Origin of the sequence: Pseudomonas sp. RC4D1 (assembly GCF_018390395.1) — a bacterium.
GTDB classification, from domain to species: Bacteria; Pseudomonadota; Gammaproteobacteria; order Pseudomonadales; family Pseudomonadaceae; genus Aquipseudomonas; species Aquipseudomonas danubii.
On the sequence record NZ_JAHBAW010000002.1, the window covers coordinates 1221270 to 1278940 of the forward strand.

General features: G+C 60.7%; 53 protein-coding genes (2 of these 53 cut by a window edge). 20 read left to right on the top strand and 33 right to left on the bottom strand.

The genetic code is table 11. The annotated features are described in order from the left end of the window. The 6 genes from KHO49_RS21105 to mtnA form a co-directional block, all read right to left on the bottom strand. Positions 1-187 carry the 5' portion of a bifunctional prephenate dehydrogenase/3-phosphoshikimate 1-carboxyvinyltransferase gene (locus KHO49_RS21105; RefSeq protein ID WP_110594606.1) on the bottom strand. Its footprint begins 2021 nt before the window's first position, so only the first 187 of its 2208 coding nucleotides appear in the window; its start codon is at positions 185-187; its stop codon lies beyond the left edge, outside the window. 28 nt (positions 188-215) lie between these two features. Further along, positions 216-1328 carry a histidinol-phosphate transaminase gene (hisC, locus tag KHO49_RS21110; protein WP_110594608.1) on the bottom strand — a complete coding sequence of 371 codons (1113 nt, stop codon included), beginning with the start codon at positions 1326-1328 and terminating at the stop codon, positions 216-218. A 10-nt stretch (positions 1329-1338) separates the two neighbouring features. After that, a complete protein-coding gene (pheA, locus tag KHO49_RS21115) occupies positions 1339-2433 on the bottom strand; it encodes a prephenate dehydratase (RefSeq protein ID WP_016964092.1) in 1095 nt (364 codons plus the stop codon). Beyond that, positions 2433-3518 (bottom strand): 3-phosphoserine/phosphohydroxythreonine transaminase, encoded by a 1086-nt coding sequence (gene serC / locus KHO49_RS21120; RefSeq protein WP_102880987.1) that lies wholly within the window; start codon positions 3516-3518, stop codon positions 2433-2435. The genes pheA and serC overlap by 1 nt, the downstream gene beginning before the upstream one ends. A 64-nt stretch (positions 3519-3582) precedes the next feature. Next, positions 3583-6252: a DNA gyrase subunit A gene (gene gyrA, locus KHO49_RS21125; protein WP_102860848.1), complete on the bottom strand. Its 2670-nt coding sequence runs from the start codon at positions 6250-6252 to the stop codon at positions 3583-3585. Positions 6253-6605: 353 nt separating this feature from the next. After that, entirely contained in the window at positions 6606-7682 is a 1077-nt protein-coding gene (gene mtnA, locus KHO49_RS21130; protein ID WP_213665780.1) for an S-methyl-5-thioribose-1-phosphate isomerase, read from the bottom strand. A gap of 108 nt (positions 7683-7790) precedes the next feature. Between mtnA and KHO49_RS21135 the strand changes: the two genes are divergently transcribed. The 5 genes from KHO49_RS21135 to KHO49_RS21155 all read left to right on the top strand — a co-directional run bounded on the left by KHO49_RS21135 (position 7791) and on the right by KHO49_RS21155 (position 12651). Continuing rightward, positions 7791-9122 carry a TRZ/ATZ family hydrolase gene (locus KHO49_RS21135; protein WP_110594609.1) on the top strand — a complete coding sequence of 444 codons (1332 nt, stop codon included), beginning with the start codon at positions 7791-7793 and terminating at the stop codon, positions 9120-9122. 62 nt (positions 9123-9184) lie between these two features. Beyond that, complete coding sequence (gene ubiG / locus KHO49_RS21140) at positions 9185-9883, top strand: bifunctional 2-polyprenyl-6-hydroxyphenol methylase/3-demethylubiquinol 3-O-methyltransferase UbiG (RefSeq protein WP_016964097.1); 699 nt, start codon at positions 9185-9187, stop codon at positions 9881-9883. A gap of 3 nt (positions 9884-9886) precedes the next feature. Further along, positions 9887-10558, top strand: coding sequence for an N-acetylmuramic acid 6-phosphate phosphatase MupP (gene mupP / locus KHO49_RS21145; RefSeq protein ID WP_102880479.1), 672 nt, complete (start codon positions 9887-9889; stop codon positions 10556-10558). A 57-nt stretch (positions 10559-10615) separates the two neighbouring features. Next, the gene (locus tag KHO49_RS21150; RefSeq protein ID WP_102880480.1) at positions 10616-11356 is read left to right on the top strand and encodes a YciK family oxidoreductase; all 741 of its coding nucleotides are present in this window, start codon (positions 10616-10618) and stop codon (positions 11354-11356) included. A 368-nt stretch (positions 11357-11724) separates the two neighbouring features. After that, entirely contained in the window at positions 11725-12651 is a 927-nt protein-coding gene (locus KHO49_RS21155; RefSeq protein ID WP_102860843.1) for a GGDEF domain-containing protein, read from the top strand. A 100-nt stretch (positions 12652-12751) separates the two neighbouring features. Here the strand turns inward: KHO49_RS21155 and KHO49_RS21160 are convergent, their stop codons facing one another. The 7 genes from KHO49_RS21160 to KHO49_RS21190 form a co-directional block, all read right to left on the bottom strand. Beyond that, positions 12752-13504 (bottom strand): iron-containing redox enzyme family protein, encoded by a 753-nt coding sequence (locus tag KHO49_RS21160; protein ID WP_249735780.1) that lies wholly within the window; start codon positions 13502-13504, stop codon positions 12752-12754. 77 nt (positions 13505-13581) lie between these two features. Then, entirely contained in the window at positions 13582-16041 is a 2460-nt protein-coding gene (locus tag KHO49_RS21165; RefSeq protein WP_102860841.1) for an EAL domain-containing protein, read from the bottom strand. Positions 16042-16248: 207 nt separating this feature from the next. Continuing rightward, entirely contained in the window at positions 16249-18069 is a 1821-nt protein-coding gene (locus KHO49_RS21170; RefSeq protein ID WP_110594611.1) for an ABC transporter ATP-binding protein, read from the bottom strand. Next, entirely contained in the window at positions 18062-18664 is a 603-nt protein-coding gene (locus tag KHO49_RS21175; RefSeq protein WP_213665991.1) for a DsbA family protein, read from the bottom strand. The genes KHO49_RS21170 and KHO49_RS21175 overlap by 8 nt, the downstream gene beginning before the upstream one ends. A gap of 36 nt (positions 18665-18700) precedes the next feature. Continuing rightward, on the bottom strand, positions 18701-19642 hold the full coding sequence (trhO, locus tag KHO49_RS21180) for an oxygen-dependent tRNA uridine(34) hydroxylase TrhO (RefSeq protein WP_102880484.1): 942 nt from the start codon (positions 19640-19642) through the stop codon (positions 18701-18703). Between the two features lie 104 nt (positions 19643-19746). Further along, the gene (locus KHO49_RS21185) at positions 19747-20046 is read right to left on the bottom strand and encodes a BolA family protein (RefSeq protein WP_102860837.1); all 300 of its coding nucleotides are present in this window, start codon (positions 20044-20046) and stop codon (positions 19747-19749) included. Between the two features lie 12 nt (positions 20047-20058). Then, positions 20059-20574, bottom strand: a complete 516-nt coding sequence (locus KHO49_RS21190; RefSeq protein WP_123394177.1) for a DUF2059 domain-containing protein — start codon at positions 20572-20574, stop codon at positions 20059-20061. Between the two features lie 192 nt (positions 20575-20766). On the opposite strand from KHO49_RS21190, the gene KHO49_RS21195 reads away from it, so the two are divergent. Continuing rightward, entirely contained in the window at positions 20767-22161 is a 1395-nt protein-coding gene (locus KHO49_RS21195) for a class II fumarate hydratase (protein WP_213665782.1), read from the top strand. Positions 22162-22233: 72 nt separating this feature from the next. On the opposite strand, the gene KHO49_RS21200 is transcribed toward KHO49_RS21195, so the two are convergent. The 3 genes from KHO49_RS21200 to pap form a co-directional block, all read right to left on the bottom strand. Continuing rightward, positions 22234-23193: a DMT family transporter gene (locus tag KHO49_RS21200; protein WP_102860834.1), complete on the bottom strand. Its 960-nt coding sequence runs from the start codon at positions 23191-23193 to the stop codon at positions 22234-22236. Between the two features lie 162 nt (positions 23194-23355). Beyond that, positions 23356-24540: a thiolase family protein gene (locus KHO49_RS21205; RefSeq protein WP_213665783.1), complete on the bottom strand. Its 1185-nt coding sequence runs from the start codon at positions 24538-24540 to the stop codon at positions 23356-23358. Between the two features lie 103 nt (positions 24541-24643). Continuing rightward, complete coding sequence (pap, locus tag KHO49_RS21210; RefSeq protein ID WP_102880486.1) at positions 24644-26167, bottom strand: polyphosphate:AMP phosphotransferase; 1524 nt, start codon at positions 26165-26167, stop codon at positions 24644-24646. 148 nt (positions 26168-26315) lie between these two features. Here pap and mnmC point away from each other — a divergent pair, with 148 nt between their 5' ends. From mnmC to KHO49_RS21235, 5 genes are all read left to right on the top strand, one after another. Then, on the top strand, positions 26316-28292 hold the full coding sequence (gene mnmC / locus KHO49_RS21215; protein ID WP_213665784.1) for a bifunctional tRNA (5-methylaminomethyl-2-thiouridine)(34)-methyltransferase MnmC2/FAD-dependent 5-carboxymethylaminomethyl-2-thiouridine(34) oxidoreductase MnmC1: 1977 nt from the start codon (positions 26316-26318) through the stop codon (positions 28290-28292). A 202-nt stretch (positions 28293-28494) separates the two neighbouring features. Further along, the gene (locus KHO49_RS21220; RefSeq protein ID WP_213665785.1) at positions 28495-30267 is read left to right on the top strand and encodes an N-acetylglutaminylglutamine amidotransferase; all 1773 of its coding nucleotides are present in this window, start codon (positions 28495-28497) and stop codon (positions 30265-30267) included. A 3-nt stretch (positions 30268-30270) separates the two neighbouring features. Continuing rightward, a complete protein-coding gene (gene ngg / locus KHO49_RS21225) occupies positions 30271-32016 on the top strand; it encodes an N-acetylglutaminylglutamine synthetase (RefSeq protein ID WP_110651507.1) in 1746 nt (581 codons plus the stop codon). A 126-nt stretch (positions 32017-32142) separates the two neighbouring features. Continuing rightward, positions 32143-33327 (top strand): osmoprotectant NAGGN system M42 family peptidase, encoded by a 1185-nt coding sequence (locus KHO49_RS21230; RefSeq protein WP_102880490.1) that lies wholly within the window; start codon positions 32143-32145, stop codon positions 33325-33327. 86 nt (positions 33328-33413) lie between these two features. Continuing rightward, entirely contained in the window at positions 33414-33641 is a 228-nt protein-coding gene (locus KHO49_RS21235) for a YheU family protein (protein WP_025127101.1), read from the top strand. A 35-nt stretch (positions 33642-33676) separates the two neighbouring features. On the opposite strand, the gene KHO49_RS21240 is transcribed toward KHO49_RS21235, so the two are convergent. Then, a complete protein-coding gene (locus tag KHO49_RS21240; protein WP_213665786.1) occupies positions 33677-34009 on the bottom strand; it encodes a YnfA family protein in 333 nt (110 codons plus the stop codon). Between the two features lie 64 nt (positions 34010-34073). After that, complete coding sequence (locus KHO49_RS21245; protein WP_102880491.1) at positions 34074-34889, bottom strand: SDR family oxidoreductase; 816 nt, start codon at positions 34887-34889, stop codon at positions 34074-34076. Positions 34890-35196: 307 nt separating this feature from the next. On the opposite strand from KHO49_RS21245, the gene KHO49_RS21250 reads away from it, so the two are divergent. Then, positions 35197-35349 (top strand): DUF3309 family protein, encoded by a 153-nt coding sequence (locus KHO49_RS21250; protein ID WP_007945780.1) that lies wholly within the window; start codon positions 35197-35199, stop codon positions 35347-35349. 86 nt (positions 35350-35435) lie between these two features. On the opposite strand, the gene KHO49_RS21255 is transcribed toward KHO49_RS21250, so the two are convergent. The 9 genes from KHO49_RS21255 to KHO49_RS21295 form a co-directional block, all read right to left on the bottom strand. Next, entirely contained in the window at positions 35436-36395 is a 960-nt protein-coding gene (locus tag KHO49_RS21255; protein ID WP_213665787.1) for a fimbrial protein, read from the bottom strand. 7 nt (positions 36396-36402) lie between these two features. Beyond that, complete coding sequence (locus KHO49_RS21260; RefSeq protein WP_349628974.1) at positions 36403-38892, bottom strand: fimbria/pilus outer membrane usher protein; 2490 nt, start codon at positions 38890-38892, stop codon at positions 36403-36405. A 234-nt stretch (positions 38893-39126) separates the two neighbouring features. Then, complete coding sequence (locus tag KHO49_RS21265) at positions 39127-39867, bottom strand: fimbria/pilus periplasmic chaperone (RefSeq protein ID WP_213665789.1); 741 nt, start codon at positions 39865-39867, stop codon at positions 39127-39129. Positions 39868-39964: 97 nt separating this feature from the next. Continuing rightward, entirely contained in the window at positions 39965-40486 is a 522-nt protein-coding gene (locus KHO49_RS21270) for a fimbrial protein (protein ID WP_213665790.1), read from the bottom strand. 355 nt (positions 40487-40841) lie between these two features. Next, positions 40842-42929 carry an LTA synthase family protein gene (locus tag KHO49_RS21275; protein WP_213665791.1) on the bottom strand — a complete coding sequence of 696 codons (2088 nt, stop codon included), beginning with the start codon at positions 42927-42929 and terminating at the stop codon, positions 40842-40844. A gap of 339 nt (positions 42930-43268) precedes the next feature. Continuing rightward, positions 43269-43460 (bottom strand): PLDc N-terminal domain-containing protein, encoded by a 192-nt coding sequence (locus tag KHO49_RS21280; protein ID WP_102860821.1) that lies wholly within the window; start codon positions 43458-43460, stop codon positions 43269-43271. Positions 43461-43544: 84 nt separating this feature from the next. Continuing rightward, a complete protein-coding gene (locus tag KHO49_RS21285) occupies positions 43545-44075 on the bottom strand; it encodes a hypothetical protein (protein WP_102860820.1) in 531 nt (176 codons plus the stop codon). 115 nt (positions 44076-44190) lie between these two features. Next, positions 44191-44709, bottom strand: a complete 519-nt coding sequence (locus KHO49_RS21290) for an ankyrin repeat domain-containing protein (protein WP_102880496.1) — start codon at positions 44707-44709, stop codon at positions 44191-44193. 97 nt (positions 44710-44806) lie between these two features. Next, positions 44807-46645 carry a long-chain-acyl-CoA synthetase gene (locus KHO49_RS21295; protein ID WP_102880497.1) on the bottom strand — a complete coding sequence of 613 codons (1839 nt, stop codon included), beginning with the start codon at positions 46643-46645 and terminating at the stop codon, positions 44807-44809. Between the two features lie 678 nt (positions 46646-47323). Between KHO49_RS21295 and KHO49_RS21300 the strand changes: the two genes are divergently transcribed. Continuing rightward, complete coding sequence (locus KHO49_RS21300; protein WP_019093389.1) at positions 47324-47602, top strand: DUF3509 domain-containing protein; 279 nt, start codon at positions 47324-47326, stop codon at positions 47600-47602. A gap of 71 nt (positions 47603-47673) precedes the next feature. On the opposite strand, the gene KHO49_RS21305 is transcribed toward KHO49_RS21300, so the two are convergent. Genes KHO49_RS21305 through aroC form a run of 3 tightly spaced genes read right to left on the bottom strand, consistent with a single transcriptional unit; the run spans position 47674 to position 50493 of the window. Beyond that, the gene (locus tag KHO49_RS21305) at positions 47674-48219 is read right to left on the bottom strand and encodes a 1,2-dihydroxy-3-keto-5-methylthiopentene dioxygenase (RefSeq protein ID WP_213665792.1); all 546 of its coding nucleotides are present in this window, start codon (positions 48217-48219) and stop codon (positions 47674-47676) included. After that, positions 48216-49373 carry an MFS transporter gene (locus KHO49_RS21310; protein WP_213665793.1) on the bottom strand — a complete coding sequence of 386 codons (1158 nt, stop codon included), beginning with the start codon at positions 49371-49373 and terminating at the stop codon, positions 48216-48218. The genes KHO49_RS21305 and KHO49_RS21310 overlap by 4 nt, the downstream gene beginning before the upstream one ends. A 28-nt stretch (positions 49374-49401) precedes the next feature. Further along, positions 49402-50493, bottom strand: a complete 1092-nt coding sequence (aroC, locus tag KHO49_RS21315) for a chorismate synthase (protein WP_110594636.1) — start codon at positions 50491-50493, stop codon at positions 49402-49404. A gap of 142 nt (positions 50494-50635) precedes the next feature. Between aroC and KHO49_RS21320 the strand changes: the two genes are divergently transcribed. Then, positions 50636-51589: an alpha/beta hydrolase gene (locus tag KHO49_RS21320; protein WP_249735697.1), complete on the top strand. Its 954-nt coding sequence runs from the start codon at positions 50636-50638 to the stop codon at positions 51587-51589. 98 nt (positions 51590-51687) lie between these two features. Then, the gene (locus KHO49_RS21325) at positions 51688-52479 is read left to right on the top strand and encodes a hypothetical protein (RefSeq protein WP_102880501.1); all 792 of its coding nucleotides are present in this window, start codon (positions 51688-51690) and stop codon (positions 52477-52479) included. A gap of 52 nt (positions 52480-52531) precedes the next feature. Here the strand turns inward: KHO49_RS21325 and prmB are convergent, their stop codons facing one another. Then, positions 52532-53440, bottom strand: coding sequence for a 50S ribosomal protein L3 N(5)-glutamine methyltransferase (gene prmB / locus KHO49_RS21330; RefSeq protein WP_102860813.1), 909 nt, complete (start codon positions 53438-53440; stop codon positions 52532-52534). 240 nt (positions 53441-53680) lie between these two features. Between prmB and KHO49_RS21335 the strand changes: the two genes are divergently transcribed. The 5 genes from KHO49_RS21335 to KHO49_RS21355 all read left to right on the top strand — a co-directional run bounded on the left by KHO49_RS21335 (position 53681) and on the right by KHO49_RS21355 (position 56449). After that, a complete protein-coding gene (locus KHO49_RS21335) occupies positions 53681-54271 on the top strand; it encodes a cysteine hydrolase family protein (protein WP_016962781.1) in 591 nt (196 codons plus the stop codon). A gap of 129 nt (positions 54272-54400) precedes the next feature. Then, positions 54401-54721 carry a hypothetical protein gene (locus tag KHO49_RS21340; RefSeq protein WP_102880502.1) on the top strand — a complete coding sequence of 107 codons (321 nt, stop codon included), beginning with the start codon at positions 54401-54403 and terminating at the stop codon, positions 54719-54721. A 74-nt stretch (positions 54722-54795) separates the two neighbouring features. Further along, positions 54796-55353, top strand: a complete 558-nt coding sequence (locus tag KHO49_RS21345; protein WP_102880503.1) for a Smr/MutS family protein — start codon at positions 54796-54798, stop codon at positions 55351-55353. A gap of 77 nt (positions 55354-55430) precedes the next feature. Continuing rightward, entirely contained in the window at positions 55431-55976 is a 546-nt protein-coding gene (folE, locus tag KHO49_RS21350; RefSeq protein WP_011062625.1) for a GTP cyclohydrolase I FolE, read from the top strand. A 101-nt stretch (positions 55977-56077) separates the two neighbouring features. Continuing rightward, on the top strand, positions 56078-56449 hold the full coding sequence (locus KHO49_RS21355) for a glutathione S-transferase N-terminal domain-containing protein (RefSeq protein WP_102860811.1): 372 nt from the start codon (positions 56078-56080) through the stop codon (positions 56447-56449). 55 nt (positions 56450-56504) lie between these two features. Here the strand turns inward: KHO49_RS21355 and KHO49_RS21360 are convergent, their stop codons facing one another. Together KHO49_RS21360 and KHO49_RS21365 are read right to left on the bottom strand one after the other, a co-directional pair. Beyond that, positions 56505-57107 (bottom strand): glutathione S-transferase family protein, encoded by a 603-nt coding sequence (locus KHO49_RS21360; RefSeq protein ID WP_102860810.1) that lies wholly within the window; start codon positions 57105-57107, stop codon positions 56505-56507. A gap of 10 nt (positions 57108-57117) precedes the next feature. Then, positions 57118-57671, bottom strand: partial view of an aminotransferase-like domain-containing protein gene (locus tag KHO49_RS21365; protein ID WP_102880504.1) — the final stretch only. 613 nt of this gene lie beyond the right edge of the window; only the last 554 of its 1167 coding nucleotides appear in the window; its start codon lies beyond the right edge, outside the window — the gene reads right to left on this strand; it ends in the stop codon at positions 57118-57120.

The following is a 57671-nucleotide window of genomic DNA, read 5'->3' on the forward strand; positions in this document are numbered from 1 at the left end:
CCCCCTGGCAAGCCAGAGCCAAGTCCTCCTCACAGCGATCCACCACCCCCAGCTCAACCGCCAACTGGCGTGACTGCGGGTCCAGATCGACACCGACCACTTCGCGACATACACCACTTTCGCGCAACCCCTTGGCAAAGGAGCCACCAATCAACCCCAGGCCGATCACCACCAGGCGACCGATCATAGGCACAGCAGATTGCATTGGAATGACATCAACCACGGGCCAGAACCTTGGCCAAAGCCTCAAGGAAGCGAGTGTTTTCCGCAGGCAAGCCAATGGTGACGCGCAAATGGTTCGGCATGCCATAGTTAGCCACCGGACGCACAATCACACCTTCACGCAACAACCCCTGGAACACTGGCGCAGCTTCACGCCCCAGATCCACGGCGATGAAATTGCCCTTGGAAGGGATCCAGCTCAACCCCAGATCGCGGAAACCCGCCTCCAGCTGCTGCATGCCCGACTCATTCAATCGACGGCTCTCTGCCAGGTAATCCTCGTCCTGCAAGGCGGCACAGGCCGCGGCCAAAGCCAGGCTGTTGACATTGAATGGCTGACGCACACGATTCAGCACATCCGCCACCACCGGGGTCGAGAGACCATAACCAACCCGCAAGGCCGCCAGACCATAGGCCTTGGAAAAGGTCCGTGACACCAGCAGGTTCGGGTAGGCCGCCAGAAAGTCCAGACCGTCCGGCAGGTCGCTGCCTTCGGCATACTCGATATAGGCCTCATCCAGCACTACCAGCACATGGGCAGGCACGTCCTGAAGAAACTCATCCAGCGCCTCGGCACTGAACCAGGTCCCGGTCGGGTTGTTCGGATTAGCAATGAACACCACACGGGTCTGCTCATCGATCGCCTGGAGCATGGCCGGCAAATCGTGCCCCCAGTTGTTGGCGGGAATTACTTTTGCCTGGGCACCGACCGCCTGGGTCACGATGGGGTAGACGGCAAACGCGTGTTCGCTGAACACGGCATTCAGGCCTGGCGCCAGATAGGCGCGAGCCACCAACTCCAGAATGTCGTTGGAGCCGTTACCCAGGGTTACCTGCTGGATCTCCACACCACAGCGCTCGGCCAACAGGGACTTGAGAGCAAAGCCGTTGCCATCAGGGTAACGGGTCAGCTCCGCCAGCTCGTCGCGAATCGCTGCCAGCGCCTTGGGGCTGGCGCCCAACGGATTTTCATTGCTTGCCAGCTTGACGATAGTGGCCGGATCGATGTCCAGCTCACGAGCCAATTCGTCCACGGGCTTGCCCGGAACGTAAGGCGAAAGTTGTTGCACGCCTGGTTGTGCCAGTGCGAGGAAGTCGCCACTCATTGTTAAAGCCTCAGAGAACCGCTTTCGGGTAGGAACCCAGCACCTTGAGTGCCACTGCTTCCTGACTGATCTTCTCCAGCACATCCTTGATCAACGGATCACGGTGGTGGCCAACGAAGTCGATGAAGAACACATAGGTCCATTTGCCGCTGCGCGAGGGTCGGGTCTCGATGCGCGTCAGGTCGATGCCGTTGTCGTGGAACGGCACCAGCAGCTCGTGCAACGCACCGGGCTTGTTGCTCATGGAGACAATGATCGAGGTCTTGTCGTCGCCAGTCGGCGGCACTTCCTGATTACCGATCATCAAGAAGCGCGTGGAGTTGTCCGGACGATCCTCGATTTTCTCTGCCAGTCGCGTCAGGCCATACAGACCCGCTGCCATATCCCCAGCGATGGCCGCCGAGTTCCATTCGCCCTTGACCCGTTTGGCCGCCTCAGCGTTGCTGGACACCGCCACGCGCTCGACATTCGGATAATGGGCGTCCAGCCACTTGCGGCACTGGGCCAGGGACTGGGCATGGGAATAGATACGGCTGATGCTGTCGGTCTTGGTGTTCTCGCCCACCAGCAGATGGTGGTGGATACGCAGCTCGACTTCGCCGCAGATCACCATATCGTGTTCGAGGAAGCTGTCGAGGGTATGGTTGACCGCGCCCTCGGTGGAGTTTTCCACCGGCACCACGCCGAAATTAACCGCACCGGCCGCTACTTCGCGGAACACTTCGTCGATCGCCGCCATCGGCTTGCTGATCACCGCATGACCGAAATGCTTCATGGCCGCAGCCTGGGTGAAAGTGCCTTCGGGACCGAGATAAGCCACCTTCAGCGGCTGCTCCAGCGCCAGGCACGAAGACATGATTTCGCGGAACAAACGCGCCATCTCTTCATTGCCCAGCGGCCCCTGGTTGCGCTCCATCACCCGCTTGAGCACCTGAGCCTCGCGCTCGGGACGATAGAACACCGGCACTTCGCCTTCTGCCAGGGAAGCCATCTTGACCCGGGCAACTTCCTGAGCACAGCGCGCACGCTCACTGATCAACTCCAGGACCTTCTCGTCCAGAGCATCAATGCGCAGGCGCAGGGCCTTGAGTTCTTGCTCAGACATCAGCCGTGTTCCTTCTCGAACTCTGCCATGTAAGCCACCAGCGCATTGACGGCGTTGATGTCCACGGCGTTATAGATGGAGGCGCGCATGCCGCCCACTGAGCGGTGTCCCTTGAGGTTGAGCAGGCCACGAGCCTCGGCGCCAGCCAGGAACGGCTTGTCCAGGCGATCGTCGGCCAGACGGAACGGCACGTTCATCCAAGAGCGGTCGGACTTGTTGATCGGGTTGCTGTACAGGCCGCTGGCATCGATGAAGCCATACAGGGTGCGCTGCTTGACTTCGTTGAGCTTGGCGATGGCTTCCACCCCGCCCTGTTCCTTGAGCCATTCGAACACCAGGCCGGACAGGTACCAGGCCAGGGTCGGCGGGGTGTTGTACATCGAGCCGTTATCCGCCGCGACCTTGTAGTCGAGCATGGTCGGGCACAGGGAGCGGGCACGACCCAGCAGATCCTCGCGAATGATGTTCACCAGGATGCCGCTGGGGCCAATGTTCTTCTGCGCACCGGCGTAGATCATGCCGAAACGGGAAATATCCACGGGGCGCGAGAGGATGTCGGAAGACATGTCGGCCACCAGGGGAACGTCGCCGGTTTCTGGAATCCAGCTGAACTCCAGGCCACCAATGGTTTCGTTCGGCGCGTAATGCACGTAGGCCGCGTCCTTCGACAGCTGCCATTCGTTCTGGCCGGGAATTGCAAAGTAGTCATAAGGCTTGGCAGTGGCCGCGACATTGACCTGACCATAACGAGAGGCCTCTTCAATGGCTTTCTGCGACCAGATACCAGTGTCGATATAGTCGGCCTTACCGCCTTCAGGCAGCAGATTCAGTGGAATCTGGGCAAATTGCTGGCTGGCGCCGCCTTGCAGGAACAGCACTTTATAGTTCGAGGGGATATTCAGCAGATCACGCAGATCCTGCTCGGCCTTGGTGGCGATGGAGACGAACTCATCGCTGCGATGACTCATCTCCATGACCGACAGGCCCTTGCCATGCCAATCCAACAATTCGGCCTGGGCACGCAACAGGACAGCTTCAGGTAGCGCAGCGGGACCTGCGCAGAAGTTATAGGCTCGTTTGCTCACATCCACTCTCGCTATGCATTCACGGTAGCGGACAGAGCAAACACTCTGCCCTGCTACGATTTATTTAGTCTTTCGACTCTTCTTCGCCTGCGGCGTCTGCCTGTTGGCCATCGGTTGCATCATCCGGCTCGGCTACCGTATCCAGCACGGTACCCTCGAATTCAGCGCCCTCTTCACCTTCGTACTCTTCGCCTTCGATCTCCGATGGCTCCTGCACCCGCTCCAGGCCTACCAGGGTTTCATCGCTGGCCAGCTTGATCAGAGTCACGCCCTGAGTGTTACGGCCCAGGCTCGACACTTCGTCGACACGGGTACGAACCAGGGTGCCCTGATCGGAAATCAGCATGATCTCCTCTCCGTCCAGCACCTGGACCGCGCCTACCAGGCGACCGTTACGCTCGTTGCTGACCATGGCGATAACGCCCTGACCGCCACGCTTGTACTCTGGGAACTCGCTGATGGCCGTGCGCTTGCCGAAACCACGCTCGGAGGCGGTGAGAATCTGGCTGCCCTCTTCCGGAATCAGCATGGAGATCAGCTTCTGGCCTTCGGCCAGACGCATACCGCGTACACCACGGGCGGTACGGCCCATGGCACGCACGTCGGACTCCTTGAAGCGAGTCACTTTGCCACCATCGGAGAACAGCATGACTTCACGCTCGCCATCGGTAATCGCAGCGCTGATCAGCACATCGCCTTCGTCCAGCTCCAGGGCGATCAAACCGACGCTACGCTGACGGCTGAAGGATTCCAGCGGGGTCTTCTTCACGGTGCCGTTGGCGGTGGCCATGAAGATGTAGTGACCTTCGGTGTATTCCTCTACCGGCAGCATGGTGGTGATGTACTCGCCATCGTCCAGCGGCAGCAGGTTCACCAGCGGACGGCCACGAGCAGCGCGGGATGCTTCAGGAATTTCGTAAGTCTTGAGCCAATACACCTTGCCCTTGCTGGAGAACAGCAGCAGCGTGGTGTGACTGTTGGCTACCAGCAGGTGAGCAATGTAGTCCTCATCCTTGACGCCAGTAGCGGATTTACCTTTACCGCCACGACGCTGAGCCTGGTACGCAGCCAGGGGCTGGGTCTTGGCATAGCCGCCGTGGGAAATGGTCACCACGCGCTCTTCTTCCGGAATCATGTCGCCCAGGGTCAGATCAAGACGTGCATCGAGGATCTCGGTGCGACGCACATCGCCGTATTCGGCACGGATCACTTCCAGCTCTTCGCGGATCACTTCCATCAGGCGCGTGGCGCTGTTGAGGATGCGGATCAGCTCGCCGATCTGGTTGAGGATCTCCTGGTACTCGGCCAGCAGTTTTTCGTGCTCAAGACCGGTCAGGCGGTGCAGACGCAGCTCCAGAATGGCTTGCGCCTGCTCCGGGGACAGGAAGTACTTGCCATCACGCAGACCGTATTGCGGATCGAGGTTTTCCGGACGGCAGGAGTCCGCGCCGGCACGCTCGACCATGGTCATCACCGCGCTGGATTCCCATGGAGTGCTGATCAGCGCTTCCTTGGCTTCCGACGGTGTTGGCGAGGCCTTGATCAGGGCAATGACCGGGTCGATGTTGGACAGGGCAACAGCCTGGCCTTCAAGGATGTGACCGCGCTCACGCGCCTTGCGCAGTTCGAACACGGTACGACGGGTCACCACTTCGCGACGGTGACGAACGAAGGCTTCCAGCAGATCCTTGAGGTTGAGGATCCGCGGACGGCCGTCGATCAGCGCCACGATGTTGATGCCGAACACGGCTTGCAACTGGGTCTGGGCGTAGAGGTTGTTGAGGATCACCTCGGGCACTTCGCCGCGACGCAGCTCGATGACCACGCGCATACCGTCCTTGTCGGACTCATCGCGCAGCTCGGTGATGCCTTCGAGTTTCTTCTCTTTCACCAGCTCGGCGATCTTCTCGATCAGGCGGGCCTTGTTCAGCTGGTAAGGCAGCTCGGTGATGACGATCTGCTGGCGGCCACCCACCTTGTCGATGTCTTCGATGATCGAGCGGGCACGCATGTAGATGCGGCCACGGCCGGTGCGATAGGCCTCGATGATGCCTTCACGACCGTTGATGATCGCTGCGGTCGGAAAGTCCGGGCCGGGGATGTACTGCATCAGCTCGTCGACAGTCAGCTCGGGATTGTCGATCAGCGCCAGGCAACCGTCGATGACTTCACCGAGGTTGTGCGGCGGAATGTTGGTCGCCATGCCGACGGCAATACCGCTGGAACCGTTGACCAGCAGGTTGGGGATCTTGGTCGGCATGACCGCCGGGATCATCTCGGTGCCGTCGTAGTTCGGCACCCAGTCCACGGTTTCCTTGTGCAGGTCGGCCAGCAGCTCGTGCGCCAGCTTGGTCATGCGCACTTCGGTGTATCGCATGGCCGCCGCGTTGTCGCCGTCGACCGAACCGAAGTTACCCTGGCCGTCTACCAGCAGGTAGCGCAGGGAGAATGGCTGGGCCATACGAACGATGGTGTCGTACACCGCGGTATCACCGTGCGGGTGATACTTACCGATCACGTCACCGACAACACGGGCAGATTTCTTGTACGGCTTGTTCCAGTCGTTACCGAGCTCGCTCATCGCGTACAGCACACGCCGGTGCACGGGCTTCAAGCCATCGCGCGCATCAGGCAGTGCCCGCCCGACGATTACGCTCATCGCGTAGTCGAGGTAGGACTGTTTCAGCTCGTCTTCGATATTGACCGGGAGGATTTCTTTGGCCAGTTCGCCCATGAGAAGCCTGATTCCTTTTTCTGGTGAAACTTCGTCACATCCATATGGGACGAACGAAGCTCGCCGCTGCAGGCCTAGTGCCATGCACCGACTTACGACAAATCAACAAGTTATGCCATGGATTTGCGCAGTGAAGGCAGTCGCATCGGACCGCCTTGGAAACCGCCGGATGTTATCACAATCGCCGCCACGCACCTATCCCCCTGACGCGCATGGAGCATAGTTAGTTGACCGGTGACAGCCTGATAAGAGACGAGAGAGGCTCAGAGGCCAAATTCGCACACATTTATGTGTTTTTTCCGACTCGGCGGCCCACCTCGGAAGTCATGGACAGCAACCTTCGAGGCCGAACATCAATGCAAGCGCTTACGGCACATCAATTGCGCCATCTTTGCTGCATCCGGACGTTCGACGACACCCTTTTCGGTGACGATGGCGTCGATCAGGTCCGCGGGCGTCACATCGAACACCGGATTGAAGACCTCCACATCCGCCCCCACCCGCTTGCCAGCGAGCTCCAGTAACTCTGCGGCGTCGCGCTCCTCGATGGGAATGTCGTCCCCACTGGCCAGATTCATGTCGATGGTCGAACTGGAGGCCACCACCATGAAGCGCACTCCGTGGTGCATGGAATTGACCGCCAGCTGATAGGTGCCGATCTTGTTCGCCACGTCGCCATTGGCGGCGATTCGGTCAGCACCGACAACGACCCAGGTCACACCTTTGGTCTTCATGATGTGGGCGGCGGCAGCGTCGGCGCTCAAGGTCACAGGAATGCCATCACTGGCCAACTCCCAGGCTGTCAGGCGCGACCCTTGGAGCCAGGGCCGGGTTTCATCGACATGAACTCGCTCCACCATGCCTTCCAGCCAAGCCGCACGAATCACCCCCAGAGCCGTGCCGAAGCCGCCGGTCGCAAGAGCGCCTGTATTGCAATGAGTCAACAAGGCCTGGGGATTGCCTTGGTGCCGACGAATCAAATCCACGCCCAGCTGAGCCATGGTCAGGTTGGCCTCACGATCACTCTCATGGATCGACATGGCCTCCGCTTCCAGTGCCGCCAACGGCTCAGCCAGGTCCTTGACCCGATCCAGGCGCTCGCGCATGCGATTCAAGGCCCAGAACAGATTGCCACCGGTCGGGCGGGACTCCGCCAACAGGGCAAAATCCGCCTCCAGAGCGGCCAACCAATCGCCGCCTGCGGCAAAGCGCGCACGAGCCGCCAGGACCAGACCATAAGCTGCGCTGATGCCAATGGCTGGAGCGCCGCGCACCACCATTGAACGAATCGCTTCGGCGACCCTGGCCGCGCTGTCGCAGGCAACCCAGGTCTCCTCGAAGGGCAGGTTCCGCTGATCGAGCAGGTACAGAGTGTTATCCCGCCAATCAATGGCCTTGACCTTCTCCGCAGCCAACAGACGATCGCGCATCCCTCACCCCGTACTCATGAACAAAAGCCGCGGATTATAGCGATCCCCCCGCCAAGACGCTCGGGTATACTTCGCCATCCTTTATATGAAGCCCTGGACCGATATTCGATGCCTAACCGTGAGACTGCGCTCGACCTGCTGCTGTTACCGACCTGGTTGGTGCCAGTGGAGCCAGCCGGCGTCGTCCTCAAGGAACACGGCCTGGGCATCCGCGACGGACGCATTCTGTTCATCGGCCCGCGAGCCGAGGCGTTGAAGTTTCGCGCCACCGAAGTTCGCGAACTGCCCGGCATGCTGCTCAGCCCGGGACTGGTCAATGCCCACGGGCACGCAGCCATGACGCTGTTTCGCGGCCTGGCCGACGACTTGCCACTGATGACCTGGCTGGAAAAGCATATCTGGCCCGCCGAAGCCAAGTGGGTGGATGAAGCCTTCGTCCGTGACGGTACCGACCTGGCCATCGCCGAGCAGATCAAAGGCGGTATCACCTGTTTCTCTGACATGTACTTCTTTCCGAAGGTTGCCAGCGAGCGCGTTCACAACAGCGGCATACGCGCCCAACTCGCCATACCGATCCTCGACTTCCCCATTCCTGGAGCCCACGACGCCGACGAAGCCATTCGTCAGGGCGTCGAACTGTTTGGTGATCTCAAGCACCACCCAAGGATCAAGATCACCTTCGGCCCCCATGCGCCCTACACCGTAGGCGATGAGAATCTGGAAAAGATCCGGGTGATCGCCGAAGAACTCGACGCCTCGATCCACATGCATGTGCATGAAACCGCGTTCGAAGTGCAGCAATCCCTGGAGCAGCGTGGCGAGCGCCCACTGGCGCGCCTGGCTCGACTGGGCCTACTGGGGCCGCGCTTCCAGGCGGTTCATATGACCCAAATCAGCGATGACGACCTGGCTTTACTGGTAGAAACCAACACCAGTGTCATTCATTGCCCGGAATCCAACTTGAAACTGGCCAGCGGCTTCTGCCCGGTAGAGCGCCTGTGGCAGGCCGGGGTCAACGTCGCGGTAGGCACCGACGGTGCGGCCAGCAACAACGATCTGGACCTGCTGGGGGAAACTCGTACCGCCGCACTACTGGCCAAGGCCGTGGCTGGTTCGGCAACCGCCCTGGATGCCCATCGCGCCCTGCGCATGGCCACCCTTAATGGCGCCAGAGCCATGGGACTGGAAAGCGAAGTGGGCTCTCTGGAAATCGGCAAGGCCGCAGACATGGTGGCCTTCGACCTGTCCGGCCTGGCCCAGCAACCGATTTACGACCCTGTGTCGCAACTGATCTACGCCACTGGCCGGGACTGCGTGAAACACCTGTGGGTCGCCGGCAAACAACTGCTGGATGACCGGCGCCTGACTCGCCAGGACGAACAACAGCTGAGCGCCACCGCCCGCAGCTGGGGCCAGCGCATCAGCGGCCACGCCCAATAACCCGGACCTTGAGCGGACGCTCGAGGCCCAACAGAGAATTTCTTAGCTTTGGAGTATCACCCATGAGCAACGTCGACCACGCTGAAATCGCCAAATTCGAAGCCCTGGCCCATCGCTGGTGGGACCGCGAAAGCGAATTCAAGCCCCTGCACGACATCAACCCGCTTCGGGTCAACTGGATCGACGAACGGGTCGGACTGGCCGGCAAGAAGGTACTCGATGTCGGCTGTGGCGGCGGCATCCTCAGCGAGGCCATGGCTCAGCGCGGCGCCACCGTGACCGGGATCGACATGGGTGAGGCACCTCTGGCGGTCGCCCAGTTGCACCAGCTGGAATCCGGCGTAAATGTCGAGTACCGGCAGATCACCGCCGAAGCCCTGGCCGAGGAGATGCCTGAGCAGTTCGACGTGGTTACCTGCCTGGAAATGCTTGAGCACGTCCCTGACCCTTCATCGGTGATTCGCGCCTGCTTCCGCATGGTCAAGCCCGGCGGCCAAGTGTTCTTCTCCACCATCAACCGCAACCCCAAGGCTTACCTGTTCGCCATCATCGGTGCGGAATACATCATGAAACTGCTGCCTCGCGGCACCCACGATTTCAAGAAGTTCATCCGTCCTTCGGAACTCGGCGCCTGGAGCCGCTCTGCCGGCCTGACTGTCAAGGACATCATTGGCCTGACCTACAACCCCCTGACCAAGCACTACAAACTGGCAGCGGACGTTGACGTCAACTACATGATCCAGACCCTGCGAGAGGAGTGAGACATGGCCATCAGAGCCGTTCTTTTCGATATGGATGGCACCCTGCTCGACACCGCGCCCGACTTCATCGCAGTCTGCCAGGGCATGCGCCGTGATCGCGGCCTGCCGCCGATTGCCGACCAACATATCCGCGACGAAGTTTCGGGCGGCGCCAAGGCCATGGTAGCCGTGACCTTTTCCATGGACCCGGAATCCCCGGGATTCGAGGCGTTACGCCTGGAATTCCTCGAGCGCTACCTCAAGCATTGCGCCGTGCACAGCAAGCTCTTCGACGGCATGGCGGAGCTACTGGCCGATATCGAAAAAGCCAATCTGATCTGGGGGGTGGTAACCAACAAGCCACTGCGCTTCGCCGAGCCGATCATGCAGCAACTGGGGCTGGCCGAACGCTCGGCACTGCTGATCTGTCCCGACCATGTGAAGAACAGCAAGCCCGACCCCGAGCCGCTGATTCTGGCATGCAAGATGCTCGAGCTGGACCCGTCCACCGTGCTGTTCGTCGGCGACGATCTGCGGGATATCGAATCCGGCCGCGACGCCGGCACCAAGACCGCCGCCGTGACCTATGGCTACATCCATCCGGACGATAATCCCCGGCACTGGGGCGCCGACGTGGTGGTCAACCATCCGCTGGAGCTGCGCCAGGTTCTGGATAACGCATTGTGCAGCTGCTAAGCGGCAGCAATTCCCGGCTAAGCGCCGGAGACGATCGAATTTCTGTTGAGGCCTTTTATGTTTGATTATTCCGCTCGCCCTGAACTGCTCAAGGACCGGGTCATTCTGGTCACCGGCGCCGGGCGTGGCATCGGCGCCGCCGCCGCCAAGACCTTTGCCGCCCACGGCGCCACTGTACTCTTGCTGGGCAAGACCGAAGCCAACCTGACCGAGGTCTACGACGCCATCGAAGCGGCTGGCCATCCCCAGCCAGTAGTGATTCCGTTCAACCTGGAAACCGCCCTGCCGCACCAGTACGACGAACTGGCAGCGATGATCGAGACCGAGTTCGGCCACCTCGACGGCCTGCTGCACAATGCCTCGATCATTGGCCCTCGCACGCCGCTGGAGCAGCTGTCGGGGGAAAACTTCATGCGAGTGATGCAAGTCAACGTCAACGCCATGTTCATGCTGACCAGCACCCTGCTGCCCCTGCTCAAACTGTCCCAGGATGCTTCGGTGGTATTCACCTCCAGCAGCGTCGGCCGCAAGGGTCGGGCCTATTGGGGCGCCTACGGCGTGTCCAAGTTCGCCACTGAGGGTCTGATGCAAACCCTGGCCGATGAGCTGGACACTGTGGCGCCGGTCCGTGCCAACAGCATCAACCCGGGCGCCACCCGTACCAGCATGCGCGCCCAGGCTTATCCGGGCGAGAACCCCAGCAACAACCCGACACCGGAAGAGATCATGCCGGTCTACCTGTATCTGATGGGCCCGGACAGCACCGGAATCAACGGCCAGGCTTTCAACGCACAGTAACCCTCTCCGTTCGTCGCGACAGAATACTGTCGCGACGCCTTGGCAAGCCCCATCCCCCACGGGTTTCAAGCCAAACAAATGTCGGCCAAGGTAAGTCGTGCTCCCGCACACTCACCAAGCATTTGAATTCAAACAAGTTTTATTCGTATGAACCGAATGGCACGAGTTTCGCTCTAACAACACTCAACCCACGGTGCATTGACGCTGCGGGAAACAGCTTGTGCCGAGGGCTTTATAGCCAAAGGCGAAGCGGCCTAAAATATGCGCGATTGTCCTACGGGACTGAAGGAACAGTATGACGCGCAGCTCAGAGCCGCTCTCACCTAGGCAGAAACACCGTAAATAGTGCTCAGGGGGCTCAAGCTCAAATGAAAACACCGACCCAGACCAACGCAATTGACTTCGATAGCGCCAAATTGCAACGCCTGGGCTTTGGCCAACAGACACCGCTGATCAAACAGCCCGTCAGCCTCGGACAATTGCGCCAACAACTGGGACTGCAACTGCAAACCAGCCTTGAGCCGCAACGCATCCTCGGCCTGTTCTTTCGCGAAGTGCAACGCCTGGTCCCCCTCGACGCCCTCCATTACCAGCACCCCCTCAGCGATCTGCGCCTGGAGTTCGGCCAGCGCGGTCACCACTCCATCAGCTACAACCTGAGCCACGAAGGCGAGTCCATGGGCGAGCTGGTGTTCCGCCGCAGCCAACGCTTCAGCGAGACCGAACAGGGTTACCTGGAGTCGTTGCTCTCAACCCTGCTGTACCCGATGCGCAACGCTTTGCTGTATCGCGCCGCAACCCGCAGCGCCCTGCGCGATCCGTTGACCGATACCGGCAACCGGATTGCCATGGACCAAACCCTGCAACGGGAAATCGAGATGGCTCGCCGCCACTCACTCCCACTGTCACTGCTGATGCTGGACATCGACCACTTCAAGCGCATCAACGACAGCTACGGCCACAGCACTGGCGACGAAGTGCTCAAGGCCGTTGCCGCCTCGATCAAGGGGCAACTGCGCAATGTGGACATGGTCTTTCGCTTTGGCGGGGAAGAATTCCTGATCCTGCTCTCCAACACCGGGCGCGACGCAGCGGCGATGGTGGGCGAACGGCTGAGAAATGCCGCCCAAGCCCAGGAATACCAGGCTGACGGCAAACTGATCGAACTCACCGTCAGCCTGGGCTGTTCGACCCTGTTGCCGGGTGAGTCCGCAGAGAGCCTGTTGCGCCGCGCCGATAGCGCGCTGTACGTGGCCAAGCGGGAAGGACGCAATCGGCTGGCAATGGCGGGCTAGGTAGCAGGCCTCGCACTTGTATATCAATCACGGGCAACTCCACTGCCTCAGGCAACCATTGCCCATGACAATCGACCTGCCCGTAAAGCCCCCGCCCGACTTACCCTTCAGCCAGCGCTAGGCGCTCGCGAGTCACTGTGGTTTTTTCCTGCTGCATGCAGCGCTCCAGGAACAGATACATATAGTCATAGCTCTTGCAGATGGCCCGGCGCAGCTCAACTTGCAGGGCCTTGCTCGGATTCAAACCCGCCAGCGTGACGATAATTTCCAGGGCTTCCCAGGGATGAGCATCATCGTACTGGGCATGCATCTTCAGCCACTTCATGGCGCGCTTGCGGTCTTCTTCCGGGAACGCAGCGGCATAGACGCCGCTGGAACAGACCAGGGCCGACCATTCGCCCGTCGCCCCTTCAATGGCGTAGTTGGTTGCAGCGATCGCCACGATCAGCGAATCCGCCGAACTGGTGTGCCAGCACCAGTGACTCAAGGCATGCAGCTCCGGTGGCACTTGCTGGGCTTGCAAATCCTCCAGGGTCACACCATGGGCCCGACTCCAATGCACCCAGTAATCGGCATGATTGAGTTCGACCCGAATGTTGCGCATCAGCCAACGACGCGCCATGTCTTCGCCAGGGTGACGGGCAAAACGGGTCTTGGTCAGGTTCTGCGCCATATACAGGGCGAACTGTTCAACCACAGGCCAGCCGCCGATGAGGTACTGACGCATGACTTTGGCACTGAGTTTGTTGTCACGCATGCGCTGATACAGCTCATGCTCCACCACACGGCGCTTGCTCTCGCTGCAGTCCCGGATCAATTGCTGAGTCCAGGCGGGGTAGCTGGCAGCTTCCATGAGCGGGCCGGTTCGGTTGAATGTGTCGATCACTGTCGGGCTCCTTTTGATTGTGATATGCGGATCCAAAAGAGGTTTCAACGGAACGTGCCGGGCGCCTTGAACAACAGCGGCTGTGGCCGCACGGGTCGACACTGCAAGCTGTCACAGGTGAACAATTGCGGACGTTCAACAATGTAGCCTTGAGCATAATCCACGCCGATCTCAAGCAGGGCCTGCTCGATCTGCGGTGTTTCAACAAACTCGGCAATCGTGCGCTTACCCATGACATGCCCGATGTGGTTGATCACCTCGACCATGGCGCGGTTAATCGGGTCGTCCAGCATATCCTTTACGAAACTTCCATCGATCTTGAGGAAGTCTACAGGCAAATGTTTGAGATAAGCGAACGACGACATTCCCGCACAAAAGTCATCCAGGGAAAAATGGCAGCCCAAACCCTTGAGTTCATTTATAAAACGGATCGCACTGCCCAAATTGGCAATTGCACTGGTTTCAGTAATTTCAAAACAGATCATCTTCGGCGGTACGCCATAGACAACGAACTGCTCTCGCAGGAAGTCGAGAAACTCGTCGTCGCCAATGGTGGTACCCGACAGATTGATCGCACACATCGCCATTGGCCCTTCCCGGCCCTCGGCAATGCACTGGGCGATGATCTTGAATACGTTCTGTACCACCCAGCGGTCCAGGGAGGTCATCAGGCCGTAACGCTCCGCCGCCGGAATGAAGCTGTCCGGCAGGATCATCCGGCCAGCCTCGTCGTGCAGGCGCAGAAGAATCTCGATGTGCCCACCATCATGCTCGGTACGACCTAGGGCGGTGATTTCCTGGGAATAGAGGCAGAAGCGGTTTTCCTCGAGGGCCATGTGCAGCCGCTGAACCCAGGCCATCTCGCCAAATCGCAGGGACAGTTCTGAATCGTCGGCATGATAGACCTGCACCCGATTGCGACCTTTCTCCTTTGCCATGTAACAGGCCATATCCGCTGCCCGCAACGACGCCTCAAGCGTGGTGGGAGTCTGGGCGATATGCACCAGCCCAATGCTCACGGTGGTCACGAATGGCCGGCCCTTCCAGACAAAATGCAAGTTCTGCACAGTCTGACGCAGCCCTTCGGCAATCTTCTCCGCCGCCTCCGGCGAGCAGTTCTCCAGAAGAATCCCGAACTCGTCCCCGCCCAATCGCGCCAGGGTGTCACCTTCGCGCAGCCCCGACTGCAGCAACGCGCAGATGTGCCGCAGCAACTCATCCCCAGCCGCATGGCCACAGGTGTCGTTGACCAGCTTGAACTGGTCCAGGTCCAGAAACATCAGCGCATGCCTGGCGGGCTGGCGGATCAAGCCGTGCAACGCCTGCTCCAGGCGGAATTCGAACTCCCGGCGATTGGCCAGGCCGGTCAAGGCATCGTGGGTCGCCTGCCAGGACAGATTGGCGATGTACTGCCGCTCCTGGGTCATATCGTGCAACACCAGTACCGTGCCACTGACCTTCCCGGCATTGCGGATCGGCGCGCCCACCAGGGTCACCGACACCGTACTGCCATCCAGGCGCTGGATCAGCTTGGAATGCTCGCTGCCGCCACTGAGCTGGCCACTGAGGATGTGTTCGATCAGAGTGAAGCCGTCGGCCTGGGCGTTTTCGTCCAAGAGATTGAACAAGGCCGCCAGGGGCAACCCCACCGCTTGCTCGGCCTTCCAGCGAGTCAGTTCTTCCGCCGCCGGGTTCATATAGGCAATAGCGCCCTCGACATCCGTGGTGATCACCCCGTCACCAATGGACTGCAAGGTGATCTGCGCGCGCTCCTTCTCCAGTTGCAACGCGTCGGCAAAGGCATGCCGCTGGGCCAGCAGCTTGTGGGTACGCAGCAAGGCCAGGGCAATCAGGATCAGCGCTGTGGCCAGGTTGGTCACCAGCAAGAGGCGCAGGATCACCCGCGAGCCTTCCCCCAAGGCATCGCTGAAGGCCTTGGCCGCCGGCGTGACCCCATCGTTGATAGCAAAGATCTGGCTCTTCCAACGTTGCACGTCGGCTTCGCTGGCACTGTTGCTGCCGATCCCCTTGTGCATCTCTCGGGCTACCGTATCGAGCTGCAGCAGGTAGCCGTCGCCCACGGTCCACAAATCGATGGCCTTTTCCAGATAGCTGAAATGGCGGAAGTTGAGGTACAGCCAGATCAGGCTAGGAACGTCATCCGGGTGATTGCCGCCCTTGAGAATCCCCAGGCGCGCCGCCTCAAGATCCGGCGGCTGGCTATCCAGGGCCACCCGCAGCTCATGCCCGCCCTGGGGTACGGCTATGGCGTTCTGGTACTTGAGGAAGGTGCCTTCGTCGCGGCTGTCGGCGTACAGATTGAGGTAGTAGATGGCGTCTTTCTGGCCTTTGGACCACAAGCTCTCACCGGCAACATAGCCACGCACTGCCGACAGGACATACAGGCTGAGGCCGCCCAACAGCGCTTGAAATAACACCACGGCGATAAAGGGCCAGACGATGCCCAACAACCGCGGCGTTGCGAAAGTCCGCTTTTGCTTCATGAGGGTCCTTGCTTGCGCACTGCCAAATGAACACCCAGTAGTCCCGACTCAGACAGCACAGATTAGGCGAATTTCCATAGCTCCGACGCAGGCTGGGCAGCGTCCGGGGCGAACCTTCACGGGGAAACGGCCGCTCTCTCAAGCCGAAGCGGTTATTCCACCAGGAAATTCAAGCACTAAACACAGAAACCCGGACAAAACTCAAGACTATCGAACCTGCTGCAAATGCCCGTATAGCTTGGCATAAAGGCCGCCATCAGCAATCAGCTGCTGATGGTCGCCATCTTCGGCGATCTGCCCGCCATCGAACACCAAAACCCGGTCAGCCTGTTTAACCGCCGACAGGCGATGAGCAATGATCAGCGTAGTCCGCCCACGCAAAAAACGCGTCAAGGCTTGATGCAGGTTGTACTCGGTGGCTGCGTCCAGAGCGGACGTGGCTTCATCAAGAATCACCACCTTGGGTTCGGCCAGTACCATCCGCGCAATAGCCAGGCGCTGGCGTTGCCCACCGGAAAGACGCACACCTGAGCGCCCGACCACACTGTCCAGGCCCTGGGGCAGCGCCCTGACGGTGGGTTCGAGCTGTGCGATTTCCAGGGCCTGCCAGCAAGCGCTATCACTGCGCTCACGGCCCATGGTCAGGTTGGCGCGAATCGTATCGTTGAACAAGGCAGGATGCTGCAGCACCACCGCGACGTGATCCCGTACCGTTTCCAGGCCGATTTCCTGCTGAGTGGCACCGCCAAAGCGGATCACCCCGGTCTGCGGCGTATACAGCCCCAGCAACAGCTGCACCAGGGTGCTCTTGCCCCCACCACTGGCACCGACAATGGCCACCTTCTCACCAGGCGCGATCGACAGATTCATGTTGTCCAGCACCCGCTCATCGCCGTAGCCGAAGCTCAGGCCGCGGACCTCGATGCCAACGGTTTCGCGCCCCTGGAACGGATCCACGCCACCGCTGTACTGCGGCTCATCGGCCCGCGCCAGCAACTCGTTGATCCGGGTCAGGGCCCCGCCCGCGGCGTAATAGGCGTATTGCAGGTTCAGCAACTGCTCCACCGGGCCGATCATGAACCACAGGTAGCTGAACACCGCCAGCATCTGGCCGATGGACAGGTCGGAGAACAGCACTGTGAGCATCGCCGCCGCACGAAAAATGTCGATACCGAACTGGAACAGCAAACCGCTGGCCCGGCCCGAGGCGTCGCTTTTCCACTGCGAGGCCACGGCGTAGTCCCGAACCTCCTCGGCACGCTGGCCCAGGCGTCCAAGAAAGTAGCCCTGGCGGTTGCTGGCGCGGATCTCCTGGATCGCCTCCAGGGTCTCGGTCAGGGCCTGGGTGAAACGCGAAGTGCTGTCATTTTCCAGCTTCTTCAGGTGCTTGACCCGCTTGCCCAGTTGCACCGTGGCAAAAATCACCAACGGGTTGAACAGCAGAATCAGCAGCGCCAGCTTCCAGTGCATCCACATCAGAATGCCGGCCGTGCCCACCAGGGTCAGCATGGCCACCAGGAATCGGCTCAGGGTTTCACCGACAAACTTGTCCACCGTGTCCAGGTCGGTGACCAGATGCGTAGTGACCGTGCCTCCCCCCAGGCTTTCGTACTCCCCCAGGGAAATGCGCTTGAGCCGTTCGATCAGGCGCACACGGATCCGATAGACAATGTCCTTGGCCAAACCGGCAAACAGCCGCGCCTGGACCACGTTGAACACCAGGGCGGAGCAACGCAGGATCAGGGTGATCAACAGCATCAACCCGATATAGCCCGCCGCAGTTTGCCAGCCATCGGGCAATAGGCGGTTCATCACTTGCAATGCGCCATCGCCATGCCCCAGCAGCACCTCGTCCACCAGCAACGGCAGCAACAGCGGAATCGGCACACTGCACAGGGTCGCCAGCACGGCCACCCCATTGGCGATCCACAGCGACTTTCTATGTTGCAGGGCCAGGCGACGGATTTCCCCCCAGCTCAAACGATCTACGGTTTTACCGGTGGTGCTTGAATCGACTGAATCAGGCACAGGCGGCGCGCTCCAACCAGCGTCCCAGCAACGGCGACAACTCGCTCAGCGGCTGATAGCCGTTGGTCAGCAAGGCCAACTGGCCGTTGCGTTCCGCCAGCAAGGTGGGAAATCCGGCGATCCCCAGGTCCTGGACCCAAGTGAAATCCGCCGCCGTGGCGGCATGCTGCTCGGCGCGATCGAAGGCTTCGGCGAACTCGATCCGCGGAACCCCGGCCTGTTCCGCCAACTCCACCAGCACACTGGCCAGGGTGACATCGCGGCCTTCGACATAGAACGCCCGCTGGATCAACCCCAACAGTTTCCAGGCACAGTCCGGAGCCAGGCTGCGAGCAGTGACGATGGCGCGACAAGCCGGCTCGGTGTCATAGACAAAGCCATCGGGCAAGGCACCCTCGAAGGTGAACGGCTGGCCGGTGGCCTGATGCACCGCCTGCCAGTGTTCAAGGATGTAGCGCCGGGTATTGGGCTCCAATGCCGCCCCGCTGCCGGTGCGCAAGCCGCCCACCACCAGATGCAACTCGACTCCGGCGGCCTGGGCCTGCTCCACCAGGGCCTGGGCCACGGGCGCAAAGCCCCAGCACCATGAACACATCGGGTCCATCACATAGAGCAGGCGGGCAGACATGGCTCAAGCCTCGGAAGGTGATTGCTTGTAGTTGTAACCAATCGGGTGCGGCAGGTTGCGGGCCTTGGCCAACTCAATCTGTTTCTGCCGATCGATGGCGCTGCGGCGAGTCTTCTCGCTCAGCTTGTCCCAGCAATGCGGGCAACTGATGCCCGGCACATAGTGCTCGGAAGCCCGATCCTCGACGCTCACCGGAGTACGGCAAGCATGACATTGATCGTAGTCGCCTTCGCTCAGGTCGTGGCGCACAGTGACCCGGTTATCGAATACAAAGCAGTCGCCCTGCCATTTGCTCTCTTGCTGCGGTACCTCTTCGAGGTACTTGAGGATCCCGCCCTTGAGGTGGAACACCTCGTCGAAGCCTTCACTGAGCATGTAGCTCGACGCCTTCTCGCAACGGATGCCACCGGTGCAGAACATCGCCACTTTCTTGTGCTTGCTCGGGTCGAAGTGGGCTTTGATGTAGTCCGGAAACTCGCGGAAGCTGGTGGTCTTGGGGTCGATGGCGCCTTCGAAGGTGCCGATGGACACTTCGTAGTCGTTACGGGTGTCGATCAGCAGTACTTCGGGATCGCTGATCAGGGCGTTCCAGTCCTGAGGCTCGACGTAAGTCCCGACCTTCTTGTTGGGGTCCACGCCGGGCACGCCGAGGGTGACGATCTCTTTCTTGAGCTTGACCTTGGTGCGATAGAACGGCTGCTCGTCGCAATACGACTCTTTGTGATCGATATCCACCATGCGTGGATCGTTCTTCAGCCAGGCCAGCAGCCCGTCGATGCCTTCACGACTGCCAGATACCGTGCCATTGATGCCTTCTTCGGCGATCAGCAGGGTGCCCTTGATGCCGTTGTCGAGCATGGCCTGCAGCAGGGGCTCGCGCAGGCTGACGTAATCTTCGAGGGTGACGAACTTGTACAGTGCCGCCACGACAATGGGTTGTGTCATGGGAAATCTCTCCAGGTGGCTACCCTCGTAAAGGGTGAACCGGATGCAAAAAAAAACGCGCCGGCATAAGCGGCGCGTTGCGGATTCTATCAAAAAAACCGCGATTAATGCTTACTGCCTCCGGCGCAGGTCGGCGAAGCCGGAGCCACACCGATCTTCGACCATTCCTCGGGTGTGTAAGTGTGCAGCGCCAACGCATGGAACTGGCCCATCAGCTCACCCAGGGTGGCGTAGACCTTCTGATGACGCTTGACGCTGTTGAGGCCGGCGAACTGCTCGCTGACCAGTACCGCCTTGAAGTGAGTTTCCAGGCCACGGCTGTGCATGTGGCTTTCATCCAGCACTTGCAGGTGCTCGGGCTGCAAGGCCCCGAGCGCCGTTTCGATACGTTGTTGCATGGTCATTGCAGGCTCCGCTTACTTCTTCTTCGCCGGAGCAGCCTTAGGCTCGAGCTCGGCGGTCATGTCGGCCAGCAGCTTGTTCACCACCGGTACCGCGCTTTCCAGCTTGGCCTGGGTCATCTGCGCCGATTGCTGAGTCAGCTGAGGCATTTTTTCCAGGACTTTCTTGCCCAGTGGCGACCGGTAGAAGGCTACCAGGTCCTTAAGCTCGGACTCGCTGAAATTGCTGGTGTAGAGCTTGACCATGTCCGGCTTCAGCTTGTTCCAGCCAATGGCCTGGTCCAGGGCCGCGTTGGCCTTGGCCTGGTAGGTTTCCAGCAGGGCGCGTTTGGATTCCGGGGCTTTGGTCTGCTCAAAACGCTGGGCAAACATTTGCTGGACTTGCATGTACACCGGCGTACCGAGCTTGTCCGCATGGGCCAGGGTCAGGAAGGCCTCGGCACTGGCGTTGTGGCTGGCGGTATCGGCAAGAACCTGGCCGCTGGCACACACCAGAACAACCGCGGTACAGATGGCACGAAAACGGGTCATCGAGTTTCCTTTATCTAGCAAGCGAGGTAGAACCCCAAGGGCGCCCATTCTGCGCCTATTAATCCGCGTCCCTCAACCCCACCCCGGGCGCCCCCTGGTTTTGCCCGGGCGGCGGGCGGAAAACCCCTTCCACGGAACCCGAGCCGCAGATCAGGGCCTAAACTGGCCAGTCAGACTTGGAGGAATGCCACGATGAATCGAATCGAAACCGACAGCCTGGGCCAGGTTGAAGTCCCGGAAGAAGCCTATTGGGGCGCACAGACCCAACGTTCGCTGGTCAATTTCGCCATCGGCAACGAGCGCATGCCTCTGTCCGTGCTGCATGCCCTGGCCCTGATCAAGAAAGCCGCCGCCCGAGTCAACAATCGCAACGGCGACCTGCCCGCCGACATCGCCCGGCTGATCGAACAGGCCGCCGACGAAGTGCTGGCCGGCGAGCATGACGACCAGTTTCCCCTGGTGGTGTGGCAAACCGGCAGCGGTACCCAGAGCAACATGAACGTCAATGAGGTGCTGGCCGGTCGGGCCAACGAACTGGCGGGCAACCCCCGCGGCGGCAAGTCCCCGGTACACCCCAACGATCACGTCAACCGCTCGCAAAGCTCCAACGACTGTTTCCCGACCGCCATGCACATCGCCGCAGCCCAGGCCGTGCAGTTCCAGTTGCTGCCAGCGATCAGCGAACTCTCCGGTGGCCTGGCCGAGCTGTCGGCCCGGCACATGAAGCTGGTGAAAACCGGCCGCACCCACATGATGGATGCCACCCCGATCACCTTTGGCCAGGAAATCTCTGCCTTTATCGCCCAACTGGGATACGCCGAGCGAGCCATCCGCAGCGCCTTGCCTGCAGTGTGCGAGCTGGCCCAGGGCGGTACCGCCGTGGGCACCGGACTGAACTCGCCCCACGGTTTTGGTGAGGCCATCGCCGCCGAACTGGCCGCCCTTTCCGGCCTGCCCTTCGTCACCGCCCCTAACAAATTCGCCGCCCTGGCCGGCCACGAGCCGCTGACCACACTGTCCGGCGCGCTGAAAACCCTCGCCGTGTGCCTGATGAAAATCGCCAACGACCTGCGCCTGCTGGGCTCTGGCCCGCGGGCGGGACTGGCGGAGGTCAAGCTGCCGGCCAACGAACCGGGCAGCTCGATCATGCCCGGCAAGGTCAACCCAACCCAATGCGAAGCCCTATCGATGCTGGCTTGCCAGGTGATGGGCAACGACGTGGCAATCGGCTTTGCCGCCAGCCAGGGCCATCTGCAACTGAACGTATTCAAGCCGGTGATCATTCACAACCTGCTGCAATCGATCCGCCTGCTGGCCGATGGCTGCAGCAACTTCCAGCAGCACTGCATCGCCGGTCTGGAGCCCGATCCCCAGCAGATGGCCGAGCACCTGGAACAAGGCCTGATGCTGGTGACCGCGCTCAATCCCCACATCGGCTACGACAAGTCCGCCGAAATCGCCAAGAAGGCCTATGCCGAGAACCTGACCCTCAGGGAAGCGGCGTTGGCCTTGGGGTACCTGACGGATGAGCAGTTCGATGCCTGGGTGCGACCGGAAAACATGCTGGAGGCTGGAAAACAGGGTTAGCGCAGCGTCTTTTTCGCTGGCAAGCCAGCTCCTACCGCCACACTTCTATAGGAGCTGGCTTGCCAGCGAAACTCACCCCGCAGCGATCCGCTGCCGTCGGGCGCGCAACCCCGCCATCAGCGACGGCCCCAACGCCGTCAAGGCCGACCCCAGTACCACCAGCAGCGCCCCGCCATAACCCAGGCCATTGATCTGTTCGGCGTGTACATACTCTGGCCAGAGCCAGGCCGCCCAGGCCACCGCGGCAAAGGTCACCAGGGGCGTGATCGCCAGGGTCGCACTGACCCGCGACGCCTCCCAATGGGCCAGGGCTTCGGCAAAGGCGCCATAGGCGATCAGGGTATTCAGGCAACAGGCCAACAACAGCCAGCCCTGCAACGGGCTCAGTTCCAAGGCTTCGAGCGGATGCGCCCAAGGCGTCAGAAGCAAGGCACAGAACAGGTAGATCACCATCATCACCTGCAAGGAATTCCACACGCTCAACAATTGCTTCTGGCCCAGGGCATAAAAAGTCCAGACTGCCGAAGCCGCGAGAATGGTCAGAACTCCGGCGGTGTAGTCACTCAGGGAGGTCAGCAGCTCGGTCAGGCGCTGATTGAAGAACAGCCCGAAACCGAGCAACAGCACCAGCAGTCCCAGGCCCTGCCCCAGACTGAAGCGCTCCTTGAACACAAAGACACTGGCGATCAGCAACAGGATCGGGCCCATCTGCACCACCAGTTGCGCCGTGCCCGGGCTCAGCAGGTTCAGGCCCATCAGGTACAACACATAGTTGCCCACCAGCCCCAAGACCGAAATCGGCACCAGCCACACACCCTTGGGACCGAGCGCGCGCCAGCGCGGCAAACGCCCCACCGCCGCCAGATAGAAAAACAGACAGCCGCCGGACACCAGCAGGCGAAACCAGGTCACGGTCACCGGGTCCATCACCAGCAGCACTTGCTTGAGCTTGATGGGCAGGATGCCCCACAACAACGCGGTCAATAAGGCGAGGAACAAGCCATAAACCCAACGACCGGACGAGACATGCATGCGAACCCCACAAAGCCTGACGAGCAAGGTCCACATTCTAGGCCCGGGCCAGGGGCCGACACAGAGACAGTTGGCAGCAAAGCGCAAACACGATTGTGCCGGTCGTAAACAGCACAAGCCGTCCCCCATAGGGGCCGGCTTGGTCGGTGATGCACTACAAACCTAACGGACTGCCTCAAACAACCCGGTGGCGCCCATGCCGCCCCCCACGCACATGGTGACGATGCCATACCGCTGGTTGCGCCGCTGCAACTCACGCACCAGATGCCCCACCTGACGGGAACCGGTCATGCCAAACGGATGGCCAATGGCAATCGAGCCACCATTGACGTTGTACCTGGCGTTATCGATCTCCAGCCGGTCGCGGGCATACAGGCACTGGGACGCAAAGGCCTCATTGAGTTCCCACAGGTCGATGTCATCCACCGTCAGGCCCTTGGCCTTGAGCAGCTTGGGCACCGAGAACACCGGGCCGATACCCATTTCATCAGGCTCGCAGCCGGCCACGGTAAAGCCGCGGAAGAACGCCTTGGGCTTGAGACCCAGGGCCAGGGCCCGCTCGAGGCTCATCACCAGGGTCATCGAGGCACCATCGGACAGCTGCGAAGAGTTGCCCGCGGTGACCGAACCATCCTCGGCAAACACCGGTTTGAGCGCCGCGAGATTCTCCAGAGTGGTGTCGGGGCGGTTGCAGTCGTCACGATCCACCACGCCGTCAACCATCTGCACCTGTCCGGTGTTCTTGTCCTCGACCTTGTACTTGACCGTCATCGGCACGATCTCGTCGCTGAACAGGCCATCAGCCTGGGCCTGGGCGGTACGTTGCTGGCTTTGCAGGGAGTAGAGGTCCTGGGCCTCGCGGCTGACGTTGTAGCGCCGGGCGACCACTTCGGCGGTCTGGCCCATGGGGAAGTAGATGCCCGGCACCTGCTCCTTGAGCAGCGGGTTGATCAGGTTGTCGGTATTGACGCTCTTCATGGTCAGGCTGATGGACTCGACGCCACCGGCGACGATGATGTCGCTGCAGCCGGAGGCGATCTGGTTGGCGGCGATGGCGATCGCCTGCAGGCCTGAAGAGCAGAACCGGTTGAGGGTCATGCCCGCGGTGCCAGTGCCCAGCGCCGAGAGCACGGCAACGTTGCGACCGATATTGAAACCCTGGGCGCCTTCATTGGAGCCGGCGCCGACGATGCAGTCCTCGACACTGGCCGGGTCGATGCCGTTGCGGGCGAGCAGCGCATTGACGCAGTGAGCGGCCATGTCATCCGGACGGGTCTGGTTGAACTTGCCGCGAAAGGACTTGGCCAGGCCAGTCCGTACGCTGTCGACGATCACCACTTCACGCATGACGCACCTCACTGTTGTTGGCGGCAGGAAAGAGCATCGAGCATAGATCCCCCTCCGCGCCCACCGCGACAATCATTCACTGGGCGTATGCGCGACCATCGGTCTACTTCTTGTCCTTCTTCTGTTTCTTGTCGTGCTTGTCGGAACGCTCGAACGCGGTCTCCAGGGCCCGGTTGATGGTGCGCAGGACCTTGACCCGTGCCCAGCGCTTGTCGTTGGCCTCCACCAGCGTCCAGGGCGCCACTTCGGTGCTGGTCCGGTCCACCATGTCGCCGACAGCGGCGCGATAGTCACCCCACTTGTCGCGGTTGCGCCAATCGTCCTCGGTGATCTTGAAGCGCTTGAAGGGAATCGCCTCCCGTGCCTGGAAGCGCTCCAGTTGGGTGTCCTTGTCGATGGCCAGCCAGAACTTCACCACGATCACCCGGGCATCGGCCAACTGCTCTTCGAAGTCGTTGATCTCGCTGTAGGCCCGCAGCCAGTCAGTGGGCTGACAGAAGCCCTCGACCCGCTCCACCAGCACCCGGCCGTACCAGGAACGGTCGAAGATGGTGAACTTGCCGCGCGCCGGAATATGCCGCCAGAAACGCCAGAGGTAAGGCTGCGCCCGTTCATCTTCAGTGGGCGCGGCAATCGGCACGATGCTGTACTGGCGCGGGTCGAGCGCCGCCGCGACGCGGCGAATGGCGCCGCCCTTGCCGGCCGCGTCGTTGCCTTCGAACACTGCCACCAGGGCATGCTTGCGCATGCGTTTGTCCCGCAGCAAACCGGCCAGACGCGCCTGCTCGGTAATCAACTGTTCCTCGTAGTCGTCCTTGTCCAGGTGCTGGGTCATGTCCAGGCTGTCCAGCAGACTCAGTTGATCCACCGCTGTCGGCAACGGCGCGGCGTTGACCTGGGTCGACTTCAATGGCTGACGGCTCAAGGCATTCTGCAATCCTTCCAACAGAATCCGGCCCACAGTGAGGCTGCGGTAATGCGGATCGACGCCCTCGATCACATGCCAGGGCGCGTAGTCACGACTGGTGCGGCGCAACACCCGCTCGCCGTACTTGACGAACTTGTCGTAGGTTTGCGACTGCTGCCAGTCCAGCGGGCTGATGCGCCAGCTGTGCAGCGGGTCATCCTGCAAGGACTTGAGGCGGTCCTTCATCTGTTTCTTGGACAGGTGAAACCAGAACTTGAAGATCAGCGCGCCTTCATCGCAGAGCATCTTTTCCAGGCGTTCGGCGCCATTGATTGCCTGGTCCAGGCGCGGGTCCTTGATCTCGCCATGCACCCGCCCCTGGAGCATCTGGCTGTACCAGTTGCCGAAAAACACCCCCATGCGCCCCTTGGCCGGAAGCATCCGCCAGTAACGCCAGGCCGGTGGCCGAGACAGTTCCTCGTCGGTCTGCTGGTCGAAGGTGCGCACCTCGATCAGCCGCGGGTCCATCCATTCGTTGAGCAGCTTGACCGTCTCGCCCTTGCCCGCGCCCTCGACACCATTGATCAGCACTATCACTGGAAACTTGGCCTTCTGGCGTAGCTCGAACTGGGCTTCGAGCAAGGCCTCGCGCAGGGCCGGCACCTCGGCATCGTAGGTTTCTTTGTCGATGGCGTGACCGATTTCAGCGGATTCGAACATGGGTGGCTCCCTTCCAAGAATTGTCCAAGACTAGCGGATGGACCTGCGCCAAGGAAAACAAATCCCTGAACCCGCCGCGGCTTGCCGTGGATCAGGCACAGGGTCGGTGATCGGCTAGAATGGCCGCCTTGCGCCAAACGAGCCGAACATGACACCTGAACTGCCCCACGCCCAGCTCGACTGGGACGACCAAGGACGCCCGCGCTCGCGGGTCTTCGATGATGTGTACTTCTCCAGCGACTCGGGCCTGGATGAAACCCGCCATGTGTTCATCGAACAGAACCGCCTGCGGGAGCGCTTTGCCGCGCTCGAGGCAGGCGAAAAAATTGTCATCGGTGAAACCGGCTTCGGCACCGGGCTGAATTTTCTCTGCGCCTGGCAGTTGTTCCAGGAGCAGGCGCCGGCCACTGCCCGGCTGCATTTTGTCAGCGTGGAAAAGTACCCCCTGAGTCCGACCGACCTGCAACGGGCCCTGGCCCTGTGGCCGGAACTGGCGGACCTGAGCCAGCAGCTGCTCAAGCACTACGTCGCCGTGCACGCTGGCTTCCAGCGCATCGTGCTGGACGATGGCCGGGTCATCCTGACCCTGCTGATCGGCGACGCCCTGGAGCAGTTGCCGCAACTGGACGCGCAGATCGACGCCTGGTTTCTCGACGGCTTCGCCCCGGCAAAGAACCCCGACATGTGGACCCCGGAACTGTTCGCCGAACTGGCGCGCCTGGCGGCGCCGGGCTCCACCCTCAGCACCTTCACCAGCACCGGCTGGGTACGTCGCCTATTGAACGCGGCGGGCTTCAAGATGAAGCGCACTCCGGGCATCGGTCGCAAATGGGAAGTGCTGCGCGGCGACTTCCTCGGCTGGCCGGAAGACACGCCGCCGCCAGCCCGAGCCAAGCCTTGGTTCGCCCGCCCGCCGGTCCAGGCCAAAACCGCGCTGGTGATCGGCGGCGGGCTGGCCGGTTGCGCCAGCGCCGCCAGCCTCGCTGCCCGCGGCTGGCAGGTGCAATTACTGGAACGCCATGAACAGCTGGCCCAGGAAGCCTCGGGCAATCCGCAAGGGGTGCTTTACCTCAAGCTTTCAGCCCATGGCACGGCACTGTCGCAGATGATCCTCAGTGGCTTCGGCTACACCCGACGCCAGCTGGAACACCTGCAACGCGGCCAGGACTGGGACGCTTGCGGGGTGCTGCAACTGGCGTTCAATCCCAAGGAGGCCGAACGCCAGGCGCAGTTGGCCGCGGCCTTCCCCACCGACCTGCTGCGGCTGCTGGATCAGCCAGAGGCCCAGGCCCTGGCCGGCATCGGCCTGGACCACGGCGGCCTGTTCTATCCCGAAGGTGGCTGGGTGCACCCGCCGGCCCTGTGCCAGTGGCAGGCCAAGCATCCGCAGATCCGGGTCCTGACTCATCAGGACGTGCTGGAGTTACGCCGGGTCGACCAGCAATGGCAAGCCTGGGACGGCGAACGGATGCTGGCCAGTGCGGCGGTGGTGATCCTTGCCGGTGCCGCCGAAATCAAACGCTTCCCGGCCAGCGCCGAATTGCCCCTCAAACGTATTCGCGGGCAGATCACCCGCCTGCCGCAGACCGCGCACAGCCAGAGCCTGGCCACTGTGGTCTGCGCCGAGGGTTACGTCGCTCCGCCGCGACTGGGCGAGCACACCCTGGGCGCCAGCTTCGACTTCAAGAGCCAGGACCTGACGCCGACCACAGCCGAACATGCCGGTAACCTTGCGATGCTGCGGGAAATTTCCAGCGACCTGCTGCAACGCCTGAACGCCGAACAGTTGCCCCTGGACCGCCTGCAAGGCCGCGCAGCCTTTCGCTGCACCAGCCCGGACTACTTGCCTATCGTCGGTCCTCTGGCGGACCCGGCAGCCTTTACCGAGACCTACGCCGCCTTGGGCAAGGACGCACGTCAGGTGCCGGACCTGCCCTGCCCCTGGCTCGACGGCCTGTACATCAACAGCGGTCATGGTTCTCGCGGGCTGATCACCGCGCCGCTGTCCGGCGAACTGCTGGCCGCCTGGCTGGAAAACGAACCGCTGCCACTGCCCAGGAGCGTGGCCGAGGCCTGTCATCCAAACCGCTTCGCCCTGCGTCGCCTGATTCGCGGCAAGGCCTGATCCTCTGCGGCGGTCTTCATTCCTGAAGGCCGCCAATGGCCATTGGACAGCGCTCAAAATCACCTCCCGCCCCCATTACCACCCGTCGACTTATAACCGATCGATCTAAAACTCCCGAGTTATGCACAGGTCAGTTTCCAGGTAGCCGCCCTTTTGGCGACTGCGGATTGACTCTCCCCAACGGAAAAACCGGTAAGGACTTATGTGCGGATTAGCTGGCGAATTACGCTTTGATCATCAACCTGCCGACCTGGCAGCGGTTGAACGAATCACTCATCACCTGGCCCCCCGTGGCCCCGACGCCTGGGGCTTTCACAGCCAGGGCCCGATCGCCCTCGGCCATCGGCGGCTGAAAATCATGGACCTGTCGGACGGCTCGGCGCAGCCCATGATCGACAACCAGCTGGGGCTGTCCCTGGCCTTCAACGGCGCGATCTACAACTTCCCCGAATTGCGCGCCGAACTGGAAGCCCAGGGCTACGCCTTTCATTCCGGCGGTGACACCGAAGTGCTGCTCAAGGGCTACCACGCCTGGGGCGCCGACCTCCTGCCCAAGCTCAACGGCATGTTCGCCTTCGCCATCTGGGAGCGTGATGCCCAGCGCCTGTTCATCGCCCGCGACCGCCTCGGGGTCAAGCCTTTGTACCTGTCGCGCACAGGCCAGCGGCTGCGCTTCGCCTCGGCCCTGCCGGCCTTGCTCAAGGGCGGCGATATCAAGCCGATCCTCGACCCGGTGGCGCTCAACCACTACCTGAACTTCCACGCTGTGGTCCCGGCGCCGCGCACCTTGCTGGCGGGCATCGAAAAACTGCCACCGGCCACCTGGATGCGCATCGAGGCCGACGGCCGCAGCGAACAGCAGACCTGGTGGTCCCTGCCCTACGGCCCCCACGCCGACGAGTGCAACCTGACCCTGGAAGACTGGCGCGACCGAGTACTGGACAGCACCCGTGATGCCGTGGCCATTCGGCAACGGGCGGCGGTGGACGTCGGTGTGCTGCTCTCTGGCGGTGTCGATTCCAGCCTGCTGGTAGGCCTGCTGCGGGAGGTGGGGGTGGACGATCTCTCGACCTTCTCCATCGGTTTCCAGGATGCCGGCGGCGAACGGGGCGACGAGTTCCAGTACTCGGACCTGATTGCCAAACACTACGGCACCCGACATCACCAATTGCGCATCGACGAGCACGAAATCATCGAGCAACTGCCCGCGGCTTTCCGTGCCATGAGCGAGCCGATGGTCAGCCACGATTGCATCGCCTTCTATTTGTTGTCCCGAGAAGTGGCCAAGCACTGCAAGGTGGTGCAAAGCGGCCAGGGCGCCGACGAACTGTTCGCCGGCTACCACTGGTACCCACAAGTGGACGGCGCCAGCGACCCGTATGCCGCCTACCGCGCGGCCTTCTTCGACCGCAGCTACGACGACTACGCGGCCACCGTGCAGCCGCAATGGCTGACCGCACACGACGCCGCCGGTGAATTCGTCCGTGAGCATTTCGCCCAGCCTGGCGCCGATGCGCCTGTGGATAAGGCCCTGCGCCTGGACAGCACAGTGATGCTGGTGGATGACCCGGTCAAGCGTGTGGATAACATGACCATGGCCTGGGGCCTGGAGGCACGGACGCCGTTCCTCGACTACCGCCTGGTGGAGCTGTCGGCCCGGGTGCCGGCGCGTTTCAAGCTGCCGGACGGCGGCAAGCAGGTGCTCAAGGAAGCGGCGCGGCGGGTGATCCCCAGCGAGGTGATCGACCGCAAGAAAGGCTACTTCCCGGTGCCGGGCCTCAAGCATCTGCAGGGCGACACCCTGAACTGGGTGCGTGAACTGCTGCTGGACCCGAGCCAGGATCGCGGCCTGTTCAACCCGGCCATGCTTGATCGCCTGCTGACCGATCCCCAGGGCCAACTGACGCCCCTGCGCGGCTCCAAGCTGTGGCAACTGGCGGCCTTGAACCTGTGGCTCAGCGAACAAGGAATCTGATCGATGAAAGCTCACGCCACGGCTTACAGCCAACGCCTGCTGCGCGGCCAGGCGCCGTCCTATGAACGTCTGCAAGCGCGCTTTGCCGAAGACGGCAGCGAACCCGGCAATGAACCCATCGCCGTGCATTGCGGCTGGGGCCGACTGCTGATCGGCCATACCTTTCCCAACCCCACCCGCCTCGCCGAGGAGTTGCTCAACGAGCGTCCCGGCGAACGCGACATCGCTCTGTATGTGGCGGCGCCGCAACAGGTGCTCGGGCTGGAACCGGCGCAACTGTTCCTTGACCCTTCCGACACCCTGCGTCTGTGGTTCAGCGACTATCGCCAGGCCACCCGGGTGTTTCGCGGCTTCCGCATCCGTCGGGCCCAGAGCGAATCCGATTGGCAGGCCATCAATCAGCTGTATCAGGCCCGGGCGATGCTGCCCATTGATCCGAAGCTGCTGACTCCGCGCCATCAGGGCGGTCCGGTGTACTGGCTGGCCGAGGACGAAGACAGCGGCGCGGTGATCGGTAGCGTCATGGGCCTGAACCACCACAAGGCCTACCAGGACCCGGAACACGGCAGCAGCCTCTGGTGCCTGGCGGTGGACCCCGATTGCAGCCGTCCGGGTGTGGGCGAAGTGCTGGTGCGGCACCTGATCGAACACTTCATGAGCCGCGGCCTGAGCTACCTCGACCTGTCGGTGCTGCACGACAACCGCCAGGCCAAGAACCTCTACGCCAAGCTGGGCTTTCGCACCCTGTCGACCTTCGCCATCAAGCGCAAGAACGGCATCAACCAGCCGCTGTTCCTCGGCCCCGGCCCCCAGGCGGACTTCAATCCTTATGCGCGGATCATCGTCGAGGAGGCCCATCGCCGCGGCATCGATGTGCAAGTGGACGACGCCGACGCCGGGCTGTTTACCCTAAGCCACGGCGGCCGCCGGGTGCGTTGCCGGGAATCCCTGAGCGACCTGACCAGCGCCATCAGCATGAGCCTGTGCCAGGACAAGAGCCTGACTCACAAGGTGCTCAAGGGTGCCGGTCTGAAGCTGCCCGCCCAGCAATTGGCGGGCAACGCCGACGACAACCTGGAGTTTCTCGACGAGCACCAGCGGGTGGTGGTCAAGCCGTTGGACGGAGAACAGGGACAAGGCGTGGCCGTGGACCTGAGCACGATTGAAGAGGTGCAGCGCGCCATCGACCAGGCCCGCCGCTTTGACAGCCGAGTGTTGCTGGAAAGCTTCCACGAAGGGCTGGACCTGCGCATCCTGGTGATCGGCTTTGAAGTGGTGGCCGCGGCCATCCGCCGTCCCGCCGAGATCATCGGCGACGGTCGGCATTCCATTGGCGCCTTGATCGAGGCCCGCAGCCGCCGACGCCAGGCGGCCACCGGCGGCGAAAGCAAGATCCCCCTGGACGCGGAAACCCAACGCACCCTGCATGCCGCCGGTTACGACTACAACAGCGTGCTGCCGGCCGGCGAGCGGCTGTTCGTCCGGCGTACCGCCAACCTGCACACCGGCGGCACCCTGGAAGACGTCACCGGCCTTCTCCATCCGACCCTGGCCGACGCCGCCATCCGCGCGGCCCGGGCCCTGGACATTCCGGTGGTCGGCCTTGACCTGATCGTGCCGGCAGCAGACCAGCCGGACTACGTGTTCATCGAAGCCAACGAGCGCGCCGGGTTGGCCAACCACGAACCGCAGCCCACCGCCGAGCGTTTTATCGATCTGCTGTTTCCCCACAGCCAACCGGCGCTTTGATTCTTCGCCGGCCAGCCGGCTCCTGCCCTCATTCGTAGGAGCTGGCTCGCCAGCGAAGGCGCCACCAGGCTCTCCATCCATGCCCTCATCGAAACCATCGATGGCCTTTTTTCATCAGGAGTTTCCATGACCCGCCCGATTCCCCAACCGGACCTCGCCTACCTGCAGAAAGTCCTCCTGGAAATGCTCGCCATTCCCAGCCCCACCGGCTTTACCGACACCATCGTGCGCTACGTCGCTGAACGCCTGGAAGAACTGGGCATCCCCTTCGAGCTGACCCGACGCGGCACCATCCGCGCCACCCTCAAGGGCCAGAAGAACAGCCCTGACCGGGCCGTCTCGGCGCACCTGGACACCATCGGCGCCAGCGTCCGTGCAGTGAAGGACAACGGCCGCCTGACCCTGGCCCCGGTGGGCTGCTGGTCCAGCCGCTTTGCCGAGGGCAGCCGGGTCAGCCTGTTCACCGACAACGGCGTACTGCGCGGCAGCGTGCTGCCGCTGATGGCCTCCGGCCACGCCTTTAACACCGCGGTGGACGAGTTGCCCATCAGTTGGGACCACATCGAACTGCGCCTGGACGCCTACTGCACCACCCGCGCCGACTGCGAATCCTTAGGCATAGGCGTGGGCGACTTTGTCGCCTTCGACCCGTTGCCGGAGTTCACCGAAAGCGGCCACATCAGCGCCCGGCACCTGGATGACAAGGCCGGCGTCGCCGCCTTGCTGGCGGCGCTCAAGGCCATTGTCGACAGCGGTGAAAGCTTGATGATCGACTGCCACCCGCTGTTCACCATCACCGAGGAAACCGGCAGCGGTGCGGCGGCGGCCCTGCCCTGGGATGTCAGTGAATTCGTCGGCATCGACATTGCTCCGGTCGCACCGGGCCAGCACTCCAGCGAGCATGCGGTGAGCGTGGCCATGCAGGACTCCGGCGGCCCTTACGACTATCACCTGTCCCGGCACCTACTGCGTCTGGCCGCCGAGCACGAACTGCCGGTGCGCCGCGACCTGTTCCGCTACTACTTCAGCGACGCCCACTCGGCAGTCACCGCCGGCCATGACATCCGCACCGCCTTGCTGGCCTTTGGTTGCGACGCCACCCACGGCTACGAGCGCACCCATATCGACAGCCTGGCGGCGCTCAGCCGCTTGCTCAGTGCCTATATCCTCAGCCCACCGGTGTTCGCCAGCGATGCACAGCCGGCCCAGGGCTCCCTGGACCGCTTCAGTCATCAGCTGGAACACGACACACAGATGGAGAGCGACACTCGGGTGCCCTCGGTGGACAGCCTGGTGGGCAACAAGTCCTGAACCGCGACCCGGGGTTTGTGCGCGCTACAACTGGCGGCACGCCCCCGGGCGCAGTAGCATCCGGGATTGTTTTTCGGAGGCCCCCCATGCTGATTCCCCACGACCAACTTGAAGTCGACACCCTGACCCGTCTGATCGAAGACTTCGTCACCCGCGAGGGCACCGACAACGGCGATGAGACGCCTCTGGAAACCCGCGTGCTGCGAGTTCGTCAGGCCCTGAGCAAGGGCCAGGCGGTGATCGTTTTCGATCCGGACAGCGAACAGTGCCAGTTGATGCTCAAGCACGACGTGCCCAAGGAGCTGTTCGACTGATGCCTGGACCGGCCCAAGCCCTTGGGCCGGGATGCTCAACCGTTGGAAAAGCGCGGGCCGAACAGAATCACACTGGCCCCGATCACACACAGTGCCAGCCCCAGCCAGTCCGAGCCCAGGGGCCGCACCCGCTCCACCACCGCCAGCCAGCCAATGGACGCAACAATGTAGATGCCACCGTAGGCGGCGTAGGCGCGCCCGGCATAAGTGGCTTCGACTTTGGTCAGCAACAGCGCGAACAGGGTCAGGCTGATCAGGGCGGGAATCACCCACAGGACACTCTTGCCCTGGCGCAGCCACATCCAGAAGGCATAGCAGCCGGCGATTTCAAACAGCGCGGCGAGGAAGAACCACAGGTAATTGAGCATGCAAGGTCTCGTCAGGATTGCCAGGTGCCGGCAACCCTAACGAGGCCATGGCGGTGGAGCAAGCTCAGTGGGCCCCTTGTTTGGCCTTGGCGCGCATCTTGTCGGCCATCAGGGTCATTTCGTCGTACAGCGCCTGAGGGTTTTTCTGCTTCAGGGCCCAGGCCATGCGCCCCTGCTCGTGGGGCAGGATCATGAACTGGCCGGCGTTGACCTGGGTGTGGATGTAATCGGCAATCTGGGCGGCGGTAATCGGCGAGCTTTCCAGCAATTTGCCCACCTGGGCCTTCATGGCCGGGGTCGGACCACGGAAGGAGTCCAGCAGGTTGGTCTGGAAGAATGACGGGCAGACCACGTGCACGCCGATTTCCTGCTGCGCCAACTCAACCAGCAGGCTCTCGGACAGCGCCACCACTCCGGCCTTGGCCACGTTGTAGTTGCTCATGGCCGGGCCCTGCATCAAGGCGGCCATGGAGGCGATGTTGATGATCTTGCCCTTGCTCTGTTCCAGCAGCGGCAGAAAGGCCTTGCAGCCCTTGACCACGCCCATCAGGTTGATCGCGATCTGCCAGTCCCAATCCTCCAGGGACAGCTCGCTGAAGAAACCGCCGGACGCCACGCCAGCGTTGTTGACGATGATGTCGATGCCGCCGAACTTCACTTCGCAAGCCTGGGCGAAGGCGGTCAACTGGCTGTAATCACGCACATCGCAACGCTGCACGAAACCGTCGCCACCGGCGGCGCGTACCTGCTTCAGGGTTTCCTGCAGGCCCGCCTCGCTGACATCGGACAAGGCCAGCCGCCAGCCATCGCGGGCCCAGCGCAAAGCGATTTCGCGACCCAGGCCGGAGCCGGCGCCAGTGATCATCATGCGATTTTGCATAAGAGTTGCCTTGTTGTTCCGGGGAAGATGGGCCGCAGTGTAGCGAAGGCCCCTGCGCCACCCACGCACCATCAGGGTGCTGAATGCCCCGGGCAAACCGCTGACCGGGTGAACGCTGGCGCGCCAGCGCAGCGCAACCCGTGACAGACGTAAAGGAAATAACCCAAGTAGCGCATTGCATTAAAAAGTTTGGAATTTTCTCGATAGGCGCAGAGTCGGATTTATTAAGCGCCTGGCTTTATTCATGAAGCCAAGTTGTCTTTGAACAACCGCGTTGTTCAACACTCTTCAATTTAAGGAAACCACCATGGGCACCATTCTGATCGTTATTTTGATTTTGCTGCTGATTGGCGGCCTGCCGGTATTCCCCCACTCCAGAAGTTGGGGTTATGGCCCTTCGGGAATCATCGGTGTCGTGCTGGTGGTGCTCTTGGTGTTGCTGCTACTGGGCAGGATTTGAATCAGCCAAGAGTTAAATCGTGCGCCAAACAGCGCCCTGCCTGAAAGGGCGCTTGCACAGTTCACATGCAAATAGAAAGCGCCTATCTATTCATACATGAAGGTGACCGTGGCGTTGATTGCTACATCACCAGCAGTCGGCGTAGCGTAATTTACATAAAAGGCGGTTAACGGGATGCTCAGGGCTTCATCATCAACACTGGTTGGCGTGGTCTTGAACTCTGTCCGGGTCGCGAACTCTTGTATGATCTTGCTGCTCGCATCGCCTCGGACCAAGATCAACCCCACGCCCTTGGCCATGCCTGGCCCCTCGCTATTGAGCAGAATGCTCGCCATTTGGAGGCCGTCCATGCGATAGGCCACCTTCACGCCTTTGTCACACTTGAGATCGATCGAGAACGTCGTCTGGCCTACCGGGCCTTTAATGGACAAGAGTTTACTCAGCGGGACGGTAGGCAAAGTGACCGTTTGCACCGGGCGGGCGACCGCACAACCACTGCGTTGAGCGTTGTACGTCACGCCATTGAACAAAATCTCATTGCTCAATTGGTTGTGGTAATAATTCCTGATCTTGTGATCGAGGAACTTCCCCGAGCTGATGGGGCCAGTCTTTACCAGTTCCAACTTGAACTTGTGCGGTGGTGAATAGGTACCGGGGTTTAGTCGACGCTCAAACCTGGGCCACTCCATGTACACATCACCCTCGTGGTGCCAGAGAATCCGCATGCCAATACCCGGTACTCCGGTCTCATAGACATGCTCGTAGGCGGTCTTGGTCGCCCCCCCGACAAAGCCATAGTCAAACCAAAGCCCATTGCCACTACAGGTCATGGTTGTTTTGCCCAGGTCTATGTCCTTGACCAGGATGGTGCTGCCCACCGGAATGTCACGAGGAGGCTTGAGCATCGCGAAGTCGGCACTGGTGAAGTGTGTCGACAGTGGATTTCCGGTGCATGTGTTGGCCCACACCTGATTGCCGTGCAGAGCCGTCAACAGAAACCACGCGACCAAGGCCCATCGGTTGTTTAGCAGGACGTTGATGTTCATCCATTACCTACCTGTTTGAGATTCGGCTGCCCGTATGGCAGGGCAACTCCAATTGCTGGTAGTACTCGTCGTTCGGGGAGGGATCGCTGGGCATGCGATACGACGCGAGGCAGCTCTGCCCTGCTCCCCACTGAATCAACAACTGGCCCTGACCTTCCAGCCCGCGGACAAAAGCTCGGCCGCCCTGCCCGACCTGAGTCAACACTTCACCCGCAGGCCCCAGGACTTGCGCCCCCAGGGGAATCATCTCGCCATCGTCACGCACCAGTTTGAGCAGCATCGCCCGCCCCACCACGGTCGGATAACGCAACATGACCACGGCTCCCGCGCGCGGAGCGACCTGCTGCGAGGTCATCTCCAGCTCGACATCCCGGGAAGTGCCTTTGGGGTCCAGGGCCATGTCGTTGCGTCGATAAGGCGTCAACCCCGTCACTACCGCATAGCCGTTATCAGCGATTCGAGTAGTCGCGTTACTGAGCACCTGAGCGCCCTTGGCCCCGGCGGCTTCGAGCACGGCCATGGTTTCGCCCTGACCCGAAGTTGCGTTAATACCTCCCGGGTGCGCGACCAGAGTGCCTTGCATGGCAAAGTTGGCTTGCTGATAGTTCTCTCCGCGGCTGGCGCCCAGGCTGTAATTGGCATGGGCCGCGTCATAACGCAGGTTTGCGCCATAGTTGCTGGTGCCCTGCCCCTCATAACGGTCACGTGAACCGTAGAGGCTGTAACCGACCTGGCCGCTGTCGCCGAGATTGCCACTCAAGGAGGTATTGACGCCGTGATTGCCCCTGCCGTCGTAACTGATGGACGAGTTCAGATAGGGTGAGTAGCGGCTGCGTCCCAGGGGCAAGCTGATACTCAGCAGATACTGATTGTCCATGTTGCCGCCACCGCTGCGGGTACGGCTGGCGCTGAAACTGAAGCTCCCCCAGTTGAAGCTGTTGGAGTAACCCACCTGATAGCTCAGATCCCGTCCCTGATCGCGATTCCAGTAGTTTTGCGCCAACCCGGAAAAGTTCAGTTGCCCCAGGCGTTCGCCTATCGGCTGGCTCAGGCTCAACTGCAGCCGACTGCGTTGCTTGAACGACAGGTTTTGCGACGGGCTGTCCTGCAAGCGAGCGTAATCGTCGAAGTTCAGATAGCCCTCACTGGAAAACCGGTAGGCCGCCACGCTGAAGTTGGTGGAGGTGGTTTCAATCAGTTTGTTGTAGGACAAGCGCAGGCTACGGCCGCTCAATTGCGCGCGGCCACCGGCAGGCGCATCGCTCAAGCCTGAAGCCTGGGAATGGGTCAAGTCCATCGCCACCGCCCCCAAAGCAGTGCTCAAGGCCGCCCCTCCCTGCCAGGCTTGATAGTCCTGAGCCAGGAGACTGCCGCCATAAGCGGTCCACAGGTTGGACAAGCCGTGCTGATAGGTTCCCTGGACAAAACCGGGCAGGCTATCAAGGCTGTCATCGCGGTAGCGTCCGGCGCTCAAGCTGAAGCGCGAGCTGCCGGGACGCAGCAGCTGGGCCATCGAGGCATAAGGCACCACAAAACTTCTGGTCCGCCCATCTGCCTCGGTGATGGTGACATTGAGGTCACCGGCGTAACCGGCGCTGTTCAGATCGTCAATGGCAAATGGCCCAGGAGACACCGTGGTTTCATACAACAGATTCTGCCCCTGGCGCACGCTGACCTTGGCGGTGGTATCGGCGACGCCACGCACCACAGGCGCAAACCCGCGCATCGAATCAGGCAACATGCGCTCATCGCTGCGTAGTTGTATGCCGGTAAAGGAAAAACTGTCGAACAGATTGCCGGGGGTATAGAACTCCCCCAGGGTCAGCTGGGCCTGGGCCGCAGTGATATCGCGCTGCACATAGCTACTCAAGGCGTTGTACTGACTGCTCCGACCGGAACTTGCCTGGCCATCGTAGCGATAGGAGCCATTGTGTCGCAGGCGCCACTGGCCGAGGTTCAGCCCCGTGTTCAGGCCGCTATAGAACTGACGACTGCGTTGTCCATTGCTACGGTTCTCGGACAGGTTGTTGCTGTAGCCGATAAAGCCTGCATTGACCCCCGCATCCCACTCTTTGGGAGACACATAACCGCGCTTGGTCCGGCTCAGGTACAGCTGAGGGATGGAAAGATCGGCGCGCAAGTCGGCCATGTCCACTTCCAGGCGCCCCTGAGGCACGATTTCATCGGGCCCCAGGCAATCGGCCGCCCGAGCTCGGGCGGCCTGATCCTCGGGCAGTCGGGTGAAATCAACGCCAAGCTGCTCCAGCAAATCCGGCGCCAGACAAGGCTCGACCTGCGAGCCATCGACCGAGGTCCTGAGGATGATTTCTTCAGTCCCAACGCGGTTCTGGTTGAGATACAGATCAAGGCGATAGGTACCGGGCGTCAGCGTATTACCTTGTTCATAAGTGGACAGGTCCAGCGTTTCTCCACGACTGTTGCCAAAAAATGCCGGATTGAAGCGAATCAGCTCATCAGCCTCACAGAGATCACTCACCACCCACGATACAAGTGCCGTACTTGCCAAAACAAAAATATCACGCACAACAATGAATTTACTCAAGTAGACAAGAGCACGAGCCATATAAAATAAAACATGTCCTGACAAAGCACTCATCTCGCCCGCCCGTAAAATCAGCACGATAGTTCCGTTACTTAAACACCCAGGCAGCAACCTCGGCATCAGCAAGTAGTGAGCGATACAGCCAATAAAAACCGGTCTCAGACGCTTCTAAAAGTGCAGCTTGGCTTCATTACGCACATTGGAGCCGTAATCATTGATCCATTCATAAATAACGCTACCTTTGACATCCGAGGCACTCAGTGCTTTCTCGATAACGAATTCAGCAGATGTCTTTGGCGCAATCATTTTACTTTCAACCTTTAAACTACTACCGTCATTGAGCTTCAACTCCACCGAATTAAAAGACACATGAAAGGCCCCATCATTGCGCACCTGCAGCACAGTTTTCTTAGCGGACTTCGATAGATTCCAGTGCAGTTTTTCTGCACTTTCAGTTGCACTGCCTGGTAGATCGGCAGGCCGGAAAAACAGCTTGATACGCGTCCGAAATGCCAGCTGCATATGGTTGCTGAGCTGCGCGGAAGGCAATGGCGGCACATCCAGTACATTAAGCCAGAACACCGACTCACGATCCTTTGGCACGCTTGATGATGAGCTATAGGCAATGCGCAAAGACTGCCCCTTGTCAGGGTTGATACGCACCATGGGCGGCATTACAACAAACGGTACATCTACGTCATCGGGCTTTGCATCCGGGTTACCATCGTCGATCCAGGCTTGCACCAGCGCCGCTTGTTGTCCTTGATTGCTGAGCCTAAGGGAGACTTCACGCTCTTTGGCCGCATAGATAAGTCGCGTTGCGTCAATCACTACGCTGGCTTGTGCAGAGATGGACCAACACAGAAACACGCCACAACAAAAAAGTCGTAAAATTAAACGGCAGGACATGGGTTCAATCGCTCAAAAACGTTAAGCCTTGAAGCTTGCGCTTCAAGGCTTTGACTACGCTCATATATAAACTCAAATATTGAGCTGTTTCTTTGTTTTACTCGTATATAAGGTCGAACATTAATTTGGCTTTAACATCACCTGCTGTAACCGTTTCAGCGACAGCAAGATATTGCGCGTAGAATTGAAATACTGCACTTAATTCATTAGCAAAACCTGGCTTCATAGGGTCTGCAAACCGGGAATCAAAAAGACTAATAGCTTTGTAATCTTTGTCTAGTATTTGTATTTTCACGGAAGATCCACCGGGCGCGGCATTATGCAGTGTACCGGAAGAAGAGTCTACGTCGCCTGCTGGAGTATTGAACCTTCCAGCGATCTTATTACCATCACATCCAGTGACAGAGATACCAAAAGGTGTAATAGCTGCAACATCACCAGCTGCCCTAAAGGCATTGGTACTGACACTCTCAAGGTTGACATCGCTCACACTTTCCACTGCACACGTGGATTCTGTGACTTTACCTTGAAAGTTCAGTTGCACATCATGTGCATAAGCATTGCTTACTGCCAGAGACAGACAAGATGCCAGACCCGCTATCCACCAAGACCTTTTCATTTAACTCTCCATTTACCAATCGTCGTGGCGCAATGCCGACCACACCATTCAAAAATCAATGCTGCGTGCCACATCTGGAGTGCTGTACGTATCCGTCCGGGCCGAAGCGGATGCGATCATCACCGTTTGTTGTATTGGCTAACATCAGATGAATCCTAAAACCCGAGAAAGCTCCCATTACCAGGCAAGAAACAGACTATTCGCCAAGCAACTTTTCCTAAGAAAACCAGGAAATACCTCAAGAAGGCGCAATGGATTGACCTATCGACAGGCAAAAAAAAACACCCCATCAGGGGTGTTTTCCTTGTGACTCAGATCCTGCCAGCCCTCTGCAAGGGGCCGGCAAGTGCAACTGTCAATCCGGCTTGCCGTTGACCACGCCGGCCGTGTTGTCGATCAGACTCTTGGTCGCAGTCTGCAGGAACGACTCCAGCTTCTGCTTGAGTTGCGCCTCATCGGCGGCTCCGGAAATCAGCTCGCCGCCTGGCGTTGCACCCAGCTCGTACTTGTACAGTCTGGGCGGCATTTCCTTGGGCAACACCAGCACCCGATCCGCCGTCAGCAGCGCCACGGTCTGATCGCTACCCGACGGTTTGACAACGCCAAAACCCTTGTCGCCTTCGGGCAGGTTGAGCAGGTCACGCCCCCAGCACTGGTGCAACACATCACCACCGAGGCGGCCCATGATGGTGGGCACGATATCGATCTGCGTGCCCACGGTGTGGTCGCGCTGGCCGAACTTCTCCTGGATACCGGGTGCAATCATCAGCATCGGCACGTTGAAACGACCCAGGTCCATTTCGGTAATCTGCTGCTCATTGCCAAAACCGTGGTCGCCGACCACAACGAACAACGTCTCATTGAAGTACGGCTCCTTGCTCGCCTTCTCGAAGAACTGGCCCAACGCCCAGTCGGAGTAGCGCATGGCGGTCAAGTGCTCATTGAGGCTACCGCGGTCGGTGACCTTCTCCACTGGCAATGGCGTCGGCAATGCGTACGGGGTGTGGTTGGACAGGGTTTGCAGCAGGGCGTAGAACGGCCCCTTGCCTTCACGGGCCTTCAACTCTTCCAGGCCACGGTTGAACATGTCCTGGTCGGACACACCCCAGGTCGGGTCGGAGAACACCGGATTGACGAAGTCATTGCGACCAATGAAGTTGGTCATGCCCTGGTTGCTGAAGAACCCCGACTGGTTGTCCCAGGCAAAATCACCGTTGTAGACATACACATCGTCATACTGGCGGGCGCTCAGCAGTTGCGGCAGGCCGGACAGTTTGTGGCTGCCTTCCGGGGTCTGCATCAGGTATTCAAAGCCTGGCAGGTTGGGGAAGCAGGCCATGGTGGCGAACATGCCCTGGTGGGTATGGGTGCCATTGGAGAAGAAGCGGTCGAACAGCAGGCCTTGTTTCGACAGTTTGTCGAAGTAGGGAGTGATCTCCCCAGGACGTCCCAGCGCGCCCACCGAATGCCCGGCGAAGCTTTCCATCAGGATCACCACGACGTTCTTGATCGGCAGGGTCTTGTCCGCATCCGGCGTGTAATTACGGCGCACGGCGGCGATGTCCCCATCCACCAGTTTGTCGTTCGGCACCAGCAGCATGTCGCGTACGGTCTGTTGAGCCAACGGCTGAGGCAAGCTCGCCTTCCAGATATTGGTGCGGTCTTCGGAGAAGCGATCTTTGGCTGCCGCCATCAACTGCAGGGTGCCGTTGAGGCCCAGCTGGTTGGCGAAGTTCGATTCGGTGGTGTAGACATCCCCCCAACGCATCGGCGGACCCTGGCGCAGGGTGCCACGAGCCGCCACCACACAGATCAGCAGACAGACCACGAATACCGCAATACGTGCATACCAGGGCGCAACCTGGCGTGCGCCGACATTGCCACCGCTGAACGGACCGCGAGGCCGAGTGGCACGGTCGGCCCACTTGAACGCCAGGCTGAGGATCCAGGCTCCCACGACCCAGGCCAGCAGGTAGCGAACCACAGGGAAACCGTACCAGAGCATGCTCATCACGGTTTTCGGGTCCTCCTTCACATACTGGAAGACCAGACCGTTGAGACGCTGGTGGAACTCACGGTAGAAATCCATCTCCATCAGGCCAAGGAACAAGGCAATGCTGGAGGTCACCGTCAGCCACAAGCGCAGCAGCCCGCGAGCCGCCATGGCCCGGGCACTGAGCATGGCCAGCACCAACGGTACGCTGAGGTAGACCACCAGCCGCAGGTCAAAACGCAGCCCATTGGCAAACGCTTCGAGGAAGGTCGAAGCCGGGGTGTCGAGAATCATCTCGCGGTTGTAGATCAACAGCGCGACGCGCAACAAAGAAAACATCACCATCATGACCAGCGCGCACAGCAGCGTGTAGGCCAGATGGGATTTGACGGTCGGTTGCAGCAGGCGATTCGAGGATCGCTGCTGACTCAGGGCATCCGAGTTTGCCATGTGGTTTTAGGACCCATTGGAAGTTTAAGTTGCAGAGAAAAAGTGGCGTTCTGCCCTCTTTTTGTCGCCAGGGCGACGGGGATTACGCGGTGCGCAGATGTTGCACGATCACTGAAGGCATTGCCATTGATTAGTGGGCGCTCCCCACAAGCCCAGCTCCTACGGCTCTGGAACAACAGATTGCCGGGCTTCGCACCAGGGGAAAAACGCCGGCGAATTGTCTTTGAGGCCTTGTGAAAATTTCGTTCAACGCATGTTTAGTCACACAAAAAAGGGCCTGGCGGCCCTTTTTTTCCATCGCCGGCCATCATGCCGGGGCTGTTCGTCACGTGTACTGGTTCAGAGCCTGACATTACCTCGGGGACCGGCAATGGCCCAGATGATCAACCCAAGTACGGGAAGGAAGATGATCAACAACACCCAGACAATCTTCATCCCGGTTTCAGCGCTGCTTTTCAGCACGTTGATGATGGCCCAGATATCCAGGGCCAGAATGATCAGGCCAACCAGGCCATTGAAGGTGGAACCCATGGTGTCGCTCCCAAATGAAGGTGTGCCTCTTTAGGATAGTCGCGCTGAATCAGGGTTCCGTTTTATTCCACCGCTATGGCGGATTCAGACGTGCACGGCAATCTTCAGCGCTTCCAGGGCCGGCGCTGCGGCGATACCGACTTCGGCACACAGCTCCAGCACTCGCGGCAGGTCATTGCCGTAGACCAGCACCATCTGCAGTTCGTCATCCAGCAACTGGCTGAAATTCATCAGCACATAGCCGCCGTTTTCCGGGTTCATGCTGCCCATCTGGATCTGGATGCGGTTCAAGGCCGTCAAGGCTTCGATCTTCGCCAACTGCTTGGGCTTGATGTTGAAAGGCACGTCCTTGCCGAAAGACGCGACGATCTGTGCGAACAGATCGACATAAGTGTCGGCCTGAAACAGCACAGTCTCCGGCAGGCTGCCGACCACCACCCACTCGCCCAGGGGAATGGGGAAGCTGTCGTCGTAGTTGATGTCCGGATTGGCCGCCAGGAACGCCTGGGGATCGGCGTAGGCCTGGGCCGCTTCGTCGGCGATCTGCTGGATCTCGGCATCGCCCATGCACCCGGAGCTGATTTTGCTGATGAGTTCGATAAGGGCGGTTTTCATGGGGACATCCTGAAGACAAGGAAATTCGAGGGCGCGAAGGATAGCCTAAAGTGCGCCCCCAGACCTACGCCTGTGACGCGGGCCTGGGGCCCTCGCCCCCTCGGACCTTGACGGCTCAGGCCAGGAGTTTTTCCAGCTGTGCGGCAGTGTCCTGCGCGCCCATGGTCTTGGCGGCTTCCAGGGCACTGACACCATTGCTGTCGCGAGCCTTGGGATCGGCGCCCTGGCTGATCAGGTAGGTGACGATTTCCGTGCGGTTGAACATCGCTGCCATCATCAGCGCGGTACGCCCGTCAAAGGACGAACCTTCCACTTGAGCTCCGCCTTCCACCAGGGCCTTGACCACCGCCAGGTCGCCCTTGAAGGCGGCGCCGGCGATCGGGCTCTGGCCATTGTCGTTGCGGATCTCGGGATCGGCCTGGTGCTTGAGCAGCACTTGCACGGCGTCCACATGCCCGTGATAGGCGGCCAGCATCAGCAAGGTGTCACCCTTGTGGTTGCGCAGGTTGACCGGCAGGCCACTGGCCGCCAGCTTGTCGAGCATCTGTGCGTCACCCTGACGGGCCACGTTGAATACCTGTTCGACAAACTGGGCGGCCTCTTCTTCAGTCATCTGGCGGCTTTTGTCGGTCATCGGAAACTCCAGGTTCGGCAAATCGGAAAGGCGCTAGTTTCCCCAAGCCGGCCGCAGCCTGTCATCCCTTTTTTCCCAAGAGAGACCATAGGCAGAATCAATAACGCAGACGCCCGCCCTGGATATCGGCAAAAATCTGCGGGGTCAGTTGCACATAGGTATCCGACCCGGGAAGCCAGGCATAGACCGGATCGTCGCCGACCCGTTCGAGGTCGAACGCCTGCTCCTTGAGTCGGCTCTTCTGATATTTGAAGGTGCCAGTGGTGTCCATTTTCACCTTGATCCGCAGAAACAGCGGCACCGCGTAAGCCGGAAGCTGCTGTCTGGCATATTGCAGCAACTCACTGAAATCCAGGGTCGCCAGCGACTCCGCCGGGGTAATGGCCACCATCCCGGCACGGCCGTTGGTGTTGTGGATTTCGACGCCATAGGCCACCACCTCGGCCACTTGCGGGTGCCCCAGGAGAATGTTCTCCACCTCGGTGGTGGAGACGTTCTCGCCCTTCCAACGATAGGTGTCCCCCAGCCGATCAACGAACTGCACATGGCCAAAACCGATGTCGCGCAGCAAGTCACCGGTGTTGAAGTAACAATCGCCCTTCTCGAACACATCCTTGAGGATCACCTTGAGGTTCTTTTCCGGATCGGTGTAGCCATCCAGCGGCGCCTTGTCGTCGATCTTCGCCAACAGCAGGCCCTGACCGCCCTTGGCGACCTTCTGCATGAAACCCTGGCTGTTGCGCAATGGCGCCCCGGTGTCGTGGGCGTACTCCACCAATGCCCAGGGGATCAGGGAAAAACCCACGGTGTTGTCGAAGTTGAGGATATTGCTGAAGCCGATATTGCCGTCGCTGGCCGCGTACAGCTCACAGACATGACCGACGCCGAAACGCTGCTTGAACTCGCTCCAGACTCCCGGACGCAGACCATTGCCGATCATCTTCAACACGCCATGCTCGGTATCCCGGGCAGTGCTGGGCTGATCGATCAGGTAGCGACACAATTCACCGACATAGCCCACGGTCGTCGCCTTGAACCGACGCGCATCGTCCCAGAACTGACTGGCGCTGAACTTGCGGCGAATGGCGAACCCCGAGGCGCCGGTGATGGCCGAGCCCCAGCAGACGCACAGCCCAGTGGCGTGGTACAGCGGCAAGGTGCAATACACCACGTCGCCGGGCTGCATATCCAGGGCGATGGTGCCGAAGCCGGCAGAGGTGCGCATCCAGCGCCCATGCTTGAAAATCCCCGCCTTGGGCAGGCCCGTGGTGCCGGACGTATAGATGTAGAAGCAAGGATCGTTGAAGAAGATGCGCTGGGTCTGCAACAGATTGTCCGCTGGATAACCGGCGCTCTCGGCCATCAGGTTGACCAGGCCGTCCGGAGTCGGTCCAGGGTCGACGAAGGTGTCCTGATCGGCCACGAACCAGGTGCGAGCCGGATCGATACCCACTTGATCGCGCACTGCGGAAAAAGCCGCCAGCAACTCACCACCAACCATGATGCCCACCGGCTTCACCAGTTCCAGGCTGTGTGCCAGCACGCTTTGGGTCTGCGCGGTATTGAGCATCGCGCAGATCCCGCCAAGCTTGGCCACCGCCAGCACCGTGACCAGCAGCTCGGGGCGATTCTCGATGAAAATCGCCAGTACATCGCCCTTGCCGATGCCCTGCTCCCGCAGGTAAGCAGCGATGCGGTTGGCCCATTGGTTGACCTGGGAGTAACTGAGTACCCGATCGCCATACAACAGGGCCGGCCCCTGGGGATTGCGCAGTGTAGCCTGCTCGAAACTCCAGCCCAGCCCACAGGGTTGGTCAGGGTTGTCGATGTTCCCTGCCCTCATGCCTCGCACCACCCGAGGTAGCGCCTTGGCAATGGACGGCACCTTTCGCAGCATCATGCCCCAGGTGATCATGTCGCTCTTGTACTTGTTCATGGTTGCTCCGGTTCGACAGCAAAGGTCTGTGCCCGGGCCAGGCCGGGCGTTGGCAACAGCCAGCGCAAGGCTCAACCGGGGTTGGCGACCCAGGGTTCGGCAACCGGCAAGCGAAGACTGCGGGGATCACCCGCAAAGGGATAAAGGCAGGGCAAGTGCAGCGCTGCTGACAGCACCGGCAATAATGCAGTGGGACCGTTCATGGAGGGCGTCCTGTTTCTTATTATTCGTCGGGCAGGATCGCTGGATCGCGCCGCAACACATTCCATGTCGCAGAAACACCTTTCAAACCTGTTCGGCCGGGTCGCCGAGGCAGCATTGAAACGGCGTGACAGGCTGGAAAATACGTCAGCCGTCGCGGGCCTGTACACGGAGTTTTTGCAAACTTTTGTATCTCCCCGCCGGTTATCTCCAGGGCCCTCCAGCCCCGTCCATAAACGATTGAATTTTCTCTCGGGGCCAGCGGTCATAACGCTGTAGCCACGCCCACGGCTAATCGCCGCCAACCTGCAAAATGCAGGATGCACGATGGCCATTCATGCAATTTGCACGAGATTGAAATTTCCTAGAAATTATAAGTTCTTGATTTATAAGGATTTTATAAAAAAACAATACTGGCACAATCGCTGCACCTATCACTCCACGCTTGCCCTTCAAGAGCTAACGGAGCTGATAGACATGAGCCTGATCCAAGAAAAGTTTTCTTCCCTGTTCTCCAACTTCGAAGTGACCACTCAACCCCGTCCTGACGGTGGCATCCTGCTCACCCTGCGTAACAGCGAAGGCAAACAGTTCAAGCGTTCGATTTCCTACGCGCAGCTGCATGCCGCCGACCAGCTGTCCTGGGTCATCAGTGCAATTCGTCGTGACTTGGCCGAACAGGCCAGTGAGCTGCCGCAGATTTCCATGCTGCAAAGCCAGAACCGCTTTGCCTTGCCGACTTACCACTCCGCGTAAGCCACCTTCGGTTTCCTGCTCGGGCCGGCCCACCTTGCGTGGGACCGGCCCGTTGACGTAGAGCTTGCCGCTCAATCGTCCAGGCGTGGGAACTGGCTGGCGATAGCGTCGCCGGTCAGGCTGGCCGACCAGCCTTGGGGATTGCTGAACAGGCGAATGGCTACCAAGTGCGGCTCCTCCCCCATATCGAACCAATGGGCAGTGCCCGCTGGCAGCGAAATCAGGTCGTTTCTTTCGCAAAGAACGGCATAGACGTAGTCGTCGATGTGCAGAGATAGCAGTCCACGTCCGGCGACGAATAACCGCACTTCATCCTCGTCATGGCGATGCTCGTCGAGAAAGCTGGCACGCAGCTCGGCTCTTTGTGGATGGTCACGGTTGAGGCTGATCACATCCACGCTGACATCACCCTGCTCGGTCGTCAGCCGATCGATCTGCTCCTGATAGGCCGCAATCACCTCCTCCTGACTGGCCCCCGGCTCGATCCGCGTCGAGGCTGGCCAACGCTCAAAGCCAATCCCCTGTTCGGCCAAGGTCGCAGCGATATCGTCAAAGTGGGTCAGAACCTTGTTCGGCAGGTCCGGGCTGGATACGTGGTAGACGGACAGGCTGCTCATGACGGCAACTCCTCTTGCATGCGGGTGGCAATGATAACGGCTGCGGCCAGGGCGGCGACGCTAGCAATACTAAAGGTCAATGTGGCGCCCAGGGCGTTCCAGCTGTAGCCGGAATACAGGGCGCCCAAGGCACCTCCGGTTCCCGCCAGGGCGGCGTACAGCGCCTGGCCCTGGCCCTGCTGGCGAGCACCGAAACTGCGTTGGACAAAATGGATGGCCGCGGCGTGAAAGCTGCCGAAGGTTGCCGCATGCAGCACCTGCGCCAGCAACAGTGCCCCGAGATGCTCCGCCAGGCTGCCCAGCAGCACCCAGCGCAAAGCCGCCAAGAGAAAACTCGCCAGCAACACCCGGCGCACGGAAAATCGCGCCAGAATCCGGCTCATGGCCAGGAACATCAGCACCTCGGCCACCACACCCAGAGCCCAGAGCATGCCGATCAGGCCACGGGTATAGCCCAGGTGCTCCAGGTGCAGGGTCAGGAAGGTGTAGTAAGGACCGTGGCTCATCTGCATCAGGGCCACACACAGGTAGAAGGCCAGCACCCCGGGGCCACGCAACTGCTTGATAAAGCCCTCCCCGGCCAACCGCGGCCCCTGCACCACAGGCTGGGCGTTGGGCACCCACAGGCTGCTGAGCACAATGCCGCCCATGATCGCCACCAGTGCCGCCGGATAGATATCCAGGCTCAGCCACTCGAACAGGCGTCCCAAAGCCACCACGGTAAGAATGAAACCGATGGAACCCCATAGACGGATCTGGCTGTAGCGAGAGGTCTGCCCCTGCAAGTGCGCCAGGGTGATCACCTCAAACTGCGGCAGGACTGCGTGCCAGAAAAACGCGTGCAGGGCCATGACCATGGCCAGCCAGGCGTAGCTCTTGCTGACGAAGATCAGCGAGAAACAGATCAGGGTGCAGATGGCGCCAAAGCGCACGATCGCCAGTCGCCGGCCAGTGTAGTCCCCCAGCCAGCCCCAAAGATTGGGCGCCACGCAGCGCATGAGCATGGGAATGGCCACCAGCTCGCCGATCCGCGCGCTGGAAAACCCCAGGTGATCGAAATACAGCGCCAGAAACGGTGCCGTCGACCCCAGCAGGGCGAAATAGAACAGGTAGAAACTGGAAAGCCGCCAGTACGGCAGCGCCGCCACGGTCATCAGACCGTAGCGACTGGCAGAACCGCCATTACAGCTGGCCCAGTACCGGCGTGCTGACGCGCACGTCGGCATTCTGGCCGCGGTGACGCAGCAGGTGATCCAGCAGCACGATGGCCATCATGGCTTCGGCAATGGGGGTGGCGCGAATGCCCACGCAAGGGTCGTGACGGCCCTTGGTGATCACGTCCAGCGGATTGCCATCAACGTCGATGGAGCGACCTGGCGTGGTGATGCTGGACGTCGGCTTGAGGGCCAGGTGGGCAACGATCGGCTGCCCCGAGGAGATCCCGCCAAGAATGCCGCCAGCGTTATTGCTGAGGAAACCTTGCGGGGTCAGTTCGTCACGGTGTTCGGTGCCGCGCTGGGCGACGCTGGCAAAACCGGCGCCGATTTCCACGCCCTTGACCGCATTGATGCTCATCAACGCATGAGCCAGTTCGGCATCCAGCCGGTCGAAGATCGGCTCGCCCAGGCCCGGCATCACGCCTTCGGCGACCACGGTGATCTTCGCTCCCACGGAATCCTGATCCCGGCGCAATTGGTCCATGTAGGCTTCAAGCTCCGGAACCTTATCCGGATCGGGGCTGAAGAATGCGTTGTCCTCCACCGAGTCCCAGGTCTTGAAAGGAATCTCGATCGGGCCCAGCTGACTCATGTAACCGCGCACCACGATGCCCTGGCTGGCCAGGTATTTCTTGGCGATGGCCCCGGCCGCCACGCGCATGGCGGTTTCCCGCGCCGAGCTGCGACCGCCGCCACGGTAATCACGAATGCCGTACTTGTGGTGGTAGGTGTAATCGGCGTGAGCCGGACGGAACAGATCCTTGATCGCCGAGTAGTCCTTGGACTTCTGGTCGGTATTGCGGATCAACAGGCCAATGGAACAGCCCGTGGTCTTGCCCTCGAACACCCCGGAAAGGATCTCGACTTCATCGGGTTCCTGGCGCTGGGTGGTGTGACGGCTGGTGCCGGGCTTGCGCCGGTCCAGGTCACGCTGCAGGTCTTCCAGGGACAGCTCGAGGCCCGGCGGGCAGCCGTCGACAATGGCGACCAACGCCGGACCATGGCTTTCGCCCGCGGTGGTGACAGTGAACAGCTTGCCGTAGGTATTGCCGGACATGCGGGGAGCTCCGTGAAATCAGCCGAAATAACTCAATCAGGATTACTGAAGGGCGCAAGTATACGCAGGCTACCCAACTAGTTCATCCTCGAACCTTCTGCCCCTGCCCGAGTCCAACCGGCACCTTATCCATGATGGCGTGATGATGCTGCGAGTCCTTCTCTTGAGCCTTTCCCTGTTCACCGGCCTGGTCAACGCGGCCGTCCTGCAACGCCCCGTAAGCCTGGACACCGGCCACGGCGAGCTGTACGGCTCGATGCTGCTGCCCAAATCTGCGCAGCCGGTGCCGGTGGTACTGATCATCTCAGGCTCCGGCCCCACCGACCGCGACGGCAACAACCCCGACGGCGGGCGCAACGATAGCCTCAAGCGCCTGGCCTGGGTGCTGGCCAAGCACAACATCGCCAGCGTGCGCTATGACAAGCGCGGTGTAGCGGCCAGCCTCGCGGCGACCCCGGATGAACGCAACCTGACCCTCGACGCCTATGTGGCCGACGCCGTGGCCTGGGGCAAGCAGCTCAAGGCCGACCCGCGCCTGGGCCAACTGATCGTGCTGGGCCATAGCGAGGGCGCGCTGATCGCCAGCCTCGCCGCCGCCCAACTGGACGCCGCCGGCGTGATTTCCATCTCCGGCACCGCCCGCCCCGTGGATCAGGTGCTGCGCCAGCAACTGAGTTATCGCCTGCCGCCGGCGCTGATGGTGCGCAGCAATGAACTGCTGGACAGCCTCAAGGCCGGTCAGGTTGACAACGATGTGCCACCGGCCTTGCAAGTGATCTTCCGCCCTAGCGTGCAACCCTATCTGATCACCCTGTTCCGCGAGGACCCGGCCGCCGCTTTCGCCCGCCTGAAAATGCCGGCGCTGATCATTCAGGGCAGCAACGATATCCAGGTCAGCATCGACGACGCCCGGGTGCTCAAGGCGGCAAAACCGGATGCTCAACTGACCTTGATCGACGGCATGAACCATGTGCTGCGTATCGTACCCAACGATCTCAAGCGCCAGTTGGCGTCCTACAAGGACCCGCAATTGCCCCTGGCGGCGGAACTGGGCCGATCCATCATCAGTTTTATTGACGGACTTCACACCCGTTAGGCTGTTTTTACCCTCCAGTCCTGAAAAAAACGGCCGATAAGCCTTTGCCGGCCGTTCGATTGCTGTCGGCGCGCAGCGATTGGACAGGACTTGCCGTTATGACTGATACCTCGAATTCACCCGCCACCGAGCAGGAAGCCGCCGTACCGGAAGCGGCGCCGTTGCCGTGGGCGGACGTCCAGGCTGAACATCACAAGATGCTGCGCCTGGCGCCCCTGCAGACCGATCGCGCCACCGGCGGGCGCCCTTTGCGTTTTGTCGAGTTCGGTTATGCCGAACGCAACAACAAAGAGCACAGCCTGCTGCGCATGACCATCAGCCTGCCCGGCCAGCGGGTGCGCAAGGAACAGAATCACCTGGATGTCTGGGTCGAGCACGACACCCACCGGGTGCACTTCGAGCCCGAAGGCGGGCTGCAGATCGAACCACTGAACCGTGGCATCGGACGCTTCCTGCTGGCCCAGGCCGCGCAGTGGGCGCAGAAGAAGTGGCCGCACTACCGGGTCGACGGCTTCGAGCTCGCTAACAAGGACGCCCTCAATGAGGACACTCGCCTGCGCCGCGATCATGTGCTGCGTACCCAGGGCTTCGACGTGGTGTATGCCGATGCCCAGCATCTCAAGGGCAGCGTCAAGGATGTTCAAGTGGGCGAGCTGCTGAGCCAGTGGAACACCGAGAAACTGCAGTTCGTGGAGATACTGGAAGCCGCACAGATGCTCCAGCAGGCCGAGCAGAACCTGGAGGAGCTGGAAGTCAAACTGCGCAAGCAGGAAGAGAAAGTCACCAAATACAAACGTGAAGACACCGGTCTGCGCTTCACCATCACCTGCCTGGTGGCCTTCGCGGTCTTCCAGGCGGGTCTGCTGATCTGGATTGCGACTCACCGCTGAGTCGCAACCTCTTCAGGGATCAAGGCCCGCCTTGCGCGGGCCGGCACATGGCTCAGGCGCGGGCGGCGAACAGCGCCTGATGCTCGCGGCACTGCTCCGCAGTGAGCATGAATACACCGTGACCGCCGCGTTCGAAGTCCAGCCAGGCGAAGTCGACTTCGGGGTACAGCGCCTCGACGTGCACCTGGCTATTGCCCACTTCGACAATCAGCAAGCCTTTCTCGGTCAGGTGATCAGCGGCCTGGGCCAGCATGCGACGCACCAGATTCAGACCATCATCACCACAGGCCAGGCCCAGCTCGGGCTCATGCTGGTACTCGTCCGGCATGTCGGCAAAATCTTCGGCATCGACATAAGGCGGGTTGGAAACGATCAGGTCGAAGCGCTGCCCCGGCAAGCCATCGAAACCATCGCCCTGCACGGTGAACACCCGCTCATCGACACCGTGGCGCTCAATGTTCTGGTTGGCCACTTCCAGGGCTTCGAAGGACAGATCAGCCAGCACCACTTCGGCCTCGCGGAACTCATAGGCACAGGCGATGCCGATGCAACCGGAGCCGGTGCACAGATCGAGAATCCGCGCAGGCTCAGTGCCCAGCCAGGGTTCGAAGCGTTTCTCGATCAACTCGCCGATGGGCGAGCGGGGAATCAGCACACGCTCGTCAACGATGAACGACATGCCGCAGAACCAGGCCTCGCCCAACAGGTAGGCTGTGGGCACGCGTTCTTCGATTCGGCGCTTGAGCAGGTGCTGAAGGTGGACCAACTCGTCGTCTTCCAACGCGCAGTCCAGGTAGCTGTCGGCGATTTCCCAGGGCAGATGCAAGGCTCCGAGCACCAATTGGCGGGCCTCGTCCCAGGCGTTGTCGGTACCATGGCCGAAGAACAGATCCTCCCCATGAAAGCGGCTGACAGCCCAGCGGATATGGTCACGCAAGGTGCGAAGGCGGGAAGTGATCACGGGACAGACTCCTGAAAAAACGACCGGCAATTCTAACAGCCAAAGCGCCTGCCGACGACGAATGAAAAACCACCGCCGTACAATCGCCCGACCGACCGCTTTTTGCCCGGCAAGCCAAATACCTTGCCCCTCTTGACAAGGCTGCAGGCCAACAACGGCGCACCTTACGTTAGTAGCGATTCACAGAAGCGCTCCGCCAGAGGACAATGTCGCAAAAGCCCCACTCACAGGAGCCCCAGAATGTCCGTTCCAAAGACGATGTTTCAACTCAGCGGTCGTGGTTATGCAGCGGCCAATTTGAGCCACGCGACCCTTGTGATCATCGACGCCCAGAAAGAGTACCTCAGCGGCCCCCTGGCCCTGTCCGGCATGGACAAGGCAGTGGCCAACATCGGCCAACTGCTGGCCGCAGCCCGGGCTGCCGGCCGGCCCATTGTGCATGTGCGCCATCTTGGCACCGTCGGCGGCCTGTTCGACCCTCAGGGCGAGCGCGGCGAATTCATCCCCGGCCTTGAGCCCCAAGGCGACGAGACCATCATCGGCAAGCTGCTGCCCAGTGCCTTCCACGGCACCGAACTGGAAAAGCGCCTGCAGGATCTGGGCTCCCTGGACCTGATCGTCGCCGGTTTCATGAGCCACTCCAGCGTCAGCACCACCGTGCGAGCAGCGAAGAACCTGGGATTCCGTTGCACCCTGGTGGAGGACGCCTGTGCCACCCGTGACCTGCCCTACAAGGGCGGCATTCTCAGCGCCGAGCATGTTCAGCAGACTGAAATGGCGATCATGGCCGACAACTTTGCCACTCTCGCCCAGACCGCAAGCCTGATCTGACCAGCCTTGGTGAGCGGCTGGCGGGCCGCTCATCCATAAACGCCTCGCATTTGCAGCAATTGCCTTAGCCTCAGGAACCACCCGGTCAACTCCCGGTCGAAGGGCCGATACCCATTGAGGAAGGTCGGAATGAAGATATCCGATGGTTTTGACGCACGCCGATTGCGGCCCAAAAGCCCGCGAAACTGGCGCCTGCGCCTGGGGGCTGGATTCTCTGCATTGCTGGCGACCTTCGGCGTGCTGCTGGCCCTGGCCGGGACCGCAAGCCTGCTGGGACGCGCTCCGGCGCTAGGAGAACTCAACGCCAGCCCACTGGGCTCGGCGCTGATCCTGCTGATCGGCGTGCTACTGCTGTACATCGGTGTGCGCCTGTGGCGGCGTTGCCGGCGCCGAATGCGCCAGCCCCTGGCACTGAACATGGCGCCACACCTGATGAAAAAACACGACTGACGACCCTGGGCGCGATTTGCGCGCCTTAAGGTGTTCCGAGTTGGGTAAACTAGCCGCCCTTCGCGGAGGCTGACATGCAAGACGACGATTTTTCCCTGTTCAAAAACGAGATCCGCGGCGTCAAGCCGATCAAGCACGATCGGGCCGACACAGGCAAACCCAAGGCCGACCGTGCACAGATCGCCAAGCTGCGCCAGGCTGCCACAGTGCGTAGCGAGACCACGACGGTGGACGGGCTGTCCGATCAGTTCGTCATCGATGTGGGACCTGAAGATGAGCTGATGTGGGCCCGCGACGGGGTTCAGGAAAGCCAGATGCGCAAGCTGAAAGTCGGCCAGATTCCCTTTGAAGGCAGCCTCGACCTGCATGGCATGACCGTGGAAAAGGCCCGCGAAACCCTCTGGGCGTTTCTCGCCGAAGCCACCCGATTCGAGATCCGCTGTGTACGCGTCACACACGGCAAGGCCGTGCGCCTGGACGGCAAGCGCCCCATGATCAAAAGCCACGTCAACACCTGGCTGCGCCAGCATCCACAAGTGCTGGGCTTCACCTCCTGCCAGGCTAAACATGGCGGCACTGGCGCGCTGTACGTCATGCTCAAACGCACCATGATGGAAGGCCGCGACGAATAAAGCCGCTGCACTAAGCTTGCAGCGCCGTGTCTGCCACCGTACCCTTGCCCTTTGCGTAAAATCCCACAGGTAGTTTCATGTCCCTGGAACAGAATTACACCGCGATCCTCGGCCAACTGGGCGAGGACGTCTCCCGCGAGGGCCTGCTCGATACGCCCAAGCGTGCCGCCAAAGCCATGCAGTACCTTTGCCGCGGTTATGCCCAAACCCTGGAAGAAGTCACCAACGGTGCCTTGTTCAGCTCTGACAACAGCGAAATGGTGCTGGTCAAGGACATCGAGCTCTACTCGCTGTGCGAACACCATCTGCTGCCATTCATCGGCAAGGCTCACGTTGCCTACATTCCCAGCGGCAAGGTCCTGGGGCTGTCGAAAGTCGCGCGCATCGTCGACATGTATGCCCGTCGCCTGCAGATCCAGGAAAACCTCAGCCGGCAAATCGCCGACGCCGTCCAGCAAGTGACCGGCGCTCTGGGAGTTGCAGTGGTGATCGAGGCCAAGCACATGTGCATGATGATGCGCGGTGTGGAGAAGCAGAATTCGTCGATGATCACTTCGGTGATGCTGGGCGAGTTCCGCGAAAATGCCGCGACTCGCAGCGAGTTCCTCAGCCTGATCAAGTAACAGGCCCTGAGTGAAAAAACCGGCGTTGATCGCCGGTTTTTTTCGTCCGGCAAAAATCAGGTAAGCTGCCGCCCCTTCATTCATGGGCAAGAGGCAATACCGTGATCGTCAAAGCGCTGCGAGTCGGCCTGGGCCAACTCATCATTTTCATCGACTTCATCACCCGCCCGCGCAAGCAGAAGCGCGCTGCCGCCGCTCAAGCGCAAGTCGAGCAGGCCGCCAAGGGCCTGACCCTGTATCAGTTCCACGCCTGCCCGTTCTGCGTGAAGACCCGCCGTACCCTGCACCGCCTGAACGTACCGGTGGCCCTGCGCGACGCCAAGAACAACGAGCAGGATCGCCAGACCCTGCTGGAGCAGGGCGGCAAGATCAAGGTGCCATGCCTGCGTATCGAAGAGAACGGCCAGACCACCTGGATGTATGAATCCAAGGTGATCATCGATTACCTGAACCAGCGCTTCTCGGCGGCCTGAAGCCTCTCCCCGGGACGATGCTGTCCCGGGTCAGTTGCCCCCTCGGAAAATCCGCTCAATCGAACATCCCGACATGCCGCGGATGGCTCTGTACGCGCTGGACCCAGGCCTGGATACCCGGATAGCGGGTCAGATCGAAACCGCCTTCATGGGCCACATGGGTGTAGGCATACAGCGCGATATCGGCAATGGAATAGTGCTCGCCCACCAGATACGGCGTGCGGCTCAATTGTTTTTCCATCACATCCAGCGCCTTGTAGCCACGCTTGTGCAGCTTCAGGTATTCGTCCCGGCGCTCTTCGGGCAAGCCCTCGTACTGTTCAATGAAGCGCGCCACCGCGATGTAAGGCTCGTGGCTGTACTGCTCGAAGAACTGCCATTGCAGGACCTGGGTGCGCAGGCGCGGTTCGCTGGGCAGGAATTCGCTGCCGTCGGCCAGAAAGTTGAGAATCGCGTTGGACTCCCACAGGCAGGTGCCGTCTTCCAGCTCCAGCACCGGTATCTTGCCGTTGGGATTCTTCGCCAGGAAGGCTTCGGTCTGGGTATCGCCTCCGAGAATGTCCACCGCCTGCCACTCATAAGGCAGCCCCAGAAGACTGAGCATCAGCTTGATCTTGTAGCAGTTGCCCGAACGGTAATCGCCATAAACCTTGTACATGGCCCTCCCCTTAGGCTGCCTGTGCAGCCTGTGCTTGACGTATCACGGTGGCCAGCCGCTTGAGGCCTTCGTCCAGCCGTGCCGGATCGATATGGCTGAAATTCAACCGCAGATGCCCATGATTGCGCTCCGGTTCAGAGAAGAACGGTTCGCCGGGCATGAAAGTCACGTCTTGTTCCAACGCGGACTTGAGCAAAGTGCGGGTATCCAGGGGTTGTTTCAAGCTCAACCAGAAAAACAGCCCTCCCTGGGGCACCTGCCAGTCCGCCAGATCGGCGAAATGAGTCTGCAGCGCGACCTGAAAGGCATCACGGCGCAGGCGGTAGAAACTTCGCAGTTCACCCAGGTGCTGCTGGAACTGATCGCTGCCGATCCACTGCATGGCCTGCCACTGGCCGACGCGATTGGTGTGCAGGTCCGCGGACTGTTTCAGGCGCAGCAGATGAGGGAACAGGTCCGGGCTGGCGATAAGGTAGCCAACCCGCAATCCCGGGAGCAGGGTCTTCGACACGGTGCCGGTGTAGATCCAACTGGCCTTTTTCAGGCGGCTGACAATGGGGGTCG

Excerpts from the sequence above, each read along its gene's own strand:
- hisC (WP_110594608.1), bottom strand. The coding sequence starts at position 1,328 with ATGAGTGGCGACTTCCTCGCACTGGCACAACCAGGCGTGCAACAACTT.
- pheA (WP_016964092.1), bottom strand. The coding sequence starts at position 2,433 with ATGTCTGAGCAAGAACTCAAGGCCCTGCGCCTGCGCATTGATGCTCTG.
- gyrA (WP_102860848.1), bottom strand. The coding sequence starts at position 6,252 with ATGGGCGAACTGGCCAAAGAAATCCTCCCGGTCAATATCGAAGACGAG.
- mtnA (WP_213665780.1), bottom strand. The coding sequence starts at position 7,682 with ATGCGCGATCGTCTGTTGGCTGCGGAGAAGGTCAAGGCCATTGATTGG.
- KHO49_RS21135 (WP_110594609.1), top strand. The coding sequence starts at position 7,791 with ATGCCTAACCGTGAGACTGCGCTCGACCTGCTGCTGTTACCGACCTGG.
- ubiG (WP_016964097.1), top strand. The coding sequence starts at position 9,185 with ATGAGCAACGTCGACCACGCTGAAATCGCCAAATTCGAAGCCCTGGCC.
- mupP (WP_102880479.1), top strand. The coding sequence starts at position 9,887 with ATGGCCATCAGAGCCGTTCTTTTCGATATGGATGGCACCCTGCTCGAC.
- KHO49_RS21150 (WP_102880480.1), top strand. The coding sequence starts at position 10,616 with ATGTTTGATTATTCCGCTCGCCCTGAACTGCTCAAGGACCGGGTCATT.
- KHO49_RS21155 (WP_102860843.1), top strand. The coding sequence starts at position 11,725 with ATGAAAACACCGACCCAGACCAACGCAATTGACTTCGATAGCGCCAAA.
- KHO49_RS21160 (WP_249735780.1), bottom strand. The coding sequence starts at position 13,504 with ATGGAAGCTGCCAGCTACCCCGCCTGGACTCAGCAATTGATCCGGGAC.
- KHO49_RS21165 (WP_102860841.1), bottom strand. The coding sequence starts at position 16,041 with ATGAAGCAAAAGCGGACTTTCGCAACGCCGCGGTTGTTGGGCATCGTC.
- KHO49_RS21175 (WP_213665991.1), bottom strand. The coding sequence starts at position 18,664 with ATGTGTTCATGGTGCTGGGGCTTTGCGCCCGTGGCCCAGGCCCTGGTG.
- trhO (WP_102880484.1), bottom strand. The coding sequence starts at position 19,642 with ATGACACAACCCATTGTCGTGGCGGCACTGTACAAGTTCGTCACCCTC.
- KHO49_RS21185 (WP_102860837.1), bottom strand. The coding sequence starts at position 20,046 with ATGACCATGCAACAACGTATCGAAACGGCGCTCGGGGCCTTGCAGCCC.
- KHO49_RS21190 (WP_123394177.1), bottom strand. The coding sequence starts at position 20,574 with ATGACCCGTTTTCGTGCCATCTGTACCGCGGTTGTTCTGGTGTGTGCC.
- KHO49_RS21195 (WP_213665782.1), top strand. The coding sequence starts at position 20,767 with ATGAATCGAATCGAAACCGACAGCCTGGGCCAGGTTGAAGTCCCGGAA.
- KHO49_RS21200 (WP_102860834.1), bottom strand. The coding sequence starts at position 23,193 with ATGCATGTCTCGTCCGGTCGTTGGGTTTATGGCTTGTTCCTCGCCTTA.
- KHO49_RS21205 (WP_213665783.1), bottom strand. The coding sequence starts at position 24,540 with ATGCGTGAAGTGGTGATCGTCGACAGCGTACGGACTGGCCTGGCCAAG.
- pap (WP_102880486.1), bottom strand. The coding sequence starts at position 26,167 with ATGTTCGAATCCGCTGAAATCGGTCACGCCATCGACAAAGAAACCTAC.
- mnmC (WP_213665784.1), top strand. The coding sequence starts at position 26,316 with ATGACACCTGAACTGCCCCACGCCCAGCTCGACTGGGACGACCAAGGA.
- KHO49_RS21220 (WP_213665785.1), top strand. The coding sequence starts at position 28,495 with ATGTGCGGATTAGCTGGCGAATTACGCTTTGATCATCAACCTGCCGAC.
- ngg (WP_110651507.1), top strand. The coding sequence starts at position 30,271 with ATGAAAGCTCACGCCACGGCTTACAGCCAACGCCTGCTGCGCGGCCAG.
- KHO49_RS21230 (WP_102880490.1), top strand. The coding sequence starts at position 32,143 with ATGACCCGCCCGATTCCCCAACCGGACCTCGCCTACCTGCAGAAAGTC.
- KHO49_RS21235 (WP_025127101.1), top strand. The coding sequence starts at position 33,414 with ATGCTGATTCCCCACGACCAACTTGAAGTCGACACCCTGACCCGTCTG.
- KHO49_RS21240 (WP_213665786.1), bottom strand. The coding sequence starts at position 34,009 with ATGCTCAATTACCTGTGGTTCTTCCTCGCCGCGCTGTTTGAAATCGCC.
- KHO49_RS21245 (WP_102880491.1), bottom strand. The coding sequence starts at position 34,889 with ATGCAAAATCGCATGATGATCACTGGCGCCGGCTCCGGCCTGGGTCGC.
- KHO49_RS21250 (WP_007945780.1), top strand. The coding sequence starts at position 35,197 with ATGGGCACCATTCTGATCGTTATTTTGATTTTGCTGCTGATTGGCGGC.
- KHO49_RS21255 (WP_213665787.1), bottom strand. The coding sequence starts at position 36,395 with ATGAACATCAACGTCCTGCTAAACAACCGATGGGCCTTGGTCGCGTGG.
- KHO49_RS21265 (WP_213665789.1), bottom strand. The coding sequence starts at position 39,867 with ATGTCCTGCCGTTTAATTTTACGACTTTTTTGTTGTGGCGTGTTTCTG.
- KHO49_RS21270 (WP_213665790.1), bottom strand. The coding sequence starts at position 40,486 with ATGAAAAGGTCTTGGTGGATAGCGGGTCTGGCATCTTGTCTGTCTCTG.
- KHO49_RS21275 (WP_213665791.1), bottom strand. The coding sequence starts at position 42,929 with ATGGCAAACTCGGATGCCCTGAGTCAGCAGCGATCCTCGAATCGCCTG.
- KHO49_RS21280 (WP_102860821.1), bottom strand. The coding sequence starts at position 43,460 with ATGGGTTCCACCTTCAATGGCCTGGTTGGCCTGATCATTCTGGCCCTG.
- KHO49_RS21285 (WP_102860820.1), bottom strand. The coding sequence starts at position 44,075 with ATGAAAACCGCCCTTATCGAACTCATCAGCAAAATCAGCTCCGGGTGC.
- KHO49_RS21290 (WP_102880496.1), bottom strand. The coding sequence starts at position 44,709 with ATGACCGACAAAAGCCGCCAGATGACTGAAGAAGAGGCCGCCCAGTTT.
- KHO49_RS21295 (WP_102880497.1), bottom strand. The coding sequence starts at position 46,645 with ATGAACAAGTACAAGAGCGACATGATCACCTGGGGCATGATGCTGCGA.
- KHO49_RS21300 (WP_019093389.1), top strand. The coding sequence starts at position 47,324 with ATGAGCCTGATCCAAGAAAAGTTTTCTTCCCTGTTCTCCAACTTCGAA.
- KHO49_RS21305 (WP_213665792.1), bottom strand. The coding sequence starts at position 48,219 with ATGAGCAGCCTGTCCGTCTACCACGTATCCAGCCCGGACCTGCCGAAC.
- KHO49_RS21310 (WP_213665793.1), bottom strand. The coding sequence starts at position 49,373 with ATGACCGTGGCGGCGCTGCCGTACTGGCGGCTTTCCAGTTTCTACCTG.
- aroC (WP_110594636.1), bottom strand. The coding sequence starts at position 50,493 with ATGTCCGGCAATACCTACGGCAAGCTGTTCACTGTCACCACCGCGGGC.
- KHO49_RS21320 (WP_249735697.1), top strand. The coding sequence starts at position 50,636 with ATGATGCTGCGAGTCCTTCTCTTGAGCCTTTCCCTGTTCACCGGCCTG.
- KHO49_RS21325 (WP_102880501.1), top strand. The coding sequence starts at position 51,688 with ATGACTGATACCTCGAATTCACCCGCCACCGAGCAGGAAGCCGCCGTA.
- KHO49_RS21335 (WP_016962781.1), top strand. The coding sequence starts at position 53,681 with ATGTCCGTTCCAAAGACGATGTTTCAACTCAGCGGTCGTGGTTATGCA.
- KHO49_RS21340 (WP_102880502.1), top strand. The coding sequence starts at position 54,401 with ATGAAGATATCCGATGGTTTTGACGCACGCCGATTGCGGCCCAAAAGC.
- KHO49_RS21345 (WP_102880503.1), top strand. The coding sequence starts at position 54,796 with ATGCAAGACGACGATTTTTCCCTGTTCAAAAACGAGATCCGCGGCGTC.
- folE (WP_011062625.1), top strand. The coding sequence starts at position 55,431 with ATGTCCCTGGAACAGAATTACACCGCGATCCTCGGCCAACTGGGCGAG.
- KHO49_RS21360 (WP_102860810.1), bottom strand. The coding sequence starts at position 57,107 with ATGTACAAGGTTTATGGCGATTACCGTTCGGGCAACTGCTACAAGATC.